The sequence below is a fragment of the Burkholderia sp. BCC1993 genome, assembly GCF_905339865.1.
Lineage (GTDB): Bacteria > Pseudomonadota > Gammaproteobacteria > Burkholderiales > Burkholderiaceae > Burkholderia.
In genome coordinates this window covers 226,162-283,200 of sequence record NZ_CAJPGZ010000007.1, presented here as the reverse complement: position 1 = coordinate 283,200, position 57,039 = coordinate 226,162, and the positions used below count along the sequence as shown (strand labels likewise).

Annotated in this window: 49 protein-coding genes, 2 tRNA genes and 1 pseudogene (2 of these 52 cut by a window edge); 20 read left to right on the top strand and 32 right to left on the bottom strand. The window is 67.1% G+C overall.

Going from position 1 to position 57,039, the window contains the following annotated elements; genetic code table 11:
- On the bottom strand, window positions 1-477 hold the beginning of the coding sequence (locus U4Y91_RS14005; protein ID WP_321805523.1) for an asparaginase. Its footprint begins 546 nt before the window's first position; the window shows 477 of its 1,023 coding nt (coding positions 1-477); its start codon is at window positions 475-477; its stop codon lies beyond the left edge, outside the window.
- A 263-nt stretch (window positions 478-740) separates the two neighbouring features.
- On the opposite strand from U4Y91_RS14005, the gene U4Y91_RS14000 reads away from it, so the two are divergent.
- The 3 genes from U4Y91_RS14000 (at window position 741) to U4Y91_RS13990 (ending at window position 2,627) form a co-directional block, all read left to right on the top strand.
- Window positions 741-1,031: a PsiF family protein gene (locus tag U4Y91_RS14000; RefSeq protein WP_321805522.1), complete on the top strand. Its 291-nt coding sequence runs from the start codon at window positions 741-743 to the stop codon at window positions 1,029-1,031.
- 320 nt (window positions 1,032-1,351) lie between these two features.
- Window positions 1,352-1,810, top strand: a complete 459-nt coding sequence (locus U4Y91_RS13995; protein ID WP_124833182.1) for a hypothetical protein — start codon at window positions 1,352-1,354, stop codon at window positions 1,808-1,810.
- 229 nt (window positions 1,811-2,039) lie between these two features.
- Window positions 2,040-2,627, top strand: a complete 588-nt coding sequence (locus U4Y91_RS13990; RefSeq protein ID WP_321805521.1) for a YSC84-related protein — start codon at window positions 2,040-2,042, stop codon at window positions 2,625-2,627.
- A gap of 99 nt (window positions 2,628-2,726) precedes the next feature.
- On the opposite strand, the gene U4Y91_RS13985 is transcribed toward U4Y91_RS13990, so the two are convergent.
- The 9 genes from U4Y91_RS13985 to mltG form a co-directional block, all read right to left on the bottom strand.
- A complete protein-coding gene (locus U4Y91_RS13985) occupies window positions 2,727-3,791 on the bottom strand; it encodes a glycosyltransferase family 4 protein (RefSeq protein WP_321805520.1) in 1,065 nt (354 codons plus the stop codon).
- A 297-nt stretch (window positions 3,792-4,088) separates the two neighbouring features.
- On the bottom strand, window positions 4,089-5,267 hold the full coding sequence (locus U4Y91_RS13980) for an AAA family ATPase (RefSeq protein ID WP_321805519.1): 1,179 nt from the start codon (window positions 5,265-5,267) through the stop codon (window positions 4,089-4,091).
- Between the two features lie 33 nt (window positions 5,268-5,300).
- A complete protein-coding gene (locus tag U4Y91_RS13975) occupies window positions 5,301-6,473 on the bottom strand; it encodes a mechanosensitive ion channel family protein (protein WP_321805518.1) in 1,173 nt (390 codons plus the stop codon).
- Window positions 6,474-6,569: 96 nt separating this feature from the next.
- A complete protein-coding gene (locus U4Y91_RS13970; protein ID WP_006755340.1) occupies window positions 6,570-6,926 on the bottom strand; it encodes a Rap1a/Tai family immunity protein in 357 nt (118 codons plus the stop codon).
- 119 nt (window positions 6,927-7,045) lie between these two features.
- A complete protein-coding gene (locus U4Y91_RS13965; RefSeq protein WP_321805517.1) occupies window positions 7,046-7,756 on the bottom strand; it encodes an ankyrin repeat domain-containing protein in 711 nt (236 codons plus the stop codon).
- 43 nt (window positions 7,757-7,799) lie between these two features.
- Window positions 7,800-8,579, bottom strand: a complete 780-nt coding sequence (locus tag U4Y91_RS13960; RefSeq protein ID WP_124486262.1) for a TatD family hydrolase — start codon at window positions 8,577-8,579, stop codon at window positions 7,800-7,802.
- Window positions 8,580-8,658: 79 nt separating this feature from the next.
- Window positions 8,659-9,687, bottom strand: coding sequence for a DNA polymerase III subunit delta' (locus U4Y91_RS13955; protein ID WP_321805516.1), 1,029 nt, complete (start codon window positions 9,685-9,687; stop codon window positions 8,659-8,661).
- An 18-nt stretch (window positions 9,688-9,705) separates the two neighbouring features.
- Entirely contained in the window at window positions 9,706-10,326 is a 621-nt protein-coding gene (tmk, locus tag U4Y91_RS13950; RefSeq protein WP_321805515.1) for a dTMP kinase, read from the bottom strand.
- On the bottom strand, window positions 10,326-11,345 hold the full coding sequence (mltG, locus tag U4Y91_RS13945) for an endolytic transglycosylase MltG (RefSeq protein WP_321805514.1): 1,020 nt from the start codon (window positions 11,343-11,345) through the stop codon (window positions 10,326-10,328). Before mltG ends, tmk begins: the two co-directional genes overlap by 1 nt.
- Before the next feature lie 77 nt (window positions 11,346-11,422).
- Between mltG and U4Y91_RS13940 the strand changes: the two genes are divergently transcribed.
- Both U4Y91_RS13940 and U4Y91_RS13935 read left to right on the top strand, forming a co-directional pair.
- The gene (locus U4Y91_RS13940) at window positions 11,423-12,457 is read left to right on the top strand and encodes a folate-binding protein (RefSeq protein WP_321805513.1); all 1,035 of its coding nucleotides are present in this window, start codon (window positions 11,423-11,425) and stop codon (window positions 12,455-12,457) included.
- 76 nt (window positions 12,458-12,533) lie between these two features.
- Window positions 12,534-13,379, top strand: coding sequence for an NRDE family protein (locus U4Y91_RS13935; RefSeq protein WP_321805512.1), 846 nt, complete (start codon window positions 12,534-12,536; stop codon window positions 13,377-13,379).
- Window positions 13,380-13,398: 19 nt separating this feature from the next.
- Here the strand turns inward: U4Y91_RS13935 and U4Y91_RS13930 are convergent, their stop codons facing one another.
- From U4Y91_RS13930 to U4Y91_RS13915, 4 genes are all read right to left on the bottom strand, one after another.
- Window positions 13,399-13,839 (bottom strand): GNAT family N-acetyltransferase, encoded by a 441-nt coding sequence (locus U4Y91_RS13930; protein WP_321805511.1) that lies wholly within the window; start codon window positions 13,837-13,839, stop codon window positions 13,399-13,401.
- Between the two features lie 34 nt (window positions 13,840-13,873).
- Window positions 13,874-14,833: an alpha/beta hydrolase gene (locus tag U4Y91_RS13925; protein ID WP_321805510.1), complete on the bottom strand. Its 960-nt coding sequence runs from the start codon at window positions 14,831-14,833 to the stop codon at window positions 13,874-13,876.
- A gap of 125 nt (window positions 14,834-14,958) precedes the next feature.
- Window positions 14,959-15,438 carry a PaaI family thioesterase gene (locus U4Y91_RS13920; protein ID WP_124486258.1) on the bottom strand — a complete coding sequence of 160 codons (480 nt, stop codon included), beginning with the start codon at window positions 15,436-15,438 and terminating at the stop codon, window positions 14,959-14,961.
- Complete coding sequence (locus U4Y91_RS13915) at window positions 15,435-15,749, bottom strand: Dabb family protein (protein WP_121858954.1); 315 nt, start codon at window positions 15,747-15,749, stop codon at window positions 15,435-15,437. Before U4Y91_RS13915 ends, U4Y91_RS13920 begins: the two co-directional genes overlap by 4 nt.
- Before the next feature lie 590 nt (window positions 15,750-16,339).
- Here U4Y91_RS13915 and U4Y91_RS13910 point away from each other — a divergent pair.
- Window positions 16,340-18,259, top strand: a complete 1,920-nt coding sequence (locus U4Y91_RS13910; RefSeq protein WP_321805509.1) for a hypothetical protein — start codon at window positions 16,340-16,342, stop codon at window positions 18,257-18,259.
- A gap of 201 nt (window positions 18,260-18,460) precedes the next feature.
- Here U4Y91_RS13910 and U4Y91_RS13905 read toward each other — a convergent pair whose 3' ends face one another.
- Together U4Y91_RS13905 and U4Y91_RS13900 are read right to left on the bottom strand one after the other, a co-directional pair.
- Window positions 18,461-19,444 (bottom strand): NADP-dependent oxidoreductase, encoded by a 984-nt coding sequence (locus tag U4Y91_RS13905; protein ID WP_321805508.1) that lies wholly within the window; start codon window positions 19,442-19,444, stop codon window positions 18,461-18,463.
- A gap of 85 nt (window positions 19,445-19,529) precedes the next feature.
- Window positions 19,530-19,961 (bottom strand): DoxX family protein, encoded by a 432-nt coding sequence (locus U4Y91_RS13900; protein ID WP_321805507.1) that lies wholly within the window; start codon window positions 19,959-19,961, stop codon window positions 19,530-19,532.
- 305 nt (window positions 19,962-20,266) lie between these two features.
- On the opposite strand from U4Y91_RS13900, the gene U4Y91_RS13895 reads away from it, so the two are divergent.
- The 4 genes and pseudogenes from U4Y91_RS13895 to U4Y91_RS13880 form a co-directional block, all read left to right on the top strand.
- Window positions 20,267-20,461 carry a hypothetical protein gene (locus tag U4Y91_RS13895; RefSeq protein ID WP_321805506.1) on the top strand — a complete coding sequence of 65 codons (195 nt, stop codon included), beginning with the start codon at window positions 20,267-20,269 and terminating at the stop codon, window positions 20,459-20,461.
- A gap of 103 nt (window positions 20,462-20,564) precedes the next feature.
- Window positions 20,565-21,461 carry a LysR family transcriptional regulator gene (locus tag U4Y91_RS13890; RefSeq protein WP_321805505.1) on the top strand — a complete coding sequence of 299 codons (897 nt, stop codon included), beginning with the start codon at window positions 20,565-20,567 and terminating at the stop codon, window positions 21,459-21,461.
- 329 nt (window positions 21,462-21,790) lie between these two features.
- Window positions 21,791-22,402, top strand: coding sequence for an FMN-dependent NADH-azoreductase (locus tag U4Y91_RS13885; protein ID WP_321805504.1), 612 nt, complete (start codon window positions 21,791-21,793; stop codon window positions 22,400-22,402).
- Window positions 22,403-22,436: 34 nt separating this feature from the next.
- Window positions 22,437-22,625, top strand: a pseudogene (locus U4Y91_RS13880) (hypothetical protein); the annotation flags it as partial.
- Window positions 22,626-22,774: 149 nt separating this feature from the next.
- Here the strand turns inward: U4Y91_RS13880 and U4Y91_RS13875 are convergent.
- From U4Y91_RS13875 to U4Y91_RS13855, 5 genes are all read right to left on the bottom strand, one after another.
- Entirely contained in the window at window positions 22,775-24,175 is a 1,401-nt protein-coding gene (locus tag U4Y91_RS13875) for a GGDEF domain-containing protein (RefSeq protein WP_321805503.1), read from the bottom strand.
- A gap of 318 nt (window positions 24,176-24,493) precedes the next feature.
- On the bottom strand, window positions 24,494-25,672 hold the full coding sequence (locus U4Y91_RS13870) for an acetyl-CoA C-acyltransferase (protein WP_321805502.1): 1,179 nt from the start codon (window positions 25,670-25,672) through the stop codon (window positions 24,494-24,496).
- A 51-nt stretch (window positions 25,673-25,723) separates the two neighbouring features.
- Window positions 25,724-26,356, bottom strand: a complete 633-nt coding sequence (gene pncA, locus U4Y91_RS13865; RefSeq protein ID WP_257771444.1) for a bifunctional nicotinamidase/pyrazinamidase — start codon at window positions 26,354-26,356, stop codon at window positions 25,724-25,726.
- Between the two features lie 43 nt (window positions 26,357-26,399).
- Complete coding sequence (locus U4Y91_RS13860) at window positions 26,400-28,484, bottom strand: 3-hydroxyacyl-CoA dehydrogenase NAD-binding domain-containing protein (protein WP_321805501.1); 2,085 nt, start codon at window positions 28,482-28,484, stop codon at window positions 26,400-26,402.
- A gap of 182 nt (window positions 28,485-28,666) precedes the next feature.
- Window positions 28,667-30,310, bottom strand: a complete 1,644-nt coding sequence (locus U4Y91_RS13855; RefSeq protein WP_321805500.1) for a 3-(methylthio)propionyl-CoA ligase — start codon at window positions 30,308-30,310, stop codon at window positions 28,667-28,669.
- Window positions 30,311-30,474: 164 nt separating this feature from the next.
- Between U4Y91_RS13855 and U4Y91_RS13850 the strand changes: the two genes are divergently transcribed.
- The 5 genes from U4Y91_RS13850 to U4Y91_RS13830 all read left to right on the top strand — a co-directional run bounded on the left by U4Y91_RS13850 (window position 30,475) and on the right by U4Y91_RS13830 (window position 34,279).
- The gene (locus U4Y91_RS13850) at window positions 30,475-32,043 is read left to right on the top strand and encodes a protein adenylyltransferase SelO (RefSeq protein WP_321805499.1); all 1,569 of its coding nucleotides are present in this window, start codon (window positions 30,475-30,477) and stop codon (window positions 32,041-32,043) included.
- A 38-nt stretch (window positions 32,044-32,081) separates the two neighbouring features.
- The gene (gene msrB, locus U4Y91_RS13845) at window positions 32,082-32,513 is read left to right on the top strand and encodes a peptide-methionine (R)-S-oxide reductase MsrB (RefSeq protein ID WP_321805498.1); all 432 of its coding nucleotides are present in this window, start codon (window positions 32,082-32,084) and stop codon (window positions 32,511-32,513) included.
- A gap of 124 nt (window positions 32,514-32,637) precedes the next feature.
- On the top strand, window positions 32,638-33,168 hold the full coding sequence (locus U4Y91_RS13840) for a septation protein A (RefSeq protein ID WP_257771453.1): 531 nt from the start codon (window positions 32,638-32,640) through the stop codon (window positions 33,166-33,168).
- A 1-nt stretch (window position 33,169) separates the two neighbouring features.
- On the top strand, window positions 33,170-33,478 hold the full coding sequence (locus U4Y91_RS13835) for a BolA family protein (protein WP_057925330.1): 309 nt from the start codon (window positions 33,170-33,172) through the stop codon (window positions 33,476-33,478).
- An 18-nt stretch (window positions 33,479-33,496) separates the two neighbouring features.
- Window positions 33,497-34,279, top strand: a complete 783-nt coding sequence (locus U4Y91_RS13830; protein ID WP_044843666.1) for a peptidylprolyl isomerase — start codon at window positions 33,497-33,499, stop codon at window positions 34,277-34,279.
- A 190-nt stretch (window positions 34,280-34,469) separates the two neighbouring features.
- On the opposite strand, the gene U4Y91_RS13825 is transcribed toward U4Y91_RS13830, so the two are convergent.
- The 3 genes from U4Y91_RS13825 to purL form a co-directional block, all read right to left on the bottom strand.
- Window positions 34,470-35,639 carry an acyltransferase gene (locus U4Y91_RS13825; RefSeq protein WP_321805497.1) on the bottom strand — a complete coding sequence of 390 codons (1,170 nt, stop codon included), beginning with the start codon at window positions 35,637-35,639 and terminating at the stop codon, window positions 34,470-34,472.
- 227 nt (window positions 35,640-35,866) lie between these two features.
- Window positions 35,867-36,409 carry an N-acetyltransferase gene (locus U4Y91_RS13820; protein WP_321805496.1) on the bottom strand — a complete coding sequence of 181 codons (543 nt, stop codon included), beginning with the start codon at window positions 36,407-36,409 and terminating at the stop codon, window positions 35,867-35,869.
- The gene (gene purL / locus U4Y91_RS13815) at window positions 36,409-40,473 is read right to left on the bottom strand and encodes a phosphoribosylformylglycinamidine synthase (RefSeq protein WP_321805495.1); all 4,065 of its coding nucleotides are present in this window, start codon (window positions 40,471-40,473) and stop codon (window positions 36,409-36,411) included. Before purL ends, U4Y91_RS13820 begins: the two co-directional genes overlap by 1 nt.
- A gap of 330 nt (window positions 40,474-40,803) precedes the next feature.
- On the opposite strand from purL, the gene U4Y91_RS13810 reads away from it, so the two are divergent.
- The 3 genes from U4Y91_RS13810 to pgi all read left to right on the top strand — a co-directional run bounded on the left by U4Y91_RS13810 (window position 40,804) and on the right by pgi (window position 45,436).
- Window positions 40,804-42,105 (top strand): FAD-dependent oxidoreductase, encoded by a 1,302-nt coding sequence (locus tag U4Y91_RS13810; RefSeq protein ID WP_321805494.1) that lies wholly within the window; start codon window positions 40,804-40,806, stop codon window positions 42,103-42,105.
- A 50-nt stretch (window positions 42,106-42,155) separates the two neighbouring features.
- A complete protein-coding gene (locus tag U4Y91_RS13805) occupies window positions 42,156-43,700 on the top strand; it encodes an NAD(P)H-hydrate dehydratase (RefSeq protein WP_321805493.1) in 1,545 nt (514 codons plus the stop codon).
- 113 nt (window positions 43,701-43,813) lie between these two features.
- A complete protein-coding gene (gene pgi, locus U4Y91_RS13800) occupies window positions 43,814-45,436 on the top strand; it encodes a glucose-6-phosphate isomerase (protein ID WP_321805492.1) in 1,623 nt (540 codons plus the stop codon).
- A 74-nt stretch (window positions 45,437-45,510) separates the two neighbouring features.
- Here the strand turns inward: pgi and U4Y91_RS13795 are convergent, their stop codons facing one another.
- Window positions 45,511-46,212 carry an ABC transporter ATP-binding protein gene (locus U4Y91_RS13795; protein ID WP_321805491.1) on the bottom strand — a complete coding sequence of 234 codons (702 nt, stop codon included), beginning with the start codon at window positions 46,210-46,212 and terminating at the stop codon, window positions 45,511-45,513.
- Between U4Y91_RS13795 and U4Y91_RS13790 the strand changes: the two genes are divergently transcribed.
- Window positions 46,211-46,882, top strand: a complete 672-nt coding sequence (locus U4Y91_RS13790) for an arylesterase (protein WP_321805490.1) — start codon at window positions 46,211-46,213, stop codon at window positions 46,880-46,882. The two genes, U4Y91_RS13795 and U4Y91_RS13790, sit on opposite strands and share 2 nt — an antisense overlap.
- A 111-nt stretch (window positions 46,883-46,993) precedes the next feature.
- On the opposite strand, the gene U4Y91_RS13785 is transcribed toward U4Y91_RS13790, so the two are convergent.
- The 7 genes from U4Y91_RS13785 to tig form a co-directional block, all read right to left on the bottom strand.
- Complete coding sequence (locus U4Y91_RS13785; RefSeq protein WP_321805489.1) at window positions 46,994-48,928, bottom strand: SurA N-terminal domain-containing protein; 1,935 nt, start codon at window positions 48,926-48,928, stop codon at window positions 46,994-46,996.
- A gap of 137 nt (window positions 48,929-49,065) precedes the next feature.
- Window positions 49,066-49,142 (bottom strand) — tRNA-Asp (locus tag U4Y91_RS13780).
- Window positions 49,143-49,165: 23 nt separating this feature from the next.
- Window positions 49,166-49,241, bottom strand: a tRNA-Val gene (locus tag U4Y91_RS13775).
- A 205-nt stretch (window positions 49,242-49,446) separates the two neighbouring features.
- Window positions 49,447-51,870 carry an endopeptidase La gene (gene lon, locus U4Y91_RS13770; RefSeq protein ID WP_044843675.1) on the bottom strand — a complete coding sequence of 808 codons (2,424 nt, stop codon included), beginning with the start codon at window positions 51,868-51,870 and terminating at the stop codon, window positions 49,447-49,449.
- A 197-nt stretch (window positions 51,871-52,067) separates the two neighbouring features.
- Complete coding sequence (gene clpX / locus U4Y91_RS13765) at window positions 52,068-53,339, bottom strand: ATP-dependent Clp protease ATP-binding subunit ClpX (RefSeq protein ID WP_006754177.1); 1,272 nt, start codon at window positions 53,337-53,339, stop codon at window positions 52,068-52,070.
- 164 nt (window positions 53,340-53,503) lie between these two features.
- Window positions 53,504-54,157, bottom strand: a complete 654-nt coding sequence (gene clpP / locus U4Y91_RS13760) for an ATP-dependent Clp endopeptidase proteolytic subunit ClpP (RefSeq protein ID WP_006496351.1) — start codon at window positions 54,155-54,157, stop codon at window positions 53,504-53,506.
- A gap of 140 nt (window positions 54,158-54,297) precedes the next feature.
- On the bottom strand, window positions 54,298-55,644 hold the full coding sequence (tig, locus tag U4Y91_RS13755; RefSeq protein ID WP_321805488.1) for a trigger factor: 1,347 nt from the start codon (window positions 55,642-55,644) through the stop codon (window positions 54,298-54,300).
- Between the two features lie 401 nt (window positions 55,645-56,045).
- Between tig and U4Y91_RS13750 the strand changes: the two genes are divergently transcribed.
- A protein-coding gene (locus tag U4Y91_RS13750; RefSeq protein WP_321805487.1) for a glycerate kinase crosses the window boundary here: on the top strand, window positions 56,046-57,039 show its 5' portion. The gene runs 152 nt beyond the window's last position; only the first 994 of its 1,146 coding nucleotides appear in the window; it begins with the start codon at window positions 56,046-56,048; its stop codon lies beyond the right edge, outside the window.

Sequence of the window (57,039 nt, the reverse complement as noted above, 5' to 3'; positions counted from 1 at the left end):
GCGCGCGGCCGGGTGAGCGGCGACGGTCACCGCGTTCAGCAGGTTCAGCGGGCCGTCGGACGACAGCGCGGTGGCCGGCCGCATCGCAGCCGTCAGCACGACCGGCTTGTCGCCGGTCACGACCAGATGCAGCGCGTATGCGGTTTCCTCGAGCGTGTCGGTGCCGTGGGTGATCACGATGCCGTCGATCGCCGGATCGGCCATCAGCGCGTCGATGCGCGCGGCGAGCGCATTCCACAGCGGCAGCGCGAGGTCCTTGCTGTCGATGCTGGCGACCTGCTCGGCATCGATGCGCGCGACCGACGCGAGCGCCGGAACCGCGTCGAGCAGGAAATTGACGCCGAGCGCGCCGGCCTGATAGCCGGCCGTGCTGGCGGCGTCCGGCGCTGCGCCGGCGATCGTGCCGCCGGTGGCGAGTACGGCGATGCGCGGCAGGGCCGGCGCGGACGAAGCGGATGCGGGGTTCGGAGTATTCATGGCCGCGATTGTAATGGCTCGCGGCCGGCATCCGGTAGATACGGCCGGCGCCGGACGCCGCGCATCATGGTTAGTCCCGATCGCCGCGGGACGCACGCCGTCAACGGCCACGCCGCCCGCCGCGTTATAGGAATGCCGTTTTGGTGTTTTCACATTGATTTGCCATAATCGGAGCGCGCGGCGTGATGTGGCCCTGTTCCCGTTGCGCCGGGCTTCGTGACGGCGTCGATATAAAACGCAATTCACCCCATGGGAGTGTCGAAATGAAAATCCAATCGCTCGTAGCCGCAGTACTTCTCGGCGGCATGCTGGCTTCCCCCGCTTTCGCGGCGAACAGCCAGCAGGACAAGATGAAGGCCTGTAACACGCAGGCCGCCGGCAAGACGGGCGATGAACGCAAGACGTTCATGAAGGACTGCCTGTCGGCCAAGCCCGCGAAGAAGATGTCGCAGCAGGAAAAGATGAAGGCGTGCAACACCCAGGCCGCCGACAAGAAGGGCGACGACCGCAAGGCGTTCATGAAGAGCTGCCTGAGCAGCCAGCCGGCCGCCTGAGTTCCGGCGCTCCCGCGCGAATGCCGCGCACCGCTTCGGCGGGCGCGGCATTTTTGTTTTCGTTGCACGCGCATCGACGCGCGCGATGATGTCGGATGCGTCGCCGCACCGGCCGGCGGCACTGTCGCCGCCGCCGTCGCGACCGGCTCCGCCGCCTTCCCGCCCCGCTTCCGCTGCACGCCGTACAAATGCCGCCACATGGTGCGGCAATTCGCCGCGATTTCTTCTATGATGGCTGCAACGCGGCCCATCCAAGTACAAGAAGCGCCATCGGGCCGCCCTCGAGACGGACGCGCACACCGCGTCAAACGGAGGCATGGATGGCATGGAGACAACACCGCTGGTTCCGCCGCTGGCTGATCGTGATCGTGTTCTGGGCCGTGCCCGTCGCGATCGTCGCCGTGCGCGAGATCCGCGAGGAAATGGCGTACAACAAGGCCGACCTGCAACTCGCGCTGACCACCTGGCAGCTCACCGATGCGCAGCAGGCGGCCGGCGCCGCCGCGAAGTGCCACGGCGATCCTGACGCGGCGCGCGCGGCCGGCTGCCCGGCCGACGTGCTGGCCGCCAACGCGGCACGCCAGCAGGCGGCCCGCGATGAATACGTCGTGCGCCGCAACACGCTCGCCGGTTATCTGTGGCACGCGTTTGTCGGCTACTGGGTCGTGCCGGCCGCATTCCTGTTCGCGTGCGGGGTCGTGATCGCGCTGATCCGCCGCGCGTTGCGGCGCCCGCCGATCAAGCCGCCGACCCCGCCGGCACCGCCCGTCACGCACTGACGCGCAGCACCTGCCCGCCTTTCCTGCCTGCCCCGGCCGTCGCGCGACGTAGCGATGTAGCGCCGTCCGCGCGCCGGTCCGTCCGTTGGCGCGCCGCGACACCGCAAAACGATTCGGCGCCTTTTCATGCGTGAACGAAATGGGGTTGTAATCCACTGTGATATAACTGCCGACGTGATCCGCTCCGTGAGCGAGACTCACTCCGAACGTCATCCGATGGAGAAGAACGATGCAAAAACGGAACCTTGTGCTGAAAGCCGCCGCTGCGCTCGTCGTCGGCAGCCTTGCGCTCACCGGTTGCACCACTACCCCCGACAAGCCCGACAATGCCGCGACCAACGCGTCGAAGCGTCAGGCGATCGATTCGAGCGTCGACGCCACGCTGTCGCGCATGTATTCCACGGTCAAGGGTTCGCGTGAACTCGTCGCGAAGTCGCGCGGCGTGCTCGTGTTCCCGGACGTGCTGCAGGCCGGCTTCATCGTCGGCGGCCAGTCGGGCAACGGCACGCTGCGCGTCGGCGGCAGCACGGTCGGCTACTACAACACGTCGTCGCTGTCGGTCGGCCTGCAGGCCGGTGCGCAGTCGAAGGCGATCGTGTTCCTGTTCATGACGCAGGAAGCGCTCGACGAATTCCGCGGCTCGGACGGCTGGGCAGCCGGCGCCGGCGCATCGGTCGCGCTCGTGAAGATGGGCGCGAACGGCGCGATCGATTCCAACACGGCCACCGCGCCGGTCCAGGTCATCGTGCTGACCAACGCCGGCCTGATGGGCGACGTGTCGATCAACGGCACGAAGGTCACGAAGCTGAAGATCTGACGCTGCGGCGTCCTCGTCCGTGCGCTCCGCGCGCGGGCGATGTGCAAACGGCGATGTCCTTGCGGACATCGCCGTTCTTTTATCCGCACCCGCCGCGCGTCAGGTCGTCGAATCGATCACCTTGAAGCGCGAGCGCTTTTGCGCACGAATCAGCGACTGGTACACGTCGACGTACTGCTGCGCCATCCGCCGCGACGTGAAGCGCTCCTCGAAGCGCCGCCGCACGCGTGCGCGCGGCAGCAGGTGCAGCCGGTTCACGGCGGCCACCGCGCTGATCTCGTCCTCGACGATGAAGCCCGACACACCCTCGTCCAGCACCTCCGGCACCGCGCCGCGATTGAATGCGATCACCGGCGTGCCGCACGACATCGCCTCGATCATCACCAGCCCGAACGGCTCCGGCCAGTCGATCGGAAACAGCAGCGCATGCGCGCCCGACAGGAATTCGGCCTTCTCGTGGTCGGCGATCTCGCCGATGTATTCGACGTGCGGCAGCGCGAACAGCGGCTTGATCTCCCGTTCGAAGTACTCCTGGTCCGCCGCGTCGATCTTCGCGGCGATCCTGATCGGCAGCCCGCACTGGCGCGCAATGCGGATCGCGGTGTCGACCCGCTTCTCCGGCGAGATGCGGCCGAGGAACGCGAGATAGCGCGGCTCGACGGGTTGCGGCAGATACAGCGTGTCGGGCAGCCCGTGGTACACGGTCGTCAGCCATTTCGCCTGCGGCAGCGGCTGGCGCTGCGAATTCGAGATCGAGATCACCGGCGCGGTGTTGAACGTGTCGAACACCGGCTGCTGCTCGGGCAGGTCGAGCCGGCCGTGCAGCGTCGTCACGAACGGCGTGTCCTGCCGGTTGAACACCGAAAACGAGTAGTAGTCCATGTGGAAATGGAGCACGTCGAAGTCCTTCGCGCGGCGCGCGACCGTCTCCATCAGCAGCATGTGCGGTGCGACGCGGTCGCGGATCGACGTGTCGAGCCGCAGCGCGCGCGGCCATACCGGTTCGAGCCTGGCCCGGGTCGTCGAATCGCCGCTGGCGAACAGCGTCACGTCATGGCCGAGGTCGACGAGCGCCTCGGTGATGTAGGACACGACGCGCTCCGTGCCGCCGTACAGCTTCGGCGGCACGGATTCGGTCAGCGGGGCGATCTGGGCAATTCTCATGGTCCACGTCTCCTGTGTCCTCGGTCGGCCGGCATTGGGGCTGGCGCACAATCCCCTCCGTGCAGCGCACGGCCGGCATCGCGCCGGCCGGATATCTCATTATTATTCGCGATCCCGATGCCCGGAAGCACCGGGCTTTCATTTTATGGGTGTTGTTACAGACAGGATACATTCGCGCCCGGGGCCGCCTGTCCTGTATCGGCGCGGCCGGACCGGCGCCGCGGGCCCGACGGCGGGCTGCCGGCGAGCAGCCGGCGGCATGCCGCCGACGCGGCCGCGCGCGCACCGCTTTGCCCGTCAGCGCGACGGCCACTTCCACGGCGGCAGGTCGCGCGTGTCCGCATCGACGAGCACGGTCGCGCCGAGCTGCTTGTCGAGCACCAGCGACTCGCAGCCGGCCTCGCGTTCGAGCGTCGCGATGAGCCGCGCCGCGTGCGACACGACCAGCACCTGCGAACGCTGCGCGGCCTGCGCGATCAGGCGGCCGAGCGCCGGCAGCAGATCGGGGTGCAGGCTCGTCTCCGGTTCGTTCAGCACCATCAGCGCGGGCGGCCGCGGCGTCAGCAGCGCGGCCGCGAGCAGCAGGTAGCGCAGCGTGCCGTCCGACAGTTCGGCCGCCGACAGCGGCCGCAGCAGCCCCGGCTGGCGCATCAGTACGTCGAAGCGGCCGCGCCCGCCCGGATTGTCGATGTCGATCGATGCGCCGGGGAACGCGTCGTCGATCGCCGCATCGAGCGCAGCGGCATCCCCGATTTCGCGGATCGTCTGCAGCGCGGCGGCCAGGTCGGCGCCGTCGTCCGCCAGCACCGGCGTGTGGGTGCCGATCTGCGACTGCCGGGCCGGCGCCTGCGCATCGGTCCGGAAATGATCGTAGAAGCGCCACGACCGGATCCGCTCACGCACCGCGATCATCTCCGGCGCGCCGACCGGATCGGCGAACTCGGTCATCATGCTGTCGAAGCTCGCGACCGGCTGCGGCACCGTGTGCCAGTCGCCCGACCCGCTGCGCGCGCGAATCTGCACGCCCTGGCGGTCGACCAGCAGCGTCGACGGCCGCAGCAGCGCGCCGCCCCAGATGCATTCGCGCTTCACGACGGGATCGAGACGAAACATCGACGCATCGTTCTTCACCGGCAGGCCGAGATCGATCGCGTAACCGAAATCGTCGCCGGCGAAACCGAGCTTGAGGCTCACGGGTCCGTTGCGCACCGTGCCGGTCACCGGCGTGTCGCCGCTCAGCATCGCGCGCGAAAAGCGCTCGGGGCCGGCCCACAGCGTCGACGGCAGCCCGCCTTCGCGCGCGAGCGACGGAATCACGCGGCCCTGCGCGGTGTCGGCAAGCAGCCGCAGCGCGCGGTACACGCTCGACTTGCCACTGCCGTTCGGCCCGGTGACGACGGTCAGCGCCGCGAGCGGCACAATCAGCTCGCGAAGCGAGCGGTAGTTGGCGATGGCGAGCGTGTTCAGCGCGGTCATGAGCAGGAAGTGGCAGCGGGACCGGGCGCGCGTTCAGCGGCCTTCGGCGGCCTTCGGATCGGCCGCGGTGTTGGCCGCCGTGCTGGCGGCGGGCGGCCGCGCGTGCGGCCGTTCGGGGCTCGGCTCGCCCAGCGCCGCATCATGCGGATACAGCTCCATCCGGCTGCGCGGCAGGCATTGCGGAAAACGCGCCTGCAGGTACGCGATCAAGCCCTCGCGCACGCGGCAACGCAGATCCCAGCACGCCGACGAGTCGGCCGCACTGACGAGCGCGCGCAACTGCATCGTGCGCTCGGTGGCATCGGTCACCTGCAGCACCTGCACGCGGCCGTCCCACTCGGGCGCCGCATGGACGAGCCGCGCGAGCTCCTCGCGCAGCGGCGCGAGCGGCGTACGGTAGTCGACCGACAGGTAGACCGTGCCGATGATCTCCGAGCTGTGGCGCGTCCAGTTCGTGAACGGGTTTTCGATGATCCACTGCAACGGGACGACCAGCCTGCGCTGATCCCACAGCCGCACCGACACGAACGAACCGGTGATTTCCTCGATGCGGCCCCACTCGCCCTGGATCACGACGACGTCGTCGAGCCGGATCGGCTGCGTGAGCGCGATCTGCAGCCCGGCGATCAGGTTGCCGAGCACCGGCCGCGCGGCGATACCGGCGACGAGGCCGGCGACACCGGCCGACGCCAGCAGGCTCGCGCCGACCTGGCGCACGTTCGGGAACGTCATCAGCGCGGCGCCCGTGCCGATGACCACGATCAGCACCATGACGGTCCGCACGAGCACCTTGGCCTGCGTGTGGACGCGCCGCGCGTGGAGGTTGTCGGCCGCATCCATCGGATGGGCCCGGATGATCGCGTCGCCGACGCCGGCCGCGAGCCGCACCAGCAGCCAGGTCAGCGATACGATGGAGCCGACCGCGGCCGCGGCGCGCATCCCGCCCACGAACGACATGCCTTCGTCCGTCTGGATCCACAGGAATTCGAGCGCAAGCAGCGCGAGCGTGACGAGCGAAGGTTTGTCGATGTAGCGCAGGATCACGCTCATCAGCGGATACGGCTGCGCGATGCGCTTGACGATGCGTGCGCCGAGACGGTGCACGATCGCGACGACCAGCACGACCATGACCGATACGATCAGCGTGCCGGACCACGAATGCAACGGCGCATCGGCGATGCGCTGCAACTCCTCGATTGAAATCATCGGCGCCCGGGATGCTTCGGTTATGAGGCGCGGCGGCCTCGTCCTGGATGCGTCGGCGACGTCCGGGCAGCGCGCGCGCCCGGACCCGGTGTCAGATCAGCTGCCGCCCCTGCAGGGAAATGCCTTGCCGAGACCGAGCGACACCGCGGTGCTCGCGTTGTAGTCGGCCAGCTTCGGGTTCTCCGCGATGTACTTGCGCACCGCGTCGGTCATCTGCTGCGCCCGGATGTCGGGCGGCAGGCAGAAATACTGCCCGACGCGCGGCCCGGTGGTGCCGCCGATCGCGTCGATCGTGTTGTAGACGCCATCGGCGGCGCCTTCGATGTAGGCCGCGCACGACGCCCGCGACTTGACGTCCGTCTTCGCGCACAGCCGGTCGAGATCCGCGCCCGTGAAAGCCGCCGCCGACAACGGCACGGCAAACGCCGCGGCACAAAACATAGCCCGCAACATGGTGTTCCTTATGTCAATGCGGCCTCGGGCCGCTTGCTGCGCTGGCCGGCGCGGCGGCCGGACGCCCGCTGCCGGCCGGGTTCCGGCCGGCCGGGCGCTGCGCCGCCGCGCCGAAACCGTCATTTTGCACTCTTTTGCGCATCTGCCGGCGCCGATGCACCGACGCGCACCGTCCGCTTGCTCAGGATGTCGATCGCATCCGGCGCCTTGTAGTGCTGCGCGAACTCGAGCGCGGTGATGCCGAGCTGGTTCTTCACCTGCGGATCGGCGCCCTGGTCGAGCAGCAGGTTGACCGTCGTCGCGTGGTTGCCGCGCGCGGCCATCATCAGCGGCGTCGTGCCGTTCGGCGACGCGGTGTCGATATACGCGTCGTGGTCGAGCAGGACCTTGACGACTTCGTCCTGGCCGTTGGTGGCCGCGTAGTGCAGCGGCGCCCAGCCCTTCTTGCTGACTTCCGCGCCCTTGTCGATCAGCAGCTTGACGAGCCCGACGTCGCCGTTCAGCGACGCGAGCATCAGCGCGTTCTCGCCGGCCTTGTCTTCCTTCTCGAGGTCGACGTTCGGCGTCGTGGCGAGCGCCGCGGCGACCTTGTCGGACTTCTCGCGCGCGGCGATCACGATCAGCGGGTCGCCGTTCGGCGCGAGCGTGTTCGGATCGAGCTTGCCGCTCTTGAGCTGCTTGCCGATGTCGGCGATGTCGTCGAACTTGACCGCCTTGACGACCGCGTCGAGCGACTCGGCATGCGCGCCGGCGGCGGCAAACAGGCCGCTCGCGACGAGCGCGGCGGCGACGAGGGCGCGCTTGGGCAGGTATGTGGTCGGCTTCGTCATTGTTGTGGGCTCCTTCCCTGGGTTGTCGGCTGGCCGCGCGTCGTTAGCGGGCGATCTTGAACAGCCGGAAAAAGTTCTGGGTCGTCGCATCGGCCAGCGCCTCGACGGGGATGCCGCGCTCGGATGCGATAAAGCGTCCGACATGGCTGACGTACGCAGGTTCATTCGGCTTGCCGCGATACGGCACCGGCGCGAGGTACGGCGAGTCGGTCTCGATCAGCAGCCGCTCGAGCGGCACCCGCCGCGCGACGTCCTGCACGTCGGTCGCGTTCTTGAACGTGACGATCCCCGACAGCGAGATATGGAAATTCTGCGCGAGCGCCTGCTCGGCGACCGGCCACGGCTCGGTGAAGCAGTGCATCACGCCGCCCGGCACGTCCGCGCGTTCCTCGGCCATGATCCGCAGCGTGTCTTCCGACGACGAGCGCGTATGGATGATCAGCGGCTTCATCGTCGCGGTCGCCGCGCGGATATGCGTGCGAAAGCGTTCGCGCTGCCATTCCATGTCAGCGATCGAGCGGCCTTCGAGACGGTAATAGTCGAGGCCCGTCTCGCCGATCGCGACGACCTTCGGGTGCGCGGCCAGCTCGATCAGTTCCGCGAGCGTCGGCTCCCGTGCGTCCTCGTGATCCGGATGCACGCCGACCGACGCGTACACGTTGTCGTGCGCCTGCGCGATCGCGAGCACGTCGGGCAGCGTCTCGAAGTCGACCGACACGCACAGCGCATGCGTGACGTCGTGCTCGCGCATGTTCTCCAGCACGGCCGGCAGGCGGTCGGCGAGACCCTTGAAATTGATGTGGCAGTGAGAATCGACGAACATCGTGTTTCCTGAATACGTAAGACGGGCGCTCATGCGCTCGCCGGCAGTCGTTTCCCCTCTTCAAGGAAACAATACGCGCTCACGCGAACATTTCCCGATAACCGAGAAACAGTTCCTCGAAGACGAGGCGGGCGTTGAGCGGATGGTTCTCGACCGTCCGCTGGCGCGTCACGGCCTTCATGAAGCGCGCGAACGCATTCGCGTCGACGGCTTCCGCGCAACGCGCGAGCGCGGCCGCCTGCATCGGGAAGTAGCGCGGCGCGCCCGCCATCCGCTGTGCGAGCAGATCGTACAGCCAGCGCTGCAGCCAGCCGAGCACCAGCGGCACCGGCAGCTTCTGCAGCGTCTCGCCGCACGCGAACGGATCGCACGCGGCGCCGGCGGCGAGCTGGCCGAGCGTGAAATCGCGCAGCGGGCGGTTCTCGTCGCTCGCGAGCGCCAGCGCGGCGAGCGGCGCGCCGCCGGCTTCGGCGAGCAGCGCGCGCGCATCGTCGACGCCCTGCGCCGCCAGCCACGCCGCGGCCGCGTCGGGCGCCGGCACGGTCATCGGCCACTGCCGGCAACGGCTGATGATGGTCGGCAGCAGCCGGTCGATGCGCGCCGACACCAGCAGGAACACGACGCCGGACGGCGGCTCCTCCAGCGTCTTCAGCAGCGCGTTCGACGCGGCGACGTTCAGCGCCTCGGCCGGGTACAGCACGACGACGCGCGCGCCGCCGCGGTGCGAACCGACCCCGCAGAAGTCGAGCAGCGCACGCACCTGCTCGATCTTGATTTCCTTGCTCGGCGCGCGCGTCTTCTTGCCGCCTTCGTCCGCGTCGGCCGGCTTCGCGTCGTCGGCGGCGCCCGGCGCTTCGCCCGCGAGCGCCTCGGGCAGCACGATCCGGTAGTCCGGATGGTTGCCCTGCGCGAACCACGTGCAGGCCGCGCAGGTGCCGCACGGCTCGCCGTTCGGCTGCGGCGCCTCGCACAGGAAGCCCTGCGCGAGATGCTGCGCGAACTGCAGCTTGCCGATCCCGGCCTGGCCGTGCAGCAGCAGCGCATGCGGCCACTGCGCGCGCAGTTGCTGCAGGCGGTTCCAGTCGTCGGTCTGCCACGGATAGATCATGGGGTGCGTTCCTTCGTGTTACAGCGCGGCGAGCACGCGTTCGAGCTGCTGGCGGATCTCGGGAATCGTCTGCGTCGCGTCGACGATCGCGAAGCGGTGCGGCGCCTCTTCCGCGCGCCGCAGGTATTCGGCGCGGGTACGCGAGAAAAACGCGTCCGATTCGCTCTCGAACTTGTCGGGCATGCGCGCGGCGCCGCGGCGCTCGCTCGCCACCTGCGGCGCGACGTCGAACAGCACCGTCAGGTCGGGCTGGAAACCGCCCTGCACCCAGCGCTCGAGCGTCTCGAGCTTGTCGCGCGGCAGCCCGCGGCCGCCGCCCTGGTAGGCGAAGGTCGCGTCGGTGAAGCGGTCGGACACGACCCAGTCGCCGCGCGCGAGCGCCGGCTCGATCACGAGCGCGAGATGCTCGCGACGCGCGGCGAACATCAGCAGCGCTTCCGTCTCGAGATCCATCGGCTGGTTCAGCAGGATCTCGCGCAGCTTCTCGCCGAGCTGCGTGCCGCCCGGCTCGCGGGTGACGACGACCTGTCGGCCGCTCGCGGCCAGCCTCGCCTGGAGGCGTTCGCAGAACCATTGCAGGTGGGTGGTCTTCCCCGCCCCGTCGATGCCTTCGAACGTGATGAATTTACCGCTCGGCATTATTGACCTCGTATGTACTTGTCCACGGCCTTGTTGTGATCGCCGAGCGTGTCCGAGAACACGCTCGTGCCATCGCCCTTCGCGACGAAATAGAGCGCGCTCGTCGGCGCCGGATTGATCGCCGCCTGCAGCGAGGCGACGCCCGGCAGCGCGATCGGTGTCGGCGGCAGGCCGCGGCGCGTATAGGTATTGTAAGGAGTGTCGGCCTGCAGGTCGCGCTTGCGCAGGCGGCCGTCGTACGTGTCGCCGAGGCCGTAGATCACCGACGGATCGGTCTGCAGCGGCATCCCGATACGCAGCCGGTTCGCGAACACCGCCGCGACGAACGCGCGATCGGCCGCATGGCCCGTTTCCTTTTCGACGATCGACGCGATCGTCAGCGCTTCGTAAGGCGTCTTGTACGGCAGCCCCGGCGCGCGCGCGGCCCAGGCTTCGTCGAGACGCGTCTGCATCAGGTGGTAGGCGCGCCGGTAGATGTTCAGGTCGCTCGCGCCCTTGTCGAACAGGTAGGTGTCGGGGAAGAACAGCCCCTCGCCGCTGCCGCGCTGGATCGCGTTGTCGGGTGCGCCGATCGCGCGCAGCAGCTCGGCGTCGCTCATGCCGGCCGTCGCGTGCGCGAGATCGGGATTGCCGTCGAGTTCCGCGCGCATCCGTTTGAAGGTCCAGCCCTCGATCACCGTCGCGACGTACTCGTTCACGTCGCCGCGCGCGATCTTCTGCAGCACGTCGTACGGCGTGATGCCGGTCTTGAATTCGTAGTTGCCGGACTTCAGCCGGCTCGACAGCCCGAGCAGGCGCGTCATCGCGACGAAGCCGAACGGCGCGACCGGCACGCCGCCGTGCTTGAGCTGCAGCGCGACGCTCTTCACGCTGCTGCGCGGCTTGATCGTGACGTCGAGCGTTGCGGCGCCCAGCAGCAGCGGCCGGGTCGCCCAGTAATACCCGCCGCCCGCGCCGGCAGCGGCCACAACGACGGCCAGCGCCACGACCGTCGCGGCGCATTTCTTCAGTAGGGACATGGAAACGAGACTCAGGTAAGACCCATATAATACTTGCTCGCCTCCGTCAAAGTCAGGGTTGACTGTTCCCTCATTCCATGAGCACACCATTCGCTTCACCGGCTGCCCAGCCCGCATCCGTCTCGCTCCCCGTTTTCCCCCGCCCGTCCGCCGCCGACTTCGACGCGCCGGGCGCCTGCATGCCGCTTGCGCAGTTCGGCGTGATCGACGTGGCCGGCGACGATGCCGCGACGTTCCTGCACAGCCAGCTCACCAACGACATCGAGCATCTCGATGCCGCGAGCGCGCGCCTGTCCGGTTATTGCTCGGCGAAGGGCCGCCTGCTCGCGTCGTTCCTCGCCTGGCGCGCCGGTCACGGCGTGCGCCTGCTCGTCTCGAAGGACGTCCAGGCCGCCGTGCAGAAACGGCTGTCGATGTTCGTGCTGCGCGCGAAGGCGAAACTGACGGACGCGAGCGACACGCTCGCGGTGGTCGGCTTCGCGGGCGACGTGCGCGAAGCGCTGTCGGGCATCTTCGACGCGCTGCCGGACGGCGTGCACGTGAAGGTCGACGGCCCGGCCGGGGCGCTGATCCGCGTACCGGACGCGGCCGGCCGCAAGCGCTACCTGTGGATCGGGCCGCGAGCGGAAGTCGATGCGCGTCTCGCCGCGCTCGCCGGCACGCTGCCGGTCGTGTCGCCGGCCGTATGGGACTGGCTCGACGTGCGCGCGGGCGAGCCGCGCATCACGCAGCCGGCCGTCGAACAGTTCGTGCCGCAAATGGTCAACTTCGACGTGATCGGCGCCGTTAACTTCAGGAAGGGGTGCTACCCGGGCCAGGAAATCGTCGCGCGCAGCCAGTACCGCGGCACGATCAAGCGCCGTACCGCGCTCGCGCACGTCGCCGGCGAGACCGACACCGTGCATGCCGGCGTCGAGCTGTTCCACAGCGACGACCCGGGCCAGCCGTGCGGGATGATCGTCAACGCGGCGCCCGCGCCCGCGGGCGGCGTCGACGCGCTGGTCGAGATCAAGCTGGCCGCGCTCGACAGCGGCACGGTGCACCTCGGTTCGGCCGACGGTCCGGCACTCGCGTTCGACGCGCTGCCGTACGCGTGGCCGACGGAAGCGTGACGCACTGACAACCCGGTCGCACGCCGGCTCGCACAATGCAGCCGGCGCCCGATGTTTCCTGCGAGAGATTCGCCCGATGTGTCTGATTGCCTTCGACTGGCAGCCCGATGCCGCCGCCGGTCCCGTCTTTACCCTGACCGCCAACCGCGACGAATTCTTTCGCCGTACGAGTGCGCCGCTTTCGTGGTGGGAGGATGTGCCGGGCGTGCTGGCCGGCCGCGATCTCGAAGCCGGCGGCACGTGGCTCGGCGTATCGCGCGACGGCCGCTTCGCGGCGCTGACCAATTACCGCGCGCCGTTCGACATTCGCGCGGGCGCGCCGACCCGCGGCAAGCTCGTGTCCGATTTCCTCCGCGGCCCGTCCGTCGCGCCGCTCGACTATCTCGGCGAGCTGGCCGAGCACGCGGCCGTGTACAACGGCTTCAACCTGCTGGTCGGCGACTGGAAGCGGCGCGAACTCGCGTGGTTCTGCAACCGCGCGGCCGAAGGCGAAACCCGCGTCGCCGCGCCGGTCGCGATCGCCGCCGGCGTGCATGCGCTGTCGAATGCCCGACTCGATACGCCCTGGCCGAAAGTCGTGCGCAAGCGCGCGGAACTCGGCACGCTGCTGACCGACAACCCGACCCCGTCGCTCGACGAGCTGATCGAGCTGATGCGCGATCCGCATGTCGCGGACGACGACGCGCTGCCGCACACCGGCATTCCGATCGAGCGCGAGCGCGCGCTGTCGGCCGCGTTCATCGAGACACCCGAATACGGCACGCGCGGCACGACCGCGCTGCGCGTGACGATGAAGGAAGGCGTGCGCTTGACGGTCGACATCAAGGAACGCTGCGACGACGACGGCTCGCACCGCACCGTTCGCCCGGGCAGTTTCGAGCGCGCGTTCACGTTCGACATCGACGCGACGCCGCCGCGCTGAGCATGCCGCGCGGGCCGCGCTACGGCGCGCGCGCCATCTCGACGTGCGGCACGCCGATTTCGACGAACGGTTCTCCGATCGCCGCGAAGCCGTGCCGCACGTAAAACGACACCGCTGCATCCTGCGCGTAGAGCCGCACGACCGGCTCGCCGCGATGCCGCGCCGCGTCCAGCAGCGCATGCAGCACGGCCGATCCGGCGCCCTGCCCGCGCGCGTCGGCCAGCACCGCGACGCGGCCGATCGTGCCGGTGCGCAGCAGCCGTCCCGTCGCGACCGCGCGGCGTGCGCCGGTCGCCGCATCGACCCGGTAGGCAACCGCGTGCAACGACACCGGATCCTCGTCGTCCAGTTCCCATTCCGGCGGAATCCGCTGCTCGCGCACGAACACCGCATCGCGAATCCGTGCGGCATCGCCGCCCAGCACGGCCCAGTCGCCCGTTTCCACCCAGCCGTCGGTCATCGCTTCCTCCGCGCGGCGCCGGGCGCCGCCGCCGTCAAACGTCGTCGAATGCGGCCCTGAGCGCCGCCACCGCGTCGGCATGCGCGGCCCGCACCTCCGGCACGTAGCCGCCCATCTTGAAGAACTCGTGGATCATCCCCGGATAGCAGACCAGCGTAACCGTATTGCCGGCCGCACGCAGCTTGTCCGCGTACGCGCCGCCCTCGTCGCTCAGCGGATCGTATTCGGCCGTCGCAATCCAGGCCGGCGCGACACCGGCGAACGACGGCGCGTCGCGCGTGCCGTCGAGCGGCGCGAAACGCCAGTCGTCGCGGTCGGACCGATCGCGCACGTATTGTGTGAAGAACCACTGGATCGTGTCCTGCGTCAGCAGGTAGCCGTTCGCGAGCCGTCCGTGAGATTCGGTGTCCTGGTGCCCCGTCACGCCCGGATAGATCAGCAGTTGCAGCGCAAGCTCGATGCCCGCGTCGCGCGCGAGCACCGCGCAGACGGTCGCGAGCGTGCCGCCCGCGCTGTCGCCGCCGACCGCGAGCCGCGTCGCATCGATGCCGAATGTGGCGGCCTCGCGATGTAGCCAGCGCAATGCGTCGTCGGCATCGTTCACCGCGGTCGGGAACCTGTGTTCGGGCGCAAGCCGGTAGTCGACCGACAGCACCGCGCATTGCGCGTCGCGCGCGAACATCCGGCACAGCGCGTCGTGCGTATCGACGCTGCCGACCGTGAAGCCGCCACCGTGGTAATAGACGAGCGCCGGCAGCGGTTCGGCGAGGCTCGGCTCGACCGGAAGATACAGCCGCGCGCCGATCGAGCGGCCGTCGCGTGTCGGCACGAGGCAGGCCTCGACCGAATGCATCGGCGCCGGCACGACGTCGAGGATCGGCGCGCTCTTCTCGTACGCGGCGCGCGCCTGCTGCGCCGTCTGGTGGTGATAGGACGGACGTTTCGCGCGCTCGACCATGTCGAGCACCTGGGCAATCTTCGGATTCAGCGGCATCGGTGAGGACGGCGCGGGCGGCGCCGTGAGCGGACAAGCGTCACATGATGCCATGCCACGCGATGCCGGGCCGCAACGCAAAACGGCCCTGCCGGTGAAAAGGCAGGGCCGTTCGTCGAGGGCGCTTACGCGTCGCTCGGGCCGGGCTGCGCATCCGGCGCCGTGCGCGTGCGCTGCCGCTTGATGTCGCGGCCCACCGCGAGCCGCCGCATGTACTTGAACGTGCCGAGCGCCTTCGCAACGAAGTTGCCGTCGCTGTCGCGCACTTCGCCTTCGCAATACGCCATCGTCGTCGAACGATGCATCACGCGTCCGTACGCGCGCAACTCGCCGCGCCCGGGCTGCATGAAATTCACCTTCATCTCGACCGTAACGACGCCGACGCCGTCGTCGGTCAGGCTGCGCGCGGCCATCGCGAGCGCGATGTCGGACAGCGTCATCGTCACGCCGCCGTGCGCGATGCTCCACGTGTTCATGTGCCGCTCGTCGAGCGGCAGCACGATCTCGCTCGCACCGTCCTTCGCGGACACGAGCCGCACGCCGAGCAGGTCGACGAACGGGCTTTCGATCGACGGGCCGTCCGTCGGGGATGTCGCGTCGCTCATCGTGCGCTGTCGGACAGGTAGTCGACGCACTGGCGCGATTCGGCCACCGCCACGATGAACTTCTTCACTTCCTGGTGAACCGGGTGCACCTGGTACGCATCGAGCGCGGCCTGGTCCGTGAAATCGGACACGAGCACGACGTCGGACGTCGCTTCGAGGCCCGGCGTCGCGATGCCGACGTCGAGTTGCAGGATGCCCGGCACGAGGTCGCGGCAGCCTTCGAGCTTTTCCTTCAGCTTCAGCGCGTTCTGCGCGCGCGTGCCGCCTTCGGCCGATTCCTTCAGCTTCCACATGACGATATGTCGAATCACGTTGTTCCCCCTCGTTCAGATACGTTCGAAACCAAAACTTAAACCGCTGATTTTCAACAATTTCTTGAAATCTCTCGTCGGCAGCCGTGCGGCGAAAACGGGCATCGCATGCATACCGCCGGGCCAACGCAGACGACAAGCCTATCAAAATTACAGACGCCAATGGTCTTTATGTCGAGGTACGTCCGAACGGGTCGAAGCGCCGACGCTGGCCGGTCGTCGAGCATTTCTCGCCAACCATGAGAATGTTATCCTTCCCGCCATAAAGACGAAGCCGAACAAGAACAAAGGCCGCTTCGCCCAACCTGCACGCGGCGCCCGAACCGCCCCTCCCCACATCCGTTCCCGTTGCCCGGCTCGCCGGGTATCCGCACGTCAGCCAGCCGATTCATCACCGATTACGCCGGCCGCACGTTGCACCGTTACTTTCCTGCGGAGACGCGATGACACCTCGAATCGACCGACGAGCTTTCCTGATGTACAGCGCATGCAGTGCGGTACTGCCGCTTCTCGCCGCGTGCGGCGACGACAACGGCACGCCACCTGCCCGATCACACGCCATCGCATCGGGTCTCGGGGGAAATGCCGGCGTGCCCGTCCATGCCTTCGACGAAAACGACCTGCTGGCTCCCGGTTTCAAAATGAAGCTCGGCGAAATCAGGACGCAAATCGAGCAATACCAGCCGGCGGCCATCGCGATCGCGGATGTCGTCAATGCAGCGTTGTCGGCCGATACGCTGCCGGGACTCATCGCATTCGGCGAAGTCACGATCAAGGCACTCGCATCGTTCATTCCGGCCGCCGGGCCGCTGGTCGGCGAAGTATTGAACCTGCTGTTCAACCATCTGAATACGCTGTTCGAGCGCGGGCCGGATGAAGAGACGATGATCCGGCGCATTGCGACGGACGAGATTTCGAAAAACAACGTCGAGATCATGCGTCAGACGCTGGCGGGCATCAACGACGACCTGCACTTCCTCGTCGAATTCGTGCGAAGGAACGCGCCGCCCTACTCGGCATCGATGGCGGACAACATCGTCGCGAAGTTCGTGGCGTTCTGGAGCGGTTGCACGATGCTCACGCCGATGTTCCTGATCAAGGGTTCCGAATATCAGGGGCTGACGATGCATGCGCTCGCCTGCGGCGCGCAGGTGTCGATGTACGGCGTGTACCTGTCGATGCGCGACGAACTTTCGCTCGCGTCCGACACGGTCGCCGCGACGCTGAGCGAGATGCGCGAGAAGATCTACCGGTACCAGAATGCGATGCAGAAAGTGCTCGCCGAGCACTTGAACTCACTTTCCGATCCGTCGAAAAGGAACGAGTACGTCCGCAACTTCTATACGCTCGGTTATGCGAAGTTTCTCGAATCGGCGAAGCGCTACTTCACGGCCTTTCACCAGACGAAGATCGACTTCCGCAACTCGATGGAGATCTACACGCACGACGTCGTGCGCAGCACGGCCGACGCAACGCTGCCGTTTCGCACGTCGTACGTGACGGACCTGCTCGCAATCTGCCATTGCGGCTATGGCGGCGATCCGTGCGTCGTCCGCATGAACCAGACCTTCGTCGATGGCGCCGGCCGATCGACACATATCGACGCGCAAGGTTGCACCGGCGACTTCGACGGCGTGTCAGGCAGCCTGCTCACGATTCAGCACTCGTTCGCCGCGAATCAGTCGACGGGCGAGTTGACGGATGGCCTCGGCTGCATCTGGAAGGCGGCCGACCGGGGCGCGATCATCGGCCGTAACGAAAACCAGATTCTCTATGCGCTGCAGGTGCAAGACGGCACCGGCACACGCTATTCGGCTACAACCGACGGATACGGCAACGTCCTCGATCTGGTCGACAATCCGGATTACATACAGTCGTATACGCCCGGCAACGCGGCGAAGCTCGAGCCGGGTTATTTCGTCTCGGCGTTCCTGACCGAACCGGGCACCTATTCCGACAAGACGTGTCGCGAAGATTCGAGCTGCAGCGTTCCGTATGCCGGCATGGCACTGCGGCACTACTCGTCCGCATCGCAGCTCGCGGAACTGCACGGCACCGACGTCGGCCTCGAACTCGACCTGACCTGCGGTTTCAGCCTTGCGGATTCGTCGACGCTCGGCGCACCGACCGGCTATCCGGACGTGATGATCGGCAAGTCGATCCTGGTCGGCAAGCACCTGACGTTCGTCGTGACGAACCGCACCGCGGCACCGATCGCCTGCCGCCTCGTCCCGCTTCTGGCAGACGTCCGGACGACCACGGACACGTTCGTCAATCTGACGCTCGTGACGCCGGACACGCAGCGCACGCTCGCGTCGGCCACGCTTGCCGCGCACGGCAGCGGACCCGCGCTTCTCGGCGAGGACGGCCGGGAATTCTTCTATTACGAAACGAATGACATCTTCCCGTTCGCACCCGGCGTGAACCATGTGCAAATCGCACGCGGCGCGGATCTCGGCGAAAACGCATTTCGCTTCGCGAGCGTATTCGTCGTGCCGACGCGAACATGACCCGGCGAGCCGAGCACGACGACCCGGCGGAACGCAGCGAGCGCGGAATCGGCTTTGAACAGGCGATTCCACGGATACTGCCTACGCACCGCCTTCACGCGCGATTTGAATACCGCTCCGCGGAAGAACAGCGCGACGACCATCGGGAGCGGTGACAACCATGTCGACAAGGCGGGCCATTGTCATGCATTCGTATCCGGTTCAACAAAGCAAAACGATTTTTCCAGTCGTCCGGCCGCTCATGATCGCGCGGTGAGCATCCGCGGCGCGCTCCAGCGGGAAACGTTCGCTGACAATGACGCGCAGATTGCCGACGGCAGCCGCGACAATCAGCTTCAAGCGTGCCGCGTAACGGATATCCTGCCCGGGATCCGCGCCCGGAACCCCGCCCAGCAGCTTCACCCCCGCCTGACGTCCCCGTGCAAACCCGGCGATCGTCGCGATACGCGATCGATGGGAAATCAGTTCCACGGAAGTGCCGATGGCCTCGTCGGAGCCCACCATATCGGCGGCCGCGTCGACGCCCCGCGGTGCTGCCGCCCGGACTCGATCCGCCAGGCCCGGGCCGTACGAGACCGGGATGGCCCCTATCTCGCGCAACAAGTCATGCTTGCCGGGGCTCGCCGTCCCGATCACTTTCGCGCCCTGCGCGACGGCCAGTTGCACCGCGAGATGACCCACGCCGCCGGCCGCGCCATGGATCAGAACGGTCTCGCCTTCCCTGAGCGCGATGGCCTGCAGGGCATGAACGGCGGTGGCGCCGGCGGCAAGCAGCCCGGCCGCCTGATCCCACGGAAGTTCCGCCGGCTTGGCCAGAACCGACGACGCCGGAACAACCAACTGTGTGGCATACGCGCCCGGCGCGCGAAACACGATCACCTCGTCGCCCACGGATATCGGGCCGGTCGGTCCCACGGCGTCCTCCCCCGTGGCGGTCACGACGCCGGCTGCCTCGAAGCCGATCCGGAGCGGCAGGGCCGCCGGATCGGCGCCGAATCCGCCACCATAGAGCTTGTAGTCGATCGGATTCACCCCTGAAGCGCGAACCGCGATACGCACTTGACCGCGCCCCACTTCCGGCATGGGAATCTCGCGAAGCGAGAGAACCTCAGGGCCGCCATAAGCAGTGGCGACGACGATCTTCGCACTTCCGGGGGTCCGATTTTCATCTGCGTCGGCGTTCATCGATTCAATTCCTCGTCATCTTCGAATTTCAAGCCACGGATACCGTGATATCGATGCGATCTCGACTCACGTCCATTGAACGGCGTTACCGCGACGCCCCGAGCTTTCCGTGTGCGCGGGCGACACGCCGATCGAGACTGAACGCGCCCGCACCATGTGCGACGATCTGCAGCAGCCCGCCGGCAATGGCCACGTCCTTGAAAAAGTGGAAAAACTGGTTCTGATCGCCCAGCGCATGGTGGAAGATCAGCGCCGTGACCACCGAATAAACGGCAAGTAACGCTGCCGCAACGCGGACGCGATAGCCGACGACCAGAAGAACGCCGCCAGCCAATTCAAGCACCAGTGCCCCGACAAAGCCGAGAAGAGGCAGCGGCAGCCCGAGAGACGAGATATAGCCGATCGTCGCCCCCGGTGCCGCGAGCTTGCCGAGCCCGCTGATCAAAAAGAGCAGTGCAATCAGGACGCGCCCCACGAGAGGAAGCGCCGACGTGACATTTGAGTTTCCCTGTTCCATGAAATGCATTCCTAATCAAATTGAAAGTAAGTCCATAAACCGTCGAAACGGCCGCTATCCTGACGACTTCTCTACACTCGCCGTCGTGCCGATTCGATCGATTTCGGCCTGCCCCTTGCGCAGCGCATCGCGCGAAGTATGAACCGAGTAGGTGCTGACCACGAGATCGTGCGGATGAGGCGCCGCGGAACCAACGAGAACGTCCGCGTCGCTCCGGGCCTTGAATCCAATCGGGTCGTCAGACACATCGAACACGACCAATTCATTACTGATCGAAATACCACCGACCGTAACCGAGAGTGAGGATGGATCTGGAACAACTCGTGGCGCGTCGGCGCGAAATCGAACTGATCGACGAACACGAACGGTTTGATTCGCGACCCGATATCCGTCGGGCTGACGAGCCTCACGACGGAACCCAGCCGGTAGCCGCCGGTGCGCAGCGTAATCTGCCGCGCCCGAGGCGCGGCGCCTTGCTTTTCGATACTGTCGACGAGTGAACTCATCGTGCCCTCCCGCGCTTGTGATGCGGAAAGATTAAGGCGTTGACCTCAAGCGGGATAGCCGATATTTTTCGATGAGATCCATCCAGTTTCCAGATATATGCTCGACGCCATCTCGCTCGACCAGTTGAGGACGTTCATTGCCGCGGCCGACGAAGGCAGTTTTTCGGCCGCGGGACGAAAGCTGCGGCGCGCTCAGTCGGTCGTGAGCCAAACGCTCGCCAATCTTGAAGCGCAGCTCGACATGCGACTGTTCGACCGAAGCAGCCGTTATCCGCGCCTGACGGAAGAAGGCAGTGCGTTGCTCGCGCAAGCGCGCCTCGTCGTCGGCAACATGGATTCGTTCAAATCGAAAGCACGCGCAATTGCGGAAGGACTGGAGCCGGAGCTCTCGGTCGTCGTGGACGTCATGTTTCCGATGGAGAAACTGACGCAGGCAGTCGGCGGATTTCGCCTCGCGTTTCCCGACACGCCGTTGCGCCTTTACGTTGAAGCATTGGGCGCGGTCGTGCAACGGGTGCTCGACGGCACGTGCCGACTCGGCATCAGCGGTTCGATGCCCGATGTGCCTGAGACCGTCGATGCCGAACACCTGCTCGAAGTGCCCATGGCGACGGTCGCCGCCCCGACTCATCCGCTCTCGCGGATCGAACACGTGATCCAGTCTCACGAACTGGACGAACACGTTCAACTCGTATTGACCGATCGCAGTTCGCTGACCGATGGGAAATCGTTCGGTGTCTTTTCGTCGCTCACCTGGCGGTTGGCCGACCTGGGTGCAAAGCACGCGTTCCTGAAGGCGGGATTCGGCTGGGGACACATGCCGGAACCGATGGTGCGGGACGATATCGCCACCGGGCGCCTCGTCAAATTGCGCCTTGGCATCCTGTTTCCTCGCATCCACGCGATGCCGATGTTGGGGATATACCGCAAGGACACCCCGCCGGGACCAGCCGGCCGATGGCTGCTCGAGCAACTGACGACTTCCGTCGAATAGCGATGCGACAGGACTTCGAATCAAATACGGCAATGGGCGCGCGACGAGCGCCGGCTGGCGATGCGGGTCAACGCGCCACGTCCGCGGATATGCGTGGAAACCGGCGCGCGCGGCCCCTTCACCCTGCCCCCCGCCACGATGGAAACCCCAATCGATGCACGCGAATGGGGCATGAGCCATGCCGAGTCGTCGGGGTCCATCGATTCTCAATATAGGTTGCATCGATATATTGTGGATACACAGGCGAGCTGGCGCATGCGATAACTGGCACCGCTGATCGATCGTTTCTGATCGACCGAAATCCATCAACCAGCGCCAGGACACCGATCGTGAATCTACTGCACATTGACTCAAGCATCTTGGGCGACCACTCAGTTAGCCGCGCCCTCTCCGCCGACATCACCCACCGCCTTACCACCTTGCATCCCGGCACGCATGTCACGTATCGAGATCTTGAAAAGGATCCCGCACTTCACTTGTCGTCTGCCCATGTGTCGGCGTTCCAGGGAAACGACAGCAACGACGAAGCGTTGGCCAAAGACATCGCGCTCGGCAATCTCTATCTGGAAGATATCTTCTCGGCAGATTTCATCGTGATCGGAGCGCCGATGTACAACTTCTCCATTTCGTCTCAACTCAAGGCCTGGATCGATCGGATCGTTGTGGCGGGGAGGTCGTTCCGTTACGGCCCGAACGGCCCGGAAAGCCTTCTCCCCGAAGGCAAGAAAGTCTTCGTCGCGTCCTCCCGCGGCGGTCAATATACCGGCGACAGCCCGTCGCGCGTGCTCGATCACCAGGAGAACTACCTGACCGGCATTCTGTCATTCATCGGGCTTACCGATATCACGATCATCCGCGCGGAAGGATTGGCGCTCGGCGACGAAGTGAAGAATTCCGCAATTGCGAAAGCAAGGGTAGATATTTCCGAGTTCGTTTTCTGATTTCACTCGCGCAATTTATTGGACGACAAGCTCCCAATACCAGACCGATGCGTTCGGCACCCGCAGCGCGGATGCGACCGAGGCCAACGCGGCGCAGCTGTGGAGCACGACGTATCTCGCGATCCGCGATCCGCAACTGCGCACGGGCAAGTACGGGTGGCAGGCGTCGCAGCGAATGCAGGACGCGCAGCCGGAGCATGCGGCGGCCATCGCGTCGCGATAGCTGACGCGCCGGTGAAACAAAAGCCCCGCACGCGTATGCTCGTGCGGGGCTTCATTCAAGGTGCGCGCGAAACGGGTGTACATCGACATCGCATCGCGCCATGGCATTGCAGCCGCGCGCCCCGTCGCCGCCCGCGCGACAACCGTTCCTCAGTGCGCGACCACGCGATTGCGCCCGTCCCGCTTCGCCTGATACAAGCGTTCATCGACCGCCCGCAGCAACGCATCGACCGTGCTCCCGTCGACACCGTACTGCGCGACGCCGACGCTGACCGTCACCTGCACGCGCTTGAAATCCAGCCCGAACGGCGAACTCGCGATCGACGAACGCACGCGCTCGGCCGTCATGCGCGCGCCCTCGAGCGGCATCTCGGGCAACAGCGCCATGAACTCCTCGCCGCCGACTCGCGCGAGCGCACCGGCCGGACGTATCGCCTCGAGACACTGGCGCACGACGCCGCGCAGCACCTCGTCGCCGATCTGGTGCCCGTATGCATCGTTGATGTTCTTGAAGTTGTCGAGATCGAGCGCGAGCAGGCAAAACGGCGTGCCGTCGCGTTCCGCGCGCACGATCTCGCGCTCGACCTGCGCGATGAACTGGCGGCGGTTGGACGCACCCGTCATCGGATCGGTCGCGGCCATGTATTCGAGCTTCTGGTTCGTGCGGCGCAGTTCCTGCAACGCACTCTCGGTGCGCGCCATCGATTCCGACAGCCGGCTCATCAGGTCTTCCTGGCTGTAGATCGCCGAGAACGAGCGCGTCGTCTGCAGCGCCTGCACGACGCCGTAGCTGAGCAGGAAGAACCCGCCCGCGAAGATCGCATGCGCGAGCCACCACATGTGATTCCACGGCTTGCCGAGGATGAACGCGAGCGACGACAGCGCGAAGGCCATGATCGACACGCCGTAGATCACCATCAGCGGCGAGCGGATGCGCCGCGCGAGCAGCACGCCGACGTTCAGCAGCGAAAACACCAGCGCGCCGCCTTCCATCGACAGCCGCGTACCCAGCGCGCCGGCGACCGGCGAATAGGCGATGTACGCAACCGCCACGTCGACGGTCACGAACAACATGACCCACGGCAGCCACGTTCGTGCGCGCGTACGCTTCTCCACCCGATCGGGCGGCTGCGAATACGACAGCAGGCCCGTCAGCAGCAGGATCGACATCACGAGGCGCGAGGCGGGCCCGTACAGCAGGAACAGCCAGATGTTGTGGTGCGCCATCCCGGTGAACAGACCGTGCAGCGCGTAGATCATCGCGAAACCGAGAAAGCCGAGCGTCAGCCAGCGCAGCAGCGGCTCGCCGGACGACCGGTAGCACACCCACGTCACGTAGGTGACGAACGCGCCTTCGAGGGTCGCGGCCGCGATCGCGATTTCATGGAACGCGTGGCTCTCGAACACGACGTGCGGATCGCTGAAGAACCACAGATAGGCAATCAGATAGGCCGGCAGCAATGCAAAACCGACCAGCAGGCATTTCGCGTAGAGCCTCGCGGCCGCGCTGACGACACGCGGCGGTTCCCCGGCTGCATAGGTCGTGCTCAATTTGGTCCCCGTTTCGGTCTGCTGCGTGGTTCGAACGCCCACGGTGCCGGAAACGCGCGATGCATCGTCTTCGCCGGCTACCGGAAACGCGTCACGTGCGCCGGTACGACGCACGCGTTGGCCCATCCCGCCGAAAGGCAAATGTCAGAGCAAGTATAGGTGCGGCAAATCGTTTGACAAGTAAGGGGAAACGGCAGCATCGAATGCACGGCATTTGCTTCCTGTTTCTTACGAATCGCCCACGGATTTCGCCGATTCGCATCGCGGCCGCGGCTTCGGTCCCCCGAAAGCCGCGGCCGCCCCTCCTGCGCACAAATATCAGACGATTTCGAACAGGCCGGCAGCCCCCTGCCCGCCGCCAATGCACATCGTGACGACCACGTATTTCACGCCGCGCCGCTTGCCTTCGATCAGCGCATGGCCGGTCAGGCGCGCACCCGATACGCCGTACGGATGGCCGACCGCGATCGCGCCGCCGTTCACGTTCAGGCGGTCGTCAGGAATCCCGAGCGTGTCGCGGCAGTACAGCACCTGCACCGCGAACGCTTCGTTCAGTTCCCACAGGCCGATGTCGTCGACCTTCAGCCCCGCCTGCTTCAGCAGCTTCGGCACCGCGAACACCGGGCCGATGCCCATCTCGTCCGGCTCGCAACCGGCGACCGCGAAACCGCGGAACACGCCGAGCGGCTGCAGCCCTTCGCGCTGTGCGACATCGGCGTTCATCACCACGCACGCCGACGCGCCATCCGAGAACTGGCTCGCGTTGCCCGCGGTGATCACGCCGCCCGGCACGGCCGAACGGATCTTCGCGACGCCTTCGAGCGTCGTGTCGGGCCGGATGCCCTCGTCGGCCGACACCGTCACGTCCTGCGTGAACAGCCGGCCCGTCGCCTTGTCGGCCATGCCGGCCCGCACGGTGATCGGCACGATCTCGTCGTTGAAGCGCCCGGCTTCCTGCGCGGCCGCGGCGCGCAGCTGCGACCGTACGCCGTACTCGTCCTGCCGCTCTTTCGCGATCCCGTAGCGCTTCGCGACGTTCTCGGCCGTCTGGAGCATGTTCCAGTAGATCTCCGGCTTGTGCTCGACGAGCCAGCCCTCCTGGATCATGTGCCGGTTCATCTCGTTCTGCACGCACGAGATCGATTCGACGCCGCCCGCGACATACACGTCGCCCTCGCCCGCGATGATCCGCTGCGCGGCGAGCGCGATGGTCTGCAGCCCGGACGAGCAGAAACGGTTCACCGTCATCCCCGGCACGCTCACCGGCAGCCCGGCGCGCAGCGCGATCTGCCGCGCGATGTTCGCGCCGGTCGCGCCTTCGGGGTTCGCGCAGCCCATGATCACGTCCTCGATGCGTGCGGGGTCCAGCTTCGCGCGTTCGAGCGCGGCCGCGACCACGTGGCCGCCGAGCGTCGCGCCGTGCGTCATGTTGAATGCACCGCGCCACGATTTCGCGAGCGGCGTGCGTGCGGTCGATACGATTACGGCTTCGGTCATGCGAGTCTCCTTCGGTCCTGCTTCATGTCCTGAATCGGATGGGGGAATGCGCTACGCCGTCGGGCGCGCGCCCGCGGACGTCACATGTGCGACGCCCGCCGCCTGCATCTGTTGCCATGCGTGCGCGAGCGAGCCGTTCAGGTCGATCGCACGGCACGCATCGTTGATCACGGCGGCCTCGAAGCCAGCCGCGCGCGCATCGAGCGCGGACCACGCGACGCAATAGTCGGTCGCGAGCCCGCAGCACCACACGCGCTTCGCACCGAGCTCGCGCAGATAGCCTGCGAGCCCCGTGCGCGTCGTGCGGTCGGCTTCGACGAACGCGGAATAGCTGTCGACCTGCGCGTCGCCGCCCTTGCGGATCACGAGCCTGGCATGCGGAATGTCGAGGTCGCGATGCAGCGCCGCGCCTTCGGTGTCCTGCACGCAGTGCACGGGCCACAGCACCTGCTCGCCGTACGGCAGCGCGAGCGTCGAGAACGGCTCGCGCCCCGGGTGGTTCGCCGCGAACGACACGTGATCGCGCGGATGCCAGTCCTGCGTCAGCACGACCTGGTCGAAACGTTGCGCGAGCGCGTTGATCACCGGCACGACCGCGTCGCCGTCCGGCACCGCGAGTGCGCCGCCCGGCATGAAGTCGTACTGCACGTCGATCACGAGCAACACGTCGTCAGTGCGTTTCATTGCGTTTCTCCTTGCAAGCCTGGCCGCGCGGTCACGCGGGCCGTCAGCCGTTGAACCCGCGCCCGGCCCTGGCGAGCTCGACGATCGACGGCGCGAGCTGCCACGCGTCGCCGTTCGGCGCGGCCGCATAGCGGCGGATCGCACGCTCGACGTTGTAGAGACCGACCATGTCCGCATACAGCATCGGGCCGCCCCGCCACAGCGGGAACCCGTAGCCGGTCAGATAGACCATGTCGATGTCGGACGCCTTCGACGCGATCTTCTCCTCGAGGATCTTCGCGCCTTCGTTGACGAGCGCGAACACGAGCCGCTCGACGATCTCGTCGTCGCCGATCTTGCGCCGCTCGACGCCGCGCTCCTTCGAATACGCGACGACCATCTCGTCGACGAGCGCCGACGGCTTCGCCTTGCGCTCGCCCGGCACGTAGTCGTACCAGCCGCCGCCCGTCTTCTGGCCGAAGCGGCCCTGCTCGCACAGGCGGTCGGCGATCTTCGAGTAGTGCAGATCGGGCTGCTCGACATAGCGGCGCTTGCGGATCGCCCAGCCGATGTCGTTGCCGGCAAGGTCGCTCATCCGGAACGGGCCCATCGCGAAACCGAACTTCTCGATCGCGCGATCGACCTGCGCCGGCAGCGCGCCTTCCTCGAGCATGAAGAGCGCCTGGCGGATGTACTGCTCGATCATCCGGTTGCCGATGAAGCCGTCGCATACGCCCGACACGACGGCCGTCTTGCGGATCTTCTTGGCGACCGCCATCACGGTCGCGAGCACGTCCTTCGCGGTCTGCGCGCCGCGCACGACCTCGAGCAACTTCATCACGTTCGCCGGGCTGAAGAAGTGCATGCCGACCACGTCCTGCGGACGCTTCGTGAACGCGGCGATCTTGTCGATGTCGAGCGTCGACGTGTTCGACGCGAGGATCGCACCGGGCTTCGCCACCGCATCGAGCCTGCCGAACACCTGCTCCTTCACGCCGAGTTCCTCGAACACGGCCTCGACGATCAGGTCCGCGTCCTTCAGGTCGTCGTAGGACAGCGTGGGCGTGATCAGCGCCATGCGCGCGTCGAGCTTCTGCTGCGTGAGCTTGCCCTTCTTCACCTGCGCGTCATAGTTCTTGCGGATCGTGGCGAGGCCGCGGTCGAGCGCGTCCTGCTTCGTCTCGAGCAGCGTGACGGGCAAGCCCGCGTTGACGAAGTTCATCGCGATCCCGCCGCCCATCGTGCCCGCGCCGATCACGCCGACGCTGCGGATCTCGCGCACCGGCGTCTCGGCCGGCACGTCGGGAATCTTGCTCGCCGCGCGCTCGCCGAAGAACGCGTGCCGCAGCGCGCGGCTTTCAGGCGTCATCATCAGCGCGACGAAACCGTCGCGTTCGGCGACGCTGCCCTTGTCGAAACCGTTCAGCACGCCGGCCTCGATCGCGTCGATGCATTTGTGCGGCGCGGGGAAATTCGGCGCGGCGGCCCGCACGGAATTGCGCGCGAACTGGATGAAGCCCGCGGCATTGTCGTGGACGATCTTGCGATCGCGCACGCGCGGATGCGGCCCCTGCTGCGCGCCGACCTTGCGCGCGAACGCGACGGCCGCGTCGAGCAGGTCGCCGTCGGCCATCTCGTCGAACAGCCCGCTGTTCGCGAGCTGCTCCGACGGCACCGGCGCGCCCGACACGATCATGTTCAGTGCGGTTTCGAGGCCCACCGCACGCGGCAGGCGCTGCGTGCCGCCCGCACCCGGCAAAAGGCCGAGCTTCACTTCGGGCAGCGCGACCTGCGCACCGGGCGCCGCGACGCGATAGTGCGCGCCGAGCGCGAGCTCCAGGCCGCCGCCCATTACGACGCTGTGCAGCGCCGCGACGACCGGCTTCGCGCTCGCCTCCACCGCGCGGATCACGGTGTGCAGCGTCGGCTCCTGCAGGGCCTTCGGGGTATTGAATTCCGTGATGTCGGCGCCGCCCGAGAACGCGCGGCCCGCGCCGGTCAGCACGATCGCCGCGACCGACGGATCCTGCGCGGCGCGATCGAGCGCGTCCATGACGCCCTGGCGCGTCGACAGGCCGAGCCCGTTGACGGGCGGATTGTTGAGCGTGATGACGGCCACGCCGTCGCGAGTCGAGTAATCCACTGCCATCTGCCTGCCTCCATGCATCGCGCGCCGGGGTGGCTGCGCTTCATTGTGCGCGGTCGAACGGCCGCATGTCCGGATCGAACGGAGGCAGCATACAACGAAAAAGCACGGTCGTTCAATTTGATTTTGTTGCCGATCCGGGGCCGGATCGGGCGACCGCGCGGCGGGCCGTCGCCGGCCGCGGCTTACGGTGCGCAGCGCGCCGTCGGCAGCACGTAGTCGCGAAACGTCTCGCGCAGCTTCAGCTTCTGCAGCTTGCCGGTCGCGGTGTGCGGCAGCGATTCGACGAACACGACGTCGTCGGGCACCCACCACTTCGCGACCTTGCCTTCGTAGAACGCGAGCAGCGCGTCGCGGGTCAGGTTCGCCCCCTCGCGCGGCACCACGACGAGCAGCGGACGCTCGGTCCATTTCGGGTGCGCGCACGCGATGCACGCGGCTTCGGCGACGCCCGGGTGCGCGATCGCGACGTTCTCGATGTCGATCGAGCTGATCCACTCGCCGCCGGACTTGATCACGTCTTTGCTGCGGTCGGTGATCTGCAGGAAGCCGTCGGGGTCGATCGTCGCGACGTCGCCGGTCGGGAACCAGCCGTCCGACAGCGGCGACGTATCGCCCTTGAAGTAGTGATCGATCACCCAGGGCCCGCGCACCTGAAGCTCGCCGAACGCGACGCCGTCCCACGGCAGTTCGTGGCCGTCGTCGCCGACGATCCGCATGTCGACACCGCAGATCACACGCCCCTGCTTCTCCAGCAACCGGCGCTGCACGTCGAGCGGCCGCTGCGACTGCGCCCAGTTCAGCTTCGCGAGCGTGCCGAGCGGCGACAGCTCGGTCATTCCCCACGCGTGGATCACGCGCACGCCGTATTCGTCCTCGAACGTGCGCAGCATGGCGGGCGGGCACGCCGAACCGCCGATCACCGTGCGGTTCAGCGTCGAGAAGCGCACGCCGGCCTCGCGCATGTAGTTCAGCAGCCCGAGCCATACGGTCGGCACGCCCGCGGAGAACGTCACGCGTTCGGCCTCCATCAGTTCGTACAGCGACTTGCCGTCGAGGTCCTTGCCGGGCAGCACGAGCTTGCCGCCGGTGAGCGGCACCGCGTACGGCAGCCCCCACGCGTTCACATGGAACATCGGCACGACGGGCAGCACCGCGTCCAGCGCGGACAGGTTCATCGCGTCGGGCAGCGCGGCGCCGTAGGCGTGCAGCACCGTCGAGCGATGTGAATACAGCACGCCCTTCGGATTGCCGGTCGTGCCCGACGTGTAGCACAGGCCCGACGCCTGCAGTTCGTCGAGGCGCGGCCAGTCGTAGCGGCCGTCCTCGGCGTCGACGAGCGTTTCGTAGCACAGGTACGGCGTCGCGCCGGACGGCAGGTGCGCGGCATCCGTCATCGCGATCCAGCCCTTCACGTGCGGGCACTGCGGCGCGATCGCCTCGACGAGCGGCGCGAAATTGATGTCGAAGAAGACGTAGCGGTCTTCCGCGTGATTGACGATGTAGGCGATCTGCTCGGGAAAGAGCCGCGGGTTGATCGTATGGCACACGGCGCCCATCCCGCCGATCCCGTAGTAAGCCTCCAGGTGCCGGTAGCCGTTCCAGGCCAGCGTGCCGACGCGCTCGCCCGCTTCGACGCCGAGCCGTGCGAGCGCCTGCGCGAGGCGCTTCGCGCGCTGCTCGCAGTCGCGGTACGTGTAGCGATGCAGGTCGCCTTCCACGCGCCTCGACACGATCTCCGTGTCGCCCGCATAACGCGCGGCGTGCGCGATCAGCGACGACACCAGCAACGGCATGTCCATCATCTGGCCCAGCAACGGCTTACCCATCGTCTTGTTCTCCCGGAAGGACGCGAATCGGTGACCAGCCTCGAAGCGATGCGCCAGCTTGCAACCCGTCCACGGCCCGGACCGGCCTGGCGCAAGGCGCGCGGGCCACCATGCGGGCGGCGCGGCGCCGCCTTACAATATCGGCTTACCCAGAGGCGCTCAACATGTCGTTTTCCCGAAGCGCAGCCGATACGGCTGACACTCTCCCCGACCTCGCCGCCACGCTCGGCGCGCCCGCCGTCGGCGCGTTCGTCGCACTCGGCGACGCGTTTCATACGCGGCTGCCGGCAGCACCCCTGCCCGCGCCGTACGTCGTCGGCTTTTCCGACGAAGTCGCGCACCTGCTCGGCCTGCCGGCGTCGCTCGCCGCCCAACCCGGATTCGCCGAGCTGTTCGCCGGCAACCCGACGCGCGACTGGCCCGCGAGCGCGATGCCGTACGCGTCGGTGTATTCCGGTCACCAGTTCGGCGTGTGGGCCGGCCAGCTCGGCGACGGCCGCGCGCTGACGATCGGCGAACTCGCCGGCAGCGACGGCCAGCGCTACGAACTGCAGATCAAGGGCGGCGGCCGCACGCCGTATTCGCGGATGGGCGACGGCCGCGCGGTGCTGCGCTCGTCGATCCGCGAATTCCTGTGTTCGGAAGCCATGCATCACCTCGGCATTCCGACCACCCGCGCGCTCACGGTGATCGGCTCCGATCAGCCGGTGGTGCGCGAGGAGATCGAGACGTCGGCCGTCGTCACGCGCGTGTCGGAGAGCTTCGTGCGCTTCGGCCACTTCGAGCACTTCTTCTCGAACGATCGCCCGGACCTGCTGCGCGAGCTCGCCGGTCACGTGATCGACCGCTTCTATCCCGCATGCCGCGACGCCGACGATCCGTACCTCGCGCTGCTCGAAGCCGCGACGCTGCGCACGGCCGACCTCGTCGCGCAGTGGCAGGCCGTCGGCTTCTGTCACGGCGTGATGAACACCGACAACATGTCGATCCTCGGCGTGACGATCGACTACGGCCCGTTCGGCTTCGTCGACGCGTTCGACGCGAACCACATCTGCAACCACTCCGACACGAGCGGCCGCTACGCGTACCGGATGCAGCCGCGCATCGCGCACTGGAACTGCTACTGCCTCGCGCAGGCGCTGCTGCCGCTAATTGGGCTGCAGCACGGCATCGCCGACGACGATGCGCGCGCCGAGCGTGCGGTGGAAGACGCGCAAGCCGTGCTCGCGAAGTTTCCGGAACGCTTCGGCCCGGCGCTCGAGCGCGCGATGCGCGCAAAGCTCGGCCTCGAGCTCGAACGCGAGAACGACGCCGAGCTCGCGAACAAGCTGCTCGAAACGATGCACGCGAGCCATGCGGACTTCACGCTGACGTTCCGCCGGCTCGCGCAGCTGTCGAAGCACGACGCGAGCCGCGACGCGCCGGTGCGCGACTTGTTCATCGATCGCGACGCGTTCGACGCGTGGGCGAACCTCTACCGTGCGCGGCTGTCCGAGGAAACGCGCGACGACGCCGCCCGCGCGGCCGCGATGAATCGCGTGAACCCGAAATACGTGCTGCGCAACCATCTGGCCGAAGTCGCGATCCGGCGCGCGAAGGAAAAGGATTTTTCCGAAGTCGATCGACTCGCGCAGGTGCTGCGCCGCCCGTTCGACGAACAACCGGAACATGAAGCGTATTCGGCATTGCCGCCCGACTGGGCCGGGTCGCTCGAAGTGAGCTGCTCGTCGTGACCCGACCGACCCGACCGACCGATCAGGAGAACTCCCCCATGTCACACGATTCCGACGACAAGACCTTCCCTTACCAGAAGGACGATGACGAACTGCGCCGCCGGCTCACGCCGATGCAGTACGAGGTCACGCAGCATGCGGCGACCGAGCGCGCCTTCACCGGCGAATACACCGACACCGAGGACACCGGCATCTACAAGTGCGTCGTCTGCAGCACGCCGCTGTTCGAATCCGGCGCCAAGTTCCATTCGGGCTGCGGCTGGCCGAGTTACTTCAAGCCGCTCAACGGCGAGGTGATCGACGAGAAGATCGACCGCTCGCACGGAATGGTGCGCGTCGAAGTCCGCTGCAACCATTGCGGCGCGCATCTCGGCCACGTGTTCGAGGACGGCCCGCGCGACCAGACCGGTTTGCGGTACTGCATCAATTCGGCTGCGTTAAACTTCGAGTCCCGACCCGAAAACGAATGAGCGGCACCGGACGGATCGGTCGGACAGCCTTCCCGGCTGCCCCGATCCCGGACGGTGGCGCCCGGCGGGTCCCCACAACGGTGAAAGGCCGCGCGATGCGGCCTTTCACGCAGCTGCGAGCGCCATGAAATTCCTGTTCGATCTGTTTCCGATCATCCTGTTTTTCGCCGCCTTCAAGGTCTGGGGCATCTTCACCGCCACCGCCGTCGCGATCGTCGCGACGCTGGCCCAGGTCGCGTGGGTCGCCTTCCGGCACCGGAAGGTCGACACGATGCTGTGGGTCAGTCTCGGCGTGATCGTCGTGTTCGGCGGCGCCACCCTCGTCCTGCATGACGAGAAATTCATTCAATGGAAACCGACTGTGCTGTACTGGCTGTTTGCGGTCGGGCTGTTCGCCGCGCGCTATGCGTTCGGCAACAACCTGATCGAGAAGATGATGGGCAAGCAGCTCACGCTGCCGCACCCCGTGTGGGACAAGCTGAACGTCGCGTGGGCGCTGTTCTTCGCGGTGCTCGGCGTCGCGAACCTGTACGTGGTGCACAACTACACCGAATCGCAGTGGGTGAACTTCAAGCTGTTCGGCACGACGGGCGCGATGGTCGTGTTCATCATCCTGCAGAGCTTGTGGCTCACGAAGTACCTGAAGGACGAATGACATGACCGACGCTTTCCTCAACGCCTCTCCCGACGAACGCATCGCGCTGATCGAAGCGCGCCTCACCGCGTCGCTTGCCCCGCTGTCGCTTACGGTGCGCGACGACAGCGCGCAGCACGCGGGCCACGCCGGCGCGGCCGCCGGCGGCCACTTCACGGTGACGATCGTGTCGGCCGCCTTCGCTGGCAAGCCGCGCGTCGCGCGGCACCGGCTGGTGTATGATGCGCTCGCTGATGCGATGCAGCGCGGCATCCACGCGCTCGCGATCGTGGCTTACACGCCCGAAGAATTCAACGAATCTTCAATCTAGTCTCAACAGGAATTCCCGATGATCCTGAAATCCCCCCGCCTGTGGGTCGCGGCGGCTGCTTTTGCAGCGGCACCGGCATTCGCCCAGAACATCGCCGTCGTCAACGGCACGCCGATTCCGAAGTCGCGCGCCGATGCGATGGTCGCGCAGCTCGTCCAGCAAGGCCAGACCGACAGCCCGCAACTGCAGCAGGCCGTGCGCCAGGAACTCGTGAACCGCGAAATCCTGATGCAGGAAGCGATCCGCGAAGGCATCCCGAACCGCCCGGACGTGAAGGCGCAGGTCGCCGTCGCGCAGCAGACGGTCGTGCTGCGCTCGATGATCGAGAGCTTCCTGAAGAAGAACCAGCCGACCGACGCGGAAGTGAAGGCGCGCTATGACGACCTCGTGAAGGGTGCCGGCGGCAACCGCGAGTATCACCTGCACCACATCCTCGTCGACAGCGAGCAGCAGGCAAAGGACCTGATCGCGAAGATCAAGGGCGGCGCGAAGTTCGAGGACCTGGCGAAGCAATACTCGAAGGATCCGGGCTCGGGCAAGAACGGCGGCGACCTCGACTGGTCCGACCCGAAGGCCTACGTGCCGGAATTCGCGGCCGCGGCGCAGAAGCTGCAGAAAGGCCAGATGACCGACGCGCCGGTGAAGACGCAGTTCGGCTGGCACATCATCCGTGTCGACGACGTCCGCGACATCGCCCCGCCGCCGTTCGACCAGGTGAAGGCGCAGATCGCGCAGCAGCTCGTGCAGCAGAAGCTGCAGGCGTTCGAGGAAGGCCTGCGCCAGCAGGCGAAAATTCAGTAACGTCGGCGACGATCGCCCACGCGAAGGCCGCTCCCTGGAGCGGCCTTTTTCATGTGCGCTTGCGGTGCGCACCGAGGCGCAACCAACGCGCCGCCATCGTCGCCATCCTCGCTCGTGTCGCGATCGCCGGCCCGTGCCGGCACCCGCACTCACGCCGATCCCGACGTCAACGCCAGCGCATCACAGCGCGCTACGCCTTCGCCGGCGCCGCCGATTGCGCACGCGCCCGGTCGGTTGCGAACGTCCTCGCGAGCACGCCGAGTACCGGCTGCTCGATCAGCCGATACGCGCCTGCGCCAACCACGGCGACGAGCGCGAGGCCGCCCGCGACAATCCAGTCCGCGCCGACCTGCTGCCCCACGCCGTGCTTGAGCGCCGTCGCGACGGCCGCCACGACGAAGTTGTGCGTCAGGTAGATCGAATACGACGCGTTGCCCAGAAACACCAGCGCGCTGTCCGCGACCGGTCGCACGTGGTCGATCAGCACCGCGCCCAGCACCAGCAGGAACGCCGGACCGCCGTAGACGAGCGCACGCGGCGCGTGACCGACGAACAGCTCCATCGGCGGATTGCCCACACCGTCCGCGCCGGCCAGTGCCGCGCCAAGCAGCCCGAGCACACCCGCGACTGCCAGCATCCGGCCGACGGCCAGCATCGCGGCGGGCGTCCAGCGATCGCGCACGACTGCATACGCCATCGCCGCGACGATGCCGAGCAGGAATTCGCCGATCAGTTGCGCGCCGGTCAGCATCATGACCGACGTCGGCGCACCGAGCAGATGGCAGGCCACGCCGATCGTCAGGAAGGCGGCCGCGAGAAACGGCAGCAGCAGGCGGCGCAAGCCGAGCGCGATCGCCATGGCGAATGCGAGATAGAAGTAGATCTCGTAGCCGAGCGTCCAGCCCTGCTCCAGAAACGGCCGCCAGATACCGTCCTGATTCGCCGCCGGCCACAACAGGTACGAGCAGATCAGGTAATGGAGCGTCGCGTGATGACTCTTCAGCACGAGATGCGCGCTCCACATCACCACGAGCACGGTGGTCCACATCCAGTACAGCGGATAGATCCGCAGCATCCGCCGCTTCAGGAACCGGCCGGCCGCGGCCCACCCGGCCGCATCGCGGCGATGCGTATGCAAGATGATGAAGCCGCTGATCACGAAGAACAGATCGACGCCCGCATTGCCGATCGCCGCGAAATTGCGCGTGTTGATCCATGCGGGCGCATGGTGATAGAGCGGCATCGCGGCGGCGAAATGCCAGAACGCCACCAGCAGCGCCGCAACGGCCCGCAGGATCTGGATCGAGTGCAGTTGCCCGCCCGCCTCGCCTGCACGGCCGCTGTTGCTGTCCGAATTCATTTCGATGACTCCCGTTGACGCGGACACCGTAGCAAGGGCGGACGATCCGCTGCGTGTGCCGGATCACTGAAACGCGATTGGCCGGCGCGATTGCGCCGGTCGGCGGGCGGGACAGGAAGAATGGATGACGAAAACGGCGCTACGCAAAGAAAAAGCCGCGTCGAAGCGGCTTTTCAGTTCATTCGATTGAGTCCGGCGGGATCGCACACGGCCGGCGCACCGAACCGTTACACCGGATGGAACACGTCGTGATAGCGGACGTCGCCCGATGGCCGTGGCGCGGTGTCGTCGAATGCCAATGCGAGGAAATACTCGGGCGGCGCATCCGCGAACACGAGATCGCCGGACGGCACGAAACCGAAACGCGCGTAGTACTCGGGATCACCGAGCACGACGCAGCCGCGCGCGCCGAGCCGGCGCAACGCGTCGAGCCCCGTACGCACGAGCCCCGCGCCGATGCTCTGGCGCCGGCATTCGGGCAGTACCGCGAGCGGCGCGAGCCCGTACCACTGCTGGCTGCGTGCCGGCTCGCCGCCGATCAAGACCGGCGAGAACGCGACGTGGCCGATCACGCGCTCGTCGCGCTCCGCGACGAGCGACACGCTGAGCGCGCCATCCGCGCGCAACGCGTCGACGATCCGCCGCTCGAACGCGCCGTGCTGCGGCGCATCCGCGAACGCGGCCACGATCACGCGACCGATCGCCTCGACGTCGCTCGCGCGCTCATCGCGCAGCGTGACGATCTCGACCGGCGCGTGCGGATCGAACATCAGCCGATCCAGCGGCGTGCGTTGCGGAACACGCGCATCCACGGGCTCGCGTCGTCCCAGCCTTCCGGATGCCAGCTCATCGTGACCGTGCGGTGCACGCGCTCCATGTGCGGCATCAGCACCGAGAAGCGGCCGTCGGCCGTCGTGACCGACGTGATGCCGGCCGGCGACCCGTTCGGGTTGAACGGATAACGCTCGGTCGCTTCGCCGCGGTGGTCGACGTAGCGCATCGCAACCGCGACCCGGTCGATGTCGCCCTGCTGCGAGAAATCCGCATAGCCTTCGCCGTGCGCGACCGCCACCGGAATCCGCGAGCCTTCCATCCCCGCGAAGAAGATCGACGGCGACTTCTCCACTTCGACGAACGAGAAGCGCGCCTCGAACTGCTCGGACTTGTTGCGCGTGAACTTCGGCCACGCTTCGGCACCCGGGATCATCGATGCGAGGCTCGACAGCATCTGGCAGCCGTTGCAGATGCCGAGCGCGAACGTGTCGGGGCGCGCGAAGAAGGCCGAGAACATGTCGGCGAGATTCGCGTTGAAGCGGATCGTCTTCGCCCAGCCTTCGCCCGCGCCCAGCACGTCGCCGTACGAGAAGCCGCCGCATGCGACCGCACCTGCGAAATCGGCAAGATTCGCGCGACCGGCGAGCAGGTCGCTCATGTGCACGTCGTGCGCGTCGAAGCCCGCGCGGTCGAACGCGTATGCCGTTTCGAGGTGCGAGTTCACGCCCTGCTCGCGCAGGATCGCGACGCGCGGGCGCGCGCCCGTCGCGATGAAGGGTGCTGCGATGTCGTCGGCCGGATCGAACGTGAGCACCGGCGAGATGCCCGGGTCGGCCGCATCGAGCAGCGCGTCGTATTCGGCGTCCGCGCACGCGGGGTTGTCGCGCAGGCGCGCGATGCGCCAGCTCACTTCGCCCCATGCGCGATGGAGTTCCGCGCGCGGCGCGTCGAACACCTTCTTCGCGTCGCGGTACACCTCGATCACGTCGCGATCGTTGACCGTGCCGATCACGTGCGAGCATGCGGACAGGCCGAACTCGCGCAGCGCGCCGAGCACCGCGTCGCGATCGGCCGCGCGCACCTGCACGACGGCACCGAGTTCTTCCGAGAACAGCGCGCGCAGCGTGCGATCTTCGCGACGGCCGCTCGTCTGCTTCGCCCAGTCCTTCGCGTCGCCGTAGTCGGATTCGTGATTCGGGTCGAGCGTCAGCATGTCGACGTTCAGCGATACGCCCGCGTGACCCGCGAACGCCATTTCGCACACCGTCGCCCACAGGCCGCCGTCCGAGCGGTCGTGGTACGCGAGCAGCTTGTCTTGCGCGTTCAGCGACTGGATCGCGTTGAAGAAGCGCTTCAGGTCTTCCGGATCGTCGACGTCCGGCGTCGCGTCACCGACCTGCTGCGTGACCTGCGCGAAGATGCTGCCGCCCATGCGGTTCTTGCCGCGGCCGAGATCGATCGCGATCAGCGCGCTGTCGCCTGCGTCGGCGATGCGGCGCAGTTGCGGCGTCAGGTGACGGCGCACGTCTTCGACCGGCGCGAACGCGGAGATGATCAGCGACACCGGCGACACGACTTCCTTCGCGACGCCCTGCTCGTCCCACTTGGTCTTCATCGACAGCGAGTCCTTGCCGACCGGGATGCCGATCCCGAGCGCCGGGCACAGCTCCATGCCGATCGCCTTGACCGTGTCGAACAGCGCGGCGTCCTCGCCGGCCGTGCCGCACGCGGCCATCCAGTTCGCCGACAGCTTCAGCTTGTCGAGCGACGCGATCGGCGCGCTCGCGATGTTCGTGATCGCCTCGCCGACCGCCATGCGGCCCGATGCCGGCGCGTCGATCACCGCGAGCGGCGTGCGCTCGGCCATCGTCATCGCCTCGCCCTTGAAACCCGCGTAGTCGAGCGCGGTCACCGCGCAGTCGGCCACCGGCACCTGCCACGGGCCGACCATCTGGTCGCGCACCGACGTGCCGCCGACCGAACGGTCGCCGATCGTGATCAGGAACGACTTGCTGCCGACCGTCGGGTGCTTCAGCACGTCGACCGCGACTTCCGACAGCGCGATGCCCGTCACCTCGACCGGCGCGCGCTCGGTCGCGACACGCGCGACGTCGCGGTGCATGCGCGGCGGCTTGCCGAGCAGCACTTCCATCGGCATGTCGACCGGGAATTCATCCGTGCCCTTCGCTTCGTCATCGACGAGCTTCAGCTCGCGTTCGTCGGTCGCGACGCCGACCACCGCGAACGGGCAGCGCTCGCGCGCGCAGATCGCCTCGAAGCGCGGCAGGTCGGCCGGCGCGATCGCCAGCACGTAGCGCTCCTGCGCCTCGTTCGACCAGATTTCGCGCGGCGACAGGCCCGATTCCTCGAGCGCGACCTTGCGCAGTTCGAAGCGCGCGCCCTTGCCCGCGCCGTCGACGATTTCGGGGAACGCGTTCGACAGGCCGCCCGCGCCGACGTCGTGGATGCTCAGGATCGGGTTTTCCGCGCCGAGCTGCCAGCAGCCGTTGATCACTTCCTGCGCGCGCCGCTCGATTTCCGGGTTGCCGCGCTGCACCGAGTCGAAGTCGAGTTCGGCCGTGTTCGCGCCGGTCGCCATCGAGCTCGCCGCGCCGCCGCCCATGCCGATCCGCATGCCGGGACCGCCGATCTGGATCAGCAGCGAGCCGGCCGGCACGTCGTGCTTGTGCGTATGTTGATCCGCGATGTTGCCGAGGCCGCCCGCGATCATGATCGGCTTGTGATAGCCGTGCACCTTCCCGCCGACGTTCTGCTCGTACACGCGGAAGTAGCCGCCGAGGTTCGGGCGGCCGAATTCGTTGTTGAACGCGGCGCCGCCGAGCGGGCCGTCGATCATGATCTGCAGCGGCGACGCGATGCGGTCCGGACGGCCGTACGGGCCGTGCGCATCGTTCGGGTTGCGCTCGCCGACCGGCTGCGCCGCGTCGCGCGCGTTTTCCCACGACTGGCGCGCGTCCGGCAGGTCGAGGTTCGACACCGTGAAGCCCGTGAGGCCGGCCTTCGGACGCGCACCGCGGCCCGTCGCGCCTTCGTCGCGGATCTCGCCGCCCGCGCCGGTCGCCGCGCCCGGGAACGGCGAGATCGCCGTCGGGTGGTTGTGCGTCTCGACCTTCATCAGCGTGTGCGTGAGCTCGGTGTGGCGCCCGTAGCGCTCGCCCGGCTCGCCGGCCGCGCCCGCGTTGCGCGGGAACCAGCGCTCGGCTTCGGCGCCGACCATGATCGACGAGTTGTCCGAATACGCGACGATCGTGCCTTGCGGGCTCAGCTTCTCGGTGTTGCGGATCATCGCGAACAGCGACATGTCCTGCGCTTCGCCGTCGATCGTCCAATTCGCGTTGAAGATCTTGTGGCGGCAGTGCTCGCTGTTCGCCTGCGCGAACATCATCAGCTCGACGTCGGTCGGGTTGCGTTCGAGCTTGCGGAACGCATCGACCAGGTAGTCGATCTCGTCGTCGGCGAGCGCGAGGCCCAGCTCGACGTTCGCGCGCTCGAGCGCGGCGCGGCCGACGCCGAGCACGTCGACGGTCGCGAGCGGCTTGGCCGGCAGCTCGTCGAACAGGTGCTTCGCGTCGTCGCGCGCGGCGACCACGCTTTCGGTCATCCGGTCATGCAGCGCGGCTGCAACCGCGGCGCGCGCGTCGTCGGACAGCGCCTTCTTGCCGCCGAGCAGGCCCGACTTCAGCGTGACCGTGAATTCGACGCCGCGCTCGATGCGGCGCACCTGCGTGAGGCCGCAGTGCTGCGCGATGTCGGTCGCCTTGCTCGCCCACGGCGAAACCGTGCCGAAGCGCGGCAGCACGACGAAGGTCTCGGCCGTGCCCTTCTCGGCCGCCGGCTCGAACGGCGCGCCGTAGTGCATCAGCGCGTCGATGCGTGCGCTGTCGTCGGCCGACAGCGGCTCGGCCGCATTGACGAAGTGCAGGAACTGGCCGCGTACCGCGACGATGTTGGCGTCGATTTGCTTGAGCGTATCGAGCAGACGGGTTTGACGGAAATCGGAGAGGGCCGAAGCGCCGGGAAAACACGAGAAGTGAGCCATGGGCTGGACTGACGTCGATGAGTCGCGCGAGGTGGCGACGTGGGGCGAAAGGAAGGCCGTAATTATACCCGGAAGTCGGTCATCCCAGACCGGCTGATCGGCACCCGTCACGCACCGCAACGGTGCACCGGCATCCGCCGCGCCCGGCCGCCCGCCGGGCCGGCGTGCGCGGCCGCGGTGGCCGGTGACCGCAAGACGGCGGAATCGGATGGGGTTGCGTGGCACCGGTTCGCGTGATTTTGGCGCTATCATTCCCGGTTCACCGGGCCGGGGGCCCGTCAGCGAATTCTCACCGGGCGGCGTGCGCGCCGCCCGTCATCGAAGCAATCCATGGATGTCATCGTCATCGGCGGCGGAATCAGCGGCGTCGCCACCGCCTACCAGCTGCGCGCGGCCGGCCATCGCGTGTGCGTGGTCGAACGCCACGCGACCGTCGCGCAGGGCGCGACCTACGGCGACGGCGGCACGCTGCTGCCGAGCCCGCTCGACGTCTGGTTCGGCCCGACCTTCATGCGCCAGCGCCAGCCGCGCGACACCGGCATCGTCTACAAGCCGGGCTTCAACAGCGGCGTGCGCCGTTTCGTCAAGCAGCTCGCCGCGCTGCGCGAACCCGATGCATTCACCGCGCAGTATGCGCGGCTGCGCCCGCTGATCGACGCGTCGCGCGAGTCGCTCGCCGATATCGAGGCGCGCTTCCAGCTCGAATTCGAGCAGAAACCCGGGATCCTGCACGTCGTGCGCGACCCGCGCGACTGGGAAGCACTGCAGCCGGCGCTCGACCTGCTCCGCGCGCTCGACCAGCCGTACCGGGTGCTCACCGCCGACGAATGCGCGGCACTCGAGCCGTCGGTGCCGGCCGAGCCCGGCTTCGCCGGCGGCGTGCTGCTCGAGAGCGAGCGCACCGGAAACTGCCCGCTGTTCGCGAAACTGGTCAAGCAGACGCTCGACGAGCACGGCGTGCAGTTCCGCTTCGGCGCGGACGTCGCGGCGATCCGCGTCGACACCGGCCGCGCCGCGATCGAGCTCGCACCGGCCGGCGGCCGGCACGCGACGAAGGCGCACGAAGTCGACGTGATGGCGGCCGACGCGATCGTGGTCGCTGCCGGCGCCGGCAGCCTGCCGCTGCTCGAACGGCTCGGCTGGCGGCTGCCGCTGCATCCGGTCCGCGCGCATACGCTGACCGCGCCGGTCGCGTACGAAGAACATGCGCCGCACCTGAGCGTCGTCGATTCGATCAAGCGGATCTCGATCACGCGCACCCACCAGCGGCTGCGCATCGGCGGCGGCGCCGTGCTGCAAAGCCTCGCCGACACCGCGAAGCCGCTCCCCGAGCCGCTGTCCGAAGCCGCGCTCGCGCTGCTCGGCCAGGCCGTGCACGACTGGGTGCCCGGCGCCGCGAAGATTTCCGCCGCGCTGTCGTGGCAAGGCACGCAACTGCTGTCGCCGGACGGCCTGCCGGTCGTCGGTCCGACCCCGCATCCGCGCGTGTTCGTCAATTTCGGTCACGGCCCGGCCGGTTGGGGCCTCGCGTGCGGGTCTGCTAAAGTGGTGACAGACTGTCTGGCCGGCGACACGCAGCAGTGGCCCGCCGACACGCTCGCCGCGCTGAGCGCCGCGCGCTTCACGACCTGACCGCCGCGGGCCCGTCCCGGGGCGCATCCTCCCGCCGCCATGACCCCGCGATGACGAATACCCGCCCGCTTCCCGACTCCGTCCCGCTCGCGCTGCTGCGCGTCGCCGACCTGCGCGCGGCCGAGGCCGCCGCGACCGCCGAACTGCCGCCGCACACGCTGATGGGCCGCGCGGGCGCCGCCGCCGCGCGCTGGCTGTCCGAACGGGTCGCCGGCGACGACCGCCCGGTCTGGTTCGCGGTCGGCCCCGGCAACAACGGCGGCGACGCGCTGGTGGCCGCCGCGCAGCTGCAGCAGCTCGGTGTCGCGACGCAGGCCTGGATGCCGGTGCCGGTCAAGCCGGACGATGCGCAATGGGCGCTCGGCCTCGCGCGCGCGGCCGGCGTGCCGCTGTCGACCGAACCGCCCGCCTCGCTCGACGATTACGCATGGGTCGTCGACGGACTGTTCGGCATCGGCCTAGGTCGCGCACTCGACGGCCCGTTCGCCACCCAGGCCGCGCGCATCGCCGCACATGCCCGAAGCGGCGGCCGCGTGCTCGCGCTCGACGTGCCGAGCGGACTGGACAGCGACACGGGCCGGATCGTCGGCGCGGGCGTCGCCGTCGCCGCGACGCACACGCTCACCTTCATCGGCGCGAAGCCGGGCCTTTACACCGGCGACGGCCGCGACCTCGCCGGCCAGATCGACATCGCGTCGCTCGACGTCGCCCCACCCGCCGCGCCGGCCATCGTGCTGAATGCGCCGGCACGATTCGCCGCCGCATTGCCCGCCCGCGCGTTCGCGTCGCACAAGGGCACGTTCGGCAGCCTCGCGGTGCTCGGCGGCGACACGGGCATGTGCGGCGCGCCGATCCTCGCCGCGCGCGCCGCGCTATTCGCGGGCGCCGGCAAGGTGCATGTCGGTTTTCTCGGTGCCGGCGCGCCGCCGTACGACCCGCCGTTTCCCGAACTGATGCTGCATCCCGCGGACGGTCTCGACCTCGATGCGATGTCCGCGATCGCAGCAGGCTGCGGCCTCGGCACGCGCGAGGCCGCAGCCACCCTCGTGCGCGACGTGCTCGCGCACGATGCCGTGACGCTGCTCGACGCCGACGCGCTGAACCTCGTCGCGACGCACGCCGACCTCGCGGCCGCCGTGGCCGCCCGCGGCGCACGCGGCAACGCGTGCGTGCTGACGCCGCATCCGCTCGAGGCAGCGCGGCTGCTCGGCAGCGACACGGCGTCGGTGCAGCACGACCGACTGGCCGCGGCCCAGGCGCTCGCCACGCGCTACGCGAGCGTCGTCGTCCTGAAGGGTTCGGGCACGGTGATCGCGGCGCCCGACGGCCGCCTGACGCTCAACCCGACCGGCAATGCGGCGCTCGCCACCGGCGGCACCGGCGACGTGCTCGGCGGCCTGATCGGCGCGTTGCTCGCGCAGCGCGTCGCGCCCTACGAAGCCGCGCTCGCGGGCGTCTATCTGCACGGCCTCGCGGCCGATACGCTGACCGCGCACGGCACCGGGCCGGCCGGCCTCACCGCGGGTGAACTCGCGCCGATGGTGCGCACGCTGATCAATCGCCTTTTTTACCCGTCGCCGCGCGCCGACATATAACGCCGCTATACTGAGTGCCCCCCGCCGCACGGCGGGCCCGCTCGTCCGCCGGCCTTCCGATCCCGAGGCGCCGGCGCGGCATTCCTCCCGATTCACGCTTCACTCGAACCGCCATGACGCTGAATTCGCTCCCCGCCTGGACTGCCCTTCAATCCCACTTCGAACAGATTCGCCACGCGCGGCTGCGCGACTGGTTCGCACCGGAAAACGACCGCGCGCCGACCCGTGCCGAACGCTTCACGGTCCCGGGCGGCGGCCTTGCGGCCGACTTCTCGAAGAACCGCATCAACGACGACACGCTGCGCCTGCTCGTGCAACTGGCCCGCGAAGCGGGCGTTGAAGCGCGCCGCGACGCGATGTTCGCCGGCGAGATCGTCAACCCGACCGAAGGTCGCGCCGCATTGCACACCGCGCTGCGCGCGACGGACCCGCACGCGCCGTTCCATGCGCAGGTCAGCGCCGAGCGCGAGAAGATGGCGACCTTCGCGCGCGCCGTGCGCAGCGGCGCGTGGACCGGCTACACCGGCAAGCGCATCCGCCACGTAATCAACATCGGCATCGGCGGCTCGGATCTCGGGCCGAAGATGGTCGTGCACGCGCTGCACCATGTCGCGACGCCCGACATCTCGACGCACTTCGTGTCGAACGTCGACGGTGCCGATCTCGCGCGCGTGCTCGAACAGGTCGACCCGGAAGAAACGCTCGCGATCATCGTGTCGAAGACCTTCACGACGCTCGAGACGATGACGAACGCACGCTCGCTGCGCGACTGGTTCGTCGCGCGCGGCTGCCCAGAAGACGCGCTCGCGAAGCACTTCGTCGGCGTGTCGGCGAACCCGGCCGAAGTCGTGAAGTTCGGCATCGCCGCGGACAACGTGTTCGAAATGTGGGACTGGGTCGGCGGCCGCTATTCGCTGTGGTCGGCGGTCGGCCTGTCGATCATGATCGCGATCGGGCCCGAGCAGTTCGACGAACTGCTCGCCGGCGCGAACGACATGGATCGCCATTTCCGCGAAGCGCCGCTCGAGCGCAACCTGCCGGTGCTGCTCGGCCTGATCGGCATCTGGTATCGCAACTTCTTCGGCTCGCAGAGCTACCTCGTCGCGCCGTATTCGGAAGCGCTGCACTACCTGCCGTCGTATCTCCAGCAGCTCGAGATGGAAAGCAACGGCAAGTCCGCGCGCCTCGACGGCACGTTCGTCGATTACCCGACGTCGGCCGTCACGTGGGGCGAGCCGGGCACCAACGGCCAGCACGCGTTTTTCCAGATGCTGCACCAGGGCCCGACGATCGTGCCGATCGACTTCATCGCGGTGCTGACGCCCGAGCATCCGCTCGCGAGCCATCATCCGAAGCTGCTCGCGAACTGCTTCGCGCAAAGTGAAGCGCTGATGCTCGGCCGCACGCTCGACGAAGCGCGCAAGGTCGCCGGCCCCGGCAAGGAAGCGCTCGCGCCGCACCTGACGTTCCCCGGCAACCGCCCGACGACGACGCTGCTGGTGGACGCGCTGACGCCGCGCACGCTCGGCGCGCTGATCGCGCTCTACGAGCACAAGGTGCTGGTGCAGGCGACGGTGTGGGACATCAATCCGTTCGACCAGTGGGGGGTGGAGCTCGGCAAGATTCTCGGCAAGGTCGTCGAAGCCGACCTGTCGGCCGAGTCGGTCGATCCCGCGAAGCACGATTCGTCGACGACCGCGCTGATCGAGCGCGCGCGGGCAGCGCTCAAGCGCTGACGCGACGGCGTCGAACGCATGCCGGCCGCACCGGGCGATCCACCCTGTGCGGCCGGCAAGAATTCAGTCCCGCGCTATGCCGTGTGCGGTGCGACGATGCGTCCGGCGTCGATGGTGACCATCGTCGCGCAGCGCCGCGCGAGCTCGGGATCGTGCGTGACGAGCACGAGCGTCGCACCGTGCGTGCGGTTCAGCTCGAACATCAGGTCGATGACCGCGTGGCCGGTGGCCGCATCGAGGCTGCCGGTCGGTTCGTCGGCGAACAGGATCGCCGGATGCGTGACGAATGCGCGCGCGAGCGCGACGCGCTGCTGCTCGCCGCCCGACAGCAGTTTCGGATAATGCGCGATACGCTCGCCGAGACCGACCTGCACGAGCAGCGCGCGGGCACGATCGGCCGCGTCGCGCGCACTGATGCCGCCCTGCAGTTCGAGCGGCAGCATCACGTTCTCGAGCGCCGTCAGGTGCGGCATCAACTGGAACGACTGGAACACGAACCCGACCGCGCCGTTGCGCAGCGCGGCACGCTCGTCCTCGTCGAGCTGGTCGAGCGCGCGGCCGAGCAGGCGAACCGTACCGCTCGTCGCGCTGTCCAACCCCGCAAGCAGGCCGAGTAGCGTCGATTTGCCCGACCCCGATGCACCGACGATCGCGAGGCTGCTGCCGGGCCGCACGGCGAGCGTGATGCCGTCGAGGATCGTCAGCTCGCCCGTTGCATCGGCAACCCGCTTGCATACGTCATGGACTTCGATGATCGGATCGGTAATCTTGAACATGGACACGACATTCCGCTGGAAAAGGCGCGCGGCGCTCGCCGCGCTGCTGGGGACCCTGGCCGCAACAACCATGCCCGCACGCGCCGCGACGGCGGCCCCGACCTCGGGCCAGCCCGCGCTCGTCGTGCTCGGCGACAGCCTGTCGGCCGAATACGGGCTGCCGCGCGACACCGGCTGGGTTGCGCTGCTGCGGCAACGGCTTGCGACCGAGCGAATCGATTATAGCGTCGCGAATGCAAGCGTCAGCGGCGACACCACGAGTGGCGGCCGCGCACGGCTGCCTGCGGTGCTGCAACGGCTCAAGCCGTCGATCGTCGTCGTCGAGCTCGGCTCGAACGATGCGCTGCGCGGCGTGCCGCTGGCGACGACCGAGCAGAACCTGCGCGACATCATCGCCGATGCGCGACAGGCGCGCGCGAAGGTGGTGCTGGTCGGCATGTACGTGCCGCCCAACTACGGGCCCGACTACACGCAGAAGTTCCATGCGGTCTATACGCGCCTGTCGAAGGAACTCGGCGTACCGCTCGTGCCGTTCCTGCTGGCCGGCATCGAGAACAAGCCCGAGATGTTCCAGTCGGACCAGATGCATCCCGCACAGCAGGCGCAGGGCATCCTGCTCGACAACGTCTGGCCGGCGTTGAAACCGCTGCTCGGCAAGCCGCGCGGCTGACCTCGCGACTCGCCACCGCCGGAAAGCAAAAAGCCCCGCTTCGAGCGAGGCTTTTTGTGCTGCATGCGAAACCGTGAACGGCGCTTCGCTTGGTTGGCGCTGGGTCGTGGCTTAGTTGCCGCCGTCCTGCGACTGGCTCTGCGTGGTGCCGTACAGCTTCACCTTCGAGCGGTCGCGCAGCGCGGCGAGATAGGCTTCGCCTTCGCTCTGCGCTTCGACCTGCGCCATCTGCTGCTGCGCGGCCGCGAGCTGCTGCGGATCGACGGCCGTACCCGCGATCACCGTGTTCACGCGATAGATCGCATAGCCGGCCGCACCGAGATCGACACCGACATACGCCGGCAGCGTCTTCGCATCGACCTTGTAGACGGCACTCAGCGCGGCCGGCGTCAGGCCCTGCGACTGCGTGCGCGACACCTTCTGCGCGGCCGCGAAGCCATCGGCCGACTTCGACTTCTGCAGCTCGGCCAGCTTCGCCGCACCGTCCTTCTTCGCGAGTTCCGCAGCCTGCTCGGCGACCACCTTCTGACGCACCGCGTCCTTGATCGTGTCGAGCGCCGCCACGGCAGCCGGCTTGTAGTCGGTCACGCGCGCCGAGATCAGCGTGTTGTTGCCCACGTCGATCGCCTGCGTGTTGTTCTGGCTCTTCACCGAATCGTTCGCGAACACGGCAGCGAGGAACTTCGGATTGTTCAGCGGGCTCGTCGGCGGCAGTTGCGGATTCGGCGTCGGCGTGACGGTGGCCGTCTGGAGCGTCAGCTTGTACTTGTCGGCGGCCGGCTGCAGCGTCTTCGCCTTTTCATACACGGTCGACGTGAAGCCTTCCGCGTTGTCCGAGAACGCCTTCGCTGCGTACTGCTGCTTCAGGCCGACTGCGATCTGGTCCTTCACTTCCGCGAACGGCTTGACCACCGACGGCTTCACTTCCGTCGCCTTCAGGATGTGGAAGCCGAGATCCGACTGCACGACACCGCTCACGTCGCCCTGCTTCAGCGCGAAAGCAGCATCGTCGAACGCCTTGCCGCCCGCCGTCGAGCCGCGCGTGATGAAGCCGAGGTCGCCGCCCTTCGCGGCCGACGGCGCGTCCTGCGAGCTCTTCTGCGCGATCTGCGCGAACTGGTCCGGATGCGCCTTCACGTCGGCGAGCAGTTGCTCGGCCTTCGTCTTCGCTGCCGCCTTGTCGGCCGCACTTGCGTTGCTCGCCGCGGCGATGAAGATGTGGCTCACGCGAACCTGCGCTTCGGTACGGAAGTGCGTCGGGTTGTCGTCGTAGAACTTCTTGATGTCCGCGTCGGTCGGCTGCGCGCTGGCGGCCGCCGCGGCCGGCGAATAGACGAGGTACTGGATCGTCGCGGTCTCGGGCGTCGCGAAGCTCTGCTTGTGCGCGTCGTAGTACGCGGCAAGCTGTGCGTCGGTCGGCTGCACCTTCGCCGCGTAGTCGCTCGTCTTCAGCACCAGCGCCTGCACTTCGCGCTGCTGCGCGGCCAGCTCCGACAGGCGTTGCGCCGGACCCTTCGGCGTGAACGCGCTCGCGATGATGCTCGCCGGAATCTGCTGCAGCGCGAGGCTGTAGCGCACGCGCTCCTGATACTGCTCGGGCGTCATCCCCTGGAACGACAGCAGCTGCGCGTAGCGTTCGACGTCGATCGAACCGTCGGGCTTCTTCAGCGACGCGATCATCGGGTCGCTCATCAGCGCATCGCGCACGGCGTTGTCGGATGCGCTCAGGTGCAGGCGTTGCGTCTCGTCGGCCAGCACGCGTTGCTGGATCAGGCCGTCGAGTACTTGCTTGCGATGTTCGGGCGTGTCGAACGCCTTGATGTCGAACTGCCCGCCGAGCGCCTGGCGCGCCTGGTCGACCTGCTGACGGAACGCGCCGTCGAATTCGACCCGCGTGATCTTGTGCCCGTTGATCGCCGCGACATTCGCGCTGTCGTCGAAGAAGCCGCGGAAACCTTGGATCCCGACGAAACCCAGCCCCGGCAACACGATCAGGAGCAGGAGCGCCATCATCAGGCGCTGGTGATTACGGAAGAAATCGAGCATGCGTGACGGGAAAATTGGACAAAACGTCCGATATTACAACATACGGGGTGGCACGGGAGAAAAGCAGGTGCGCAACGAGCGGGCGCAACCGACGATGGAAATGAAAAAGCCCGCACGAGGCGGGCTTTCTCATTTTCTGGCGGAGCGGACGGGACTCGAACCCGCGACCCCCGGCGTGACAGGCCGGTATTCTAACCGACTGAACTACCGCTCCTTGGTCTGGCTGAATCGTGAAACTGGTGGGTGCTGAGGGGTTCGAACCCCCGACCTACGCCTTGTAAGGGCGCCGCTCTACCAGCTGAGCTAAGCACCCGTTTCCGATTCGTTCTGGCTGCGATCTGCGTTTCGGCATCAACAACCAGCGAGCCCGCAAGTTTAATTCATCCCCGATCATTTTGCCAAGCCCATGCGCAAAAAATTTTAACGCGCGGCGCTATACACGATCCCGACGCGCATAAAAAAACCCGCGGACACGCCGCGGGTTTCGTGAACCACCGTCAGCGACGGCGTTCAGGTTCTCAGTGCTTCACGACTTCCGTCGAGCCGGCATCCTTCGCCGCCTCGCCGACCGGTGCCGCGGCCTTCGCCTCTTCTTCCGGCGGCAGCGGGGTCGGCGTACGTTCGAGCGCGAGTTCGAGCACCTTGTCGATCCAGCGGACCGGCACGATCTCGATCGCGTTCTTCACGTTGTCCGGAATGTCCGCGAGATCCTTCACGTTCTCTTCCGGGATCAGCACGAGCTTGATGCCGCCGCGATGCGCAGCCAGCAGCTTTTCCTTCAGCCCGCCGATCGGCAGCACTTCGCCACGCAGCGTGATCTCGCCCGTCATCGCGACATCGGCACGCACGGGAATGCCCGTCAGCACCGACACCAGCGCGGTCGTCATCGCACCGCCGGCGGACGGACCGTCCTTCGGCGTCGCACCTTCCGGCACGTGGATGTGAATGTCCTGCTTCTCGAACGCTTCGTCCTTGATGCCCAGACGCCGCGAACGCGAACGCACGACCGAACGCGCAGCCTCGACCGACTCCTTCATCACGTCGCCGAGCGAACCCGTACGGATCACGTTGCCCTTGCCCGGCATCACCGCGGCTTCGATCGTCAGCAGGTCGCCGCCGACTTCCGTCCACGCGAGGCCCGTCACCTGACCGACCTGGTTTTCCTTCGCCGCGAGGCCGAAGTCGTACTTGCGCACGCCGAGGAACGTGTCGAGGTTTTCGCCGTCGACCTTGATCGCGCCCGATGCCTTCTTCAGCAGCAGCATCTTCACGACCTTGCGGCAGATCTTCGACACTTCCCGCTCGAGCGAACGCACACCGGCTTCGCGCGTGTAGTAGCGGATGATGTCGCGGATCGCCTGCTCGGTGACCTCGATCTCACCGTCCTTCAGACCGTTGTTCTTCTTCTGCTTCGGCAGCAGGTAACGCTGCGCGATGCTGACCTTCTCGTCTTCCGTGTAGCCCGACAGACGAATCACTTCCATCCGGTCGAGCAGCGGCGGCGGGATGTTCAGCGAGTTCGACGTCGCGACGAACATCACGTCCGACAGGTCGAAGTCGACCTCGATGTAGTGGTCGGCGAACGTGTGGTTCTGTTCCGGATCGAGCACTTCGAGCAGCGCCGACGACGGATCGCCGCGGAAATCCATGCCCATCTTGTCGACTTCGTCGAGCAGGAAGAGCGGATTGCGCACGCCGACCTTCGCCAGGCTTTGCAGGATCTTGCCCGGCATCGAGCCGATGTACGTGCGGCGGTGACCGCGGATCTCGGCTTCGTCACGCACGCCGCCGAGCGCCATCCGGACGAACTTGCGGTTCGTCGCGCGAGCGATCGACTGGCCGAGCGAGGTCTTGCCGACGCCCGGAGGCCCGACGAGGCACAGGATCGGCGCCTTGACCTTGTCCACGCGCTGTTGCACCGCGAGGTACTCGAGGATGCGTTCCTTCACCTTCTCGAGGCCGAAGTGATCCTCGTCGAGCACCTGCTCGGCGTTCGACAGATCGTTGTTGACCTTGCTCTTCTTGCGCCACGGCAGGCCGATCAGCGTGTCGATGTAGTTGCGCACGACGGTCGCTTCCGCCGACATCGGCGACATCAGCTTCAGCTTCTTGAGCTCGGCGTCGGCCTTCTTCTTCGCTTCCTTCGGCATGCGCGCGGCGTTGATGCGCTTCTCGAGTTCCTCGAGATCCGCACCCTCTTCGCCTTCGCCCAGTTCCTTCTGGATCGCCTTGACCTGTTCGTTCAGGTAGTACTCGCGTTGGCTCTTTTCCATCTGGCGCTTCACGCGCCCGCGGATGCGCTTTTCGACCTGCAGGATGTCGATCTCGGCTTCGAGCTGCGCGAGCAGGTGCTCGAGGCGCTCGATGACCGGGAACATCTCGAGGATGTGCTGCTTCTGGTCGAGCTTCAGCGGCAGACGCTCGGCGATCATGTCCGCGAGGCGACCGGCTTCATCGATGCCCGACAGCGACGTGAGAATCTCCGGCGGGATCTTCTTGTTCAGCTTCACGTACTGGTCGAACTGCGACACGATCGCGCGGCGCAGCGCTTCCGTTTCCGCGCTGTCGGCGTGATCGGGCTCGAGCGGCATCACTTCGCAGGAGAACTGCGTCTCCTGTTCTTCGATCGACAATGCCTTCGCGCGCTGCAGGCCCTCGACGAGCACCTTCACGGTGCCGTCCGGCAGCTTCAGCATCTGCAGGATGTTGGCGATACAACCGACCTCGTACATGTCCTTTTCGGTCGGTTCGTCCTTGGCCGCGGTTTTCTGGGCGACGAGCATGATGTGCTTGCCGCCTTCCATCGCTGCTTCGAGGGCCTTGATCGATTTCGGCCGGCCCACGAAGAGCGGAATCACCATGTGCGGGAAAACGACGACGTCCCGCAGCGGCAGCAGCGGGAGCGTGATGCGTTCCGGCGGGAGAAGTTGGGTGCCTGACATTTCATTTCCCCATGAGTGGAATCAATTGTTCGGTAATTGAGGCCGCCACAACGAATTGCAAGCCTTCAAGTGCGGGAAATATTCGGTAAGAAAGTAACCACCGCGTGTCGAGTCAGAGTTACCCACAAGATAAACGAAAAAAAGCCGCCCACGGTCTCATGAACGGCCTTTTTCGCAGAACATCGTCGGCAAGCCGGTCAGTTCGAACCCGCCACCTTCGGCGTGTCCTCATAGATCAGCAGGGGTTTGCCGTCGCCATCGATGACGTTCTCGTCGATGATGACCTTGCTGACCCCTTTCATCGCCGGCAGCTCGTACATCACGTCGAGCAGCGCCTGTTCGATGATCGAACGCAAACCGCGCGCGCCGGTCTTGCGGCGGATCGCCTTGCGGGCGACCGCCTGCAGCGCGCCCGGCCGGATTTCCAGCTCGACGCGCTCCATCGCGAACAGCTTGTGATACTGCTTGACGAGCGCGTTCTTCGGCTCGACGAGGATCTTCATCAGCGCGGCTTCATCGAGCTTGCCGAGCGTCGCGACCACCGGCAGACGGCCGATCAATTCGGGGATCAGACCGAATTTGATCAGGTCTTCCGGCTCCGTTTCGCGCAGCACTTCGCCCGCGTCGCGTTCCTGCTTGCTCTTGACCGTCGCGCCGAAGCCGATGCCCGTCTTTTCGGTGCGATCGGTGATCACCTTCTCGAGACCGTCGAACGCGCCGCCGCAGATGAACAGGATGTTGGTCGTGTCGACCTGGATGAAATCCTGGTTCGGATGCTTGCGGCCGCCCTGCGGCGGCACCGACGCCATCGTGCCCTCGACGAGCTTCAGCAGCGCCTGCTGGACGCCCTCGCCCGACACGTCGCGCGTGATCGACGGGTTGTCCGACTTGCGGCTGATCTTGTCGATTTCGTCGATGTAGACGATCCCGCGCTGGGCCTTGTCGACCTCGTAGTTGCAGTTCTGCAACAGCTTCTGGATGATGTTCTCGACGTCCTCGCCGACGTAGCCGGCTTCGGTCAGCGTCGTTGCATCGGCGATCACGAACGGCACGTTCAGCAACCGCGCGAGCGTCTGCGCGAGCAGCGTCTTGCCGGAGCCCGTCGGGCCGATCAGCAGGATGTTGCTCTTCGACAGCTCGACGTCGTCCTTCTTGTCGAGATGCTTCAGGCGCTTGTAGTGGTTGTACACGGCCACCGCGAGGATCTTCTTCGCACGCTCCTGGCCGATCACGTACTGATCGAGGATGTCGCGAATTTCCTGCGGGCTCGGCAGATCCGACCGGGACAGGCTGGCCTCGACGCCGGCGGCAGCCGCCTCGTCGCGAATGATCTCGTTGCAGAGGTCGATGCACTCATCGCAGATGAATACCGACGGGCCCGCGATGAGTTTCTTCACCTCATGCTGGCTCTTCCCGCAAAACGAGCAATACAACAGCTTCTCGCTGTTCGAACCTTTTTTGTCCGCCATGAATGTAGAGCCTCCGGACAGGTAGATGACATGATACGCCGAATGCTCCGAACGCCGCGCCTAGGGCGCGACCGGAGTCGGCTGGATGCGCTTGCCGCAGATGCTCAGGGCACTCGGGACGTTGCAGGGGCGCCGCGCAAATCGGGGCGGCACCCCACTTAAGCTCACGGGCGCTTCAACAGCACCTGATCGATCAGCCCGTATGCCTTCGCGTCCTCGCTCGACATGAAGTTATCACGGTCGGTGTCGCGCGCGATGCGCTCCACGTCCTGGCCCGTATGCTGCGCGAGCAGGTTGTTCAGCCGTTCCTTCAGGTAGAGGATCTCGCGTGCCTGGATCTCGATGTCGGACGCCTGGCCGCGTGCGCCGCCGAGCGGCTGGTGAATCATCACGCGCGAGTTCGGCAGCGCGAAGCGCTTGCCCTTCGCGCCCGACGCGAGCAGGAACGCGCCCATGCTGGCCGCGAGGCCCATGCAGAGGGTTGACACGTCCGGCTTGATGAACTGCATCGTGTCGTAGATCGCCATGCCGGCCGACACCGAGCCGCCCGGGCTGTTGATGTAGAGGCTGATGTCCTTGTCGGGATTCTCGCTCTCGAGGAACAGCAATTGCGCGACCACGAGGTTGGCGGTCTGGTCGTTCACTTCGCCGACCATGAACACCAGGCGTTCCTTCAGGAGACGCGAATAGATATCGTACGAACGCTCGCCGCGGCCGCTCGTTTCGACGACGATCGGCACCAGCCCCAGCGCTTGCGCCTCGAAACCCTGCGGCGCGTTCGAAGCAAGCATGTCCAGCAATTCAGCGCGAGTGATCATTCAATGAACCTTGTTCGAATGGAAAATTGAACGGAGGGAAGCCGCCCGCTCAATCGCCATATTAATGGCAACCGTGCGCTTGACGTAAAAACGGCGTGCGGGCCGTCGCTCCGACAGCCGGCACGCCGCTAGAGCAACACTTACGCTTGCGCCGATGCGCTCGCGAGTGCCTCGAAGCTCACTTCCTTGTCCGTCACCTTTGCCTTGCCCAGCACGAAGTCGACGACGTTGCTTTCAACGACGAACGCTTCCATCTCGGCGAGGCGCTGCTGGTTCGAATAATACCAGCGGACCACTTCCTTCGGGTCTTCGTAGCTCTTCGCGAACTCGTCGACTTCCGCGCGGATCTGTTCCGGCTTCGCTTCGAGGCCGTTCGACTTCACGAGCTCGGCCAGCACGAGGCCCAGCTTCACGCGACGCTCTGCCTGCTCGGCGAACATCTCGGCCGGGATCGGTGCGTCCTTCGCGTTCGGCACGCCGCGCTGCGCCAGATCCTGGCGAGCCATTTCGACGAGACGTTGCTGGTCCTGCTCGATCAGCGCCTTCGGCACGTCGAGTTCGGAAATCTTCAGCAGCGCGTCCATCACCTGGTTCTTGACGATCGACTGCGTGCGACGCTTCGCTTCGCGCTCGAGGTTTTCCTTGATCTCGCCGCGCATCTTCGTCAGGTCGCCGTCTTCGATGCCGAGCGACTTCGCGAATTCGCCGTCGATTTCCGGCAGGTGCGGCCACTCGATCTTCTTCATCGTGACCGTGAATTGCGCCGTCTTGCCCGCCACGTCCTTGCCGTGGTAGTCGTCCGGGAACTTCAGGTCGAACGTACGCTGTTCACCGGCCTTCAGGCCCAGTGCCGCCGTTTCGAATTCCGGCAGCATGCGGCCTTCGCCGAGCACGAACGGGAAGTCTTCGGCCGTGCCGCCCTGGAACGCGACGTCGTCGATCTTGCCGACGAAGTCGACCGTCACGCGGTCGCCGTTCGTCGCTGCGGTGTCCGCACCGCCGTCGCCGTGCTCGCCGGCTTCGCCGCGAGCGTGGAAGTGCACGCGCTGCTTGCGCAGGATGTCCAGCGTACGGTCGATTTCGGCGTCGCCGATCGACGTCGTCGAGCGCTCGACTTCAGCCGTCGCCAGATCGCCGATCTTCACTTCCGGGTAGACCTCGAACGTCGCGTCGAACGCGTACGCATCTTCAGCCTGTTCCTGCTTCGGCTCGAAGCTCGGCTGGCCAGCGACGCGCAGGTTTTCCGCGCGGCTGATCGTGAAGAATTCCTGGCCGATCTTGTCGCTCAGCACTTCCGCTTCGACCTGACCCGAGTATTGCTGGGCGACCATCTTCAGCGGCACCTTGCCCGGGCGGAAACCCGGCATGCGAACGTTCTTCGCGAGTTTCTGGATACGGGCGTCGATTTCCTTCTGCACGGTGTCTTTCGGCAGGGAAATCGTCACGCGGCGTTCAAGCTTGCCGAGGTTCTCAACAACGTTAGCCATGGCTTCAATCGTCCTAAAATTATTCGAGCGAATCGGGTTTTCCTTGCCGTGCCTGCCTGCGGCGTGAGGTGCGTCGCATACGAGGTGCGTCACCTGCACGCCGCGCCGGAGCGCCACGCCATCCCTGCACGCGCCGGATGGCTAGCGCAAGCGGCTCGGAGCACGGCTTTGGCCGGAAGAATCGACTATTCTAGCAAACAATTTTCCTCATACCGCCAGATCGGCACGACAACCGTGCGCACCCGCGGTGCCGCCCGCTCCCGCGCGCGGCCATGCGCGCGGATCGCCGCTATGCCGAACGCCGTATCCACCGCGGGCCCGCCATCCTGTAAGCTCCGATTGAAGGTGCGCCGCGGCCGCGGCCGCCATTCTTCACACCAATCACGCCTTCCGGAGACACCATGCCGCAACACCCGTCCGCGCCTGTCGTCGTCATCGCGCCCGATTCGTTCAAAGGCTCGCTTTCCGCCGAGCAGGTCGCGGACGCGATCGCCACCGGCATCCGCCGCGCCCGGCCCGACGCGGTCGTGCGCTGCTGCCCGATGGCCGACGGCGGCGAAGGCACGCTCGATGCGATGCTGGCAGGCGGCGGCACGCGGCGCGCGCTGCAGGTGGCCGGCGCGTCGCTCGCGGCACGCGACGCGGCGGTCGGCTTGATCGACGCGCGCACCGCGATCGTCGAGACGGCCGAGATCGTCGGCATTACCGATGCGGTCGGCATGAGCGTGCCGGTCGACGCACGCAGCACGCGCGGCATGGGCGAAGCGATCCGCACGCTGCTCGACGAGGGCGTGCGTCGCTTCTTCGTCGCGCTCGGCGGCAGCAGCACCAACGACGCGGGCGCAGGGTTGCTCGCGGGCCTCGGCCTGCAATGCTTCGACGCGGCCGGCCAGCCGGTCGAACCCGTCCCGGCACGACTCGCCGACATCGCGCGGATCGACGCGGCGGGGCTCGACCCGCGCCTGCAGGACGCGGAATTCATCGGCATGTCCGACGTCGACAACCCGCTGACGGGCGCGCATGGCGCGACCGCGGTGTTCGGTCCGCAAAAGGGCGTGACGCCCGGGCAAGTCGCGACCCTCGACGCCGCGCTCGGTCATTTCGCCGACCTGCTCGAGGCCGCGCTCGACCGGCGCTGCCGCGACCTGGCCGGTGCCGGCGCCGCGGGTGGCCTCGGCTTCGCGCTGCACATGCTGGGTGCGCAGTTCGAAGCCGGCGCGGAAGTCGTCGCGCGGCAGGTCGGGCTCGATGCGGCACTGGCCGGCGCCGACTGGCTGATCACCGGCGAAGGCCGCTCCGACGTGCAGACGCTGCACGGCAAGGCGCCGTTCATCGCGTGCCGCCATGCGCGGGTCGCGGGCGTGCCCGCGTCGCTGCTGTCGGGCGCGGTCGACC

Bases quoted from the DNA above. Each gene is read 5' to 3' on its own strand.
- U4Y91_RS14000 (WP_321805522.1), top strand. From the start codon at position 741: ATGAAAATCCAATCGCTCGTAGCCGCAGTACTTCTCGGCGGCATGCTG.
- U4Y91_RS13995 (WP_124833182.1), top strand. From the start codon at position 1,352: ATGGCATGGAGACAACACCGCTGGTTCCGCCGCTGGCTGATCGTGATC.
- U4Y91_RS13990 (WP_321805521.1), top strand. From the start codon at position 2,040: ATGCAAAAACGGAACCTTGTGCTGAAAGCCGCCGCTGCGCTCGTCGTC.
- U4Y91_RS13985 (WP_321805520.1), bottom strand. From the start codon at position 3,791: ATGAGAATTGCCCAGATCGCCCCGCTGACCGAATCCGTGCCGCCGAAG.
- U4Y91_RS13980 (WP_321805519.1), bottom strand. From the start codon at position 5,267: ATGACCGCGCTGAACACGCTCGCCATCGCCAACTACCGCTCGCTTCGC.
- U4Y91_RS13975 (WP_321805518.1), bottom strand. From the start codon at position 6,473: ATGATTTCAATCGAGGAGTTGCAGCGCATCGCCGATGCGCCGTTGCAT.
- U4Y91_RS13970 (WP_006755340.1), bottom strand. From the start codon at position 6,926: ATGTTGCGGGCTATGTTTTGTGCCGCGGCGTTTGCCGTGCCGTTGTCG.
- U4Y91_RS13965 (WP_321805517.1), bottom strand. From the start codon at position 7,756: ATGACGAAGCCGACCACATACCTGCCCAAGCGCGCCCTCGTCGCCGCC.
- U4Y91_RS13960 (WP_124486262.1), bottom strand. From the start codon at position 8,579: ATGTTCGTCGATTCTCACTGCCACATCAATTTCAAGGGTCTCGCCGAC.
- U4Y91_RS13955 (WP_321805516.1), bottom strand. From the start codon at position 9,687: ATGATCTATCCGTGGCAGACCGACGACTGGAACCGCCTGCAGCAACTG.
- tmk (WP_321805515.1), bottom strand. From the start codon at position 10,326: ATGCCGAGCGGTAAATTCATCACGTTCGAAGGCATCGACGGGGCGGGG.
- mltG (WP_321805514.1), bottom strand. From the start codon at position 11,345: ATGTCCCTACTGAAGAAATGCGCCGCGACGGTCGTGGCGCTGGCCGTC.
- U4Y91_RS13940 (WP_321805513.1), top strand. From the start codon at position 11,423: ATGAGCACACCATTCGCTTCACCGGCTGCCCAGCCCGCATCCGTCTCG.
- U4Y91_RS13935 (WP_321805512.1), top strand. From the start codon at position 12,534: ATGTGTCTGATTGCCTTCGACTGGCAGCCCGATGCCGCCGCCGGTCCC.
- U4Y91_RS13930 (WP_321805511.1), bottom strand. From the start codon at position 13,839: ATGACCGACGGCTGGGTGGAAACGGGCGACTGGGCCGTGCTGGGCGGC.
- U4Y91_RS13925 (WP_321805510.1), bottom strand. From the start codon at position 14,833: ATGCCGCTGAATCCGAAGATTGCCCAGGTGCTCGACATGGTCGAGCGC.
- U4Y91_RS13920 (WP_124486258.1), bottom strand. From the start codon at position 15,438: ATGAGCGACGCGACATCCCCGACGGACGGCCCGTCGATCGAAAGCCCG.
- U4Y91_RS13905 (WP_321805508.1), bottom strand. From the start codon at position 19,444: ATGAACGCCGACGCAGATGAAAATCGGACCCCCGGAAGTGCGAAGATC.
- U4Y91_RS13900 (WP_321805507.1), bottom strand. From the start codon at position 19,961: ATGGAACAGGGAAACTCAAATGTCACGTCGGCGCTTCCTCTCGTGGGG.
- U4Y91_RS13895 (WP_321805506.1), top strand. From the start codon at position 20,267: ATGGATCTGGAACAACTCGTGGCGCGTCGGCGCGAAATCGAACTGATC.
- U4Y91_RS13890 (WP_321805505.1), top strand. From the start codon at position 20,565: ATGCTCGACGCCATCTCGCTCGACCAGTTGAGGACGTTCATTGCCGCG.
- U4Y91_RS13870 (WP_321805502.1), bottom strand. From the start codon at position 25,672: ATGACCGAAGCCGTAATCGTATCGACCGCACGCACGCCGCTCGCGAAA.
- pncA (WP_257771444.1), bottom strand. From the start codon at position 26,356: ATGAAACGCACTGACGACGTGTTGCTCGTGATCGACGTGCAGTACGAC.
- U4Y91_RS13860 (WP_321805501.1), bottom strand. From the start codon at position 28,484: ATGGCAGTGGATTACTCGACTCGCGACGGCGTGGCCGTCATCACGCTC.
- U4Y91_RS13855 (WP_321805500.1), bottom strand. From the start codon at position 30,310: ATGGGTAAGCCGTTGCTGGGCCAGATGATGGACATGCCGTTGCTGGTG.
- U4Y91_RS13850 (WP_321805499.1), top strand. From the start codon at position 30,475: ATGTCGTTTTCCCGAAGCGCAGCCGATACGGCTGACACTCTCCCCGAC.
- msrB (WP_321805498.1), top strand. From the start codon at position 32,082: ATGTCACACGATTCCGACGACAAGACCTTCCCTTACCAGAAGGACGAT.
- U4Y91_RS13840 (WP_257771453.1), top strand. From the start codon at position 32,638: ATGAAATTCCTGTTCGATCTGTTTCCGATCATCCTGTTTTTCGCCGCC.
- U4Y91_RS13835 (WP_057925330.1), top strand. From the start codon at position 33,170: ATGACCGACGCTTTCCTCAACGCCTCTCCCGACGAACGCATCGCGCTG.
- U4Y91_RS13830 (WP_044843666.1), top strand. From the start codon at position 33,497: ATGATCCTGAAATCCCCCCGCCTGTGGGTCGCGGCGGCTGCTTTTGCA.
- U4Y91_RS13825 (WP_321805497.1), bottom strand. From the start codon at position 35,639: ATGAATTCGGACAGCAACAGCGGCCGTGCAGGCGAGGCGGGCGGGCAA.
- U4Y91_RS13820 (WP_321805496.1), bottom strand. From the start codon at position 36,409: ATGTTCGATCCGCACGCGCCGGTCGAGATCGTCACGCTGCGCGATGAG.
- purL (WP_321805495.1), bottom strand. From the start codon at position 40,473: ATGGCTCACTTCTCGTGTTTTCCCGGCGCTTCGGCCCTCTCCGATTTC.
- U4Y91_RS13810 (WP_321805494.1), top strand. From the start codon at position 40,804: ATGGATGTCATCGTCATCGGCGGCGGAATCAGCGGCGTCGCCACCGCC.
- U4Y91_RS13805 (WP_321805493.1), top strand. From the start codon at position 42,156: ATGACGAATACCCGCCCGCTTCCCGACTCCGTCCCGCTCGCGCTGCTG.
- pgi (WP_321805492.1), top strand. From the start codon at position 43,814: ATGACGCTGAATTCGCTCCCCGCCTGGACTGCCCTTCAATCCCACTTC.
- U4Y91_RS13790 (WP_321805490.1), top strand. From the start codon at position 46,211: ATGGACACGACATTCCGCTGGAAAAGGCGCGCGGCGCTCGCCGCGCTG.
- U4Y91_RS13795 (WP_321805491.1), bottom strand. From the start codon at position 46,212: ATGTTCAAGATTACCGATCCGATCATCGAAGTCCATGACGTATGCAAG.
- U4Y91_RS13785 (WP_321805489.1), bottom strand. From the start codon at position 48,928: ATGCTCGATTTCTTCCGTAATCACCAGCGCCTGATGATGGCGCTCCTG.
- lon (WP_044843675.1), bottom strand. From the start codon at position 51,870: ATGTCAGGCACCCAACTTCTCCCGCCGGAACGCATCACGCTCCCGCTG.
- clpX (WP_006754177.1), bottom strand. From the start codon at position 53,339: ATGGCGGACAAAAAAGGTTCGAACAGCGAGAAGCTGTTGTATTGCTCG.
- clpP (WP_006496351.1), bottom strand. From the start codon at position 54,157: ATGATCACTCGCGCTGAATTGCTGGACATGCTTGCTTCGAACGCGCCG.
- tig (WP_321805488.1), bottom strand. From the start codon at position 55,644: ATGGCTAACGTTGTTGAGAACCTCGGCAAGCTTGAACGCCGCGTGACG.